At 67.3% G+C, this 57,421-nt stretch carries 51 protein-coding genes, 1 tRNA gene, 1 pseudogene and 1 riboswitch (2 of these 54 running past the window's edge); of the genes and pseudogenes, 25 read left to right on the forward strand and 28 right to left on the reverse strand.

The annotated features are described in order from the left end of the window. On the reverse strand, positions 1-1,036 hold the 5' portion of the coding sequence (locus tag KF780_07285) for a phosphotransferase family protein (protein ID MBX3561604.1). 47 nt of this gene lie to the left of the window's left edge; the window shows 1,036 of its 1,083 coding nt (coding positions 1-1,036); its start codon is at positions 1,034-1,036; its stop codon lies off the left edge, out of view. Positions 1,037-1,240: 204 nt separating this feature from the next. On the opposite strand from KF780_07285, the gene KF780_07290 reads away from it, so the two are divergent. The 5 genes from KF780_07290 to KF780_07310 all read left to right on the forward strand — a co-directional run bounded on the left by KF780_07290 (position 1,241) and on the right by KF780_07310 (position 4,832). Continuing rightward, complete coding sequence (locus tag KF780_07290; GenBank protein MBX3561605.1) at positions 1,241-1,441, forward strand: hypothetical protein; 201 nt, start codon at positions 1,241-1,243, stop codon at positions 1,439-1,441. A 94-nt stretch (positions 1,442-1,535) separates the two neighbouring features. Next, on the forward strand, positions 1,536-2,516 hold the full coding sequence (locus KF780_07295) for a HEAT repeat domain-containing protein (GenBank protein MBX3561606.1): 981 nt from the start codon (positions 1,536-1,538) through the stop codon (positions 2,514-2,516). Then, positions 2,504-3,457 carry a transposase gene (locus KF780_07300; GenBank protein ID MBX3561607.1) on the forward strand — a complete coding sequence of 318 codons (954 nt, stop codon included), beginning with the start codon at positions 2,504-2,506 and terminating at the stop codon, positions 3,455-3,457. The genes KF780_07295 and KF780_07300 overlap by 13 nt, the downstream gene beginning before the upstream one ends. Positions 3,458-3,547: 90 nt before the next feature. Beyond that, a complete protein-coding gene (locus KF780_07305; GenBank protein MBX3561608.1) occupies positions 3,548-4,099 on the forward strand; it encodes a hypothetical protein in 552 nt (183 codons plus the stop codon). 106 nt (positions 4,100-4,205) lie between these two features. After that, positions 4,206-4,832, forward strand: coding sequence for a superoxide dismutase (locus KF780_07310; protein ID MBX3561609.1), 627 nt, complete (start codon positions 4,206-4,208; stop codon positions 4,830-4,832). 36 nt (positions 4,833-4,868) lie between these two features. On the opposite strand, the gene KF780_07315 is transcribed toward KF780_07310, so the two are convergent. From KF780_07315 to KF780_07340, 6 genes are read right to left on the reverse strand one after another with little or no spacing between them, the layout of a single operon-like run. Continuing rightward, complete coding sequence (locus KF780_07315; GenBank protein ID MBX3561610.1) at positions 4,869-5,636, reverse strand: ABC transporter permease; 768 nt, start codon at positions 5,634-5,636, stop codon at positions 4,869-4,871. Further along, complete coding sequence (locus KF780_07320; protein ID MBX3561611.1) at positions 5,633-6,565, reverse strand: ABC transporter ATP-binding protein; 933 nt, start codon at positions 6,563-6,565, stop codon at positions 5,633-5,635. The genes KF780_07315 and KF780_07320 overlap by 4 nt, the downstream gene beginning before the upstream one ends. 11 nt (positions 6,566-6,576) lie before the next feature. Next, a complete protein-coding gene (locus KF780_07325; protein MBX3561612.1) occupies positions 6,577-7,218 on the reverse strand; it encodes a septation protein IspZ in 642 nt (213 codons plus the stop codon). Beyond that, complete coding sequence (gene ftsY, locus KF780_07330; GenBank protein ID MBX3561613.1) at positions 7,215-8,141, reverse strand: signal recognition particle-docking protein FtsY; 927 nt, start codon at positions 8,139-8,141, stop codon at positions 7,215-7,217. Before ftsY ends, KF780_07325 begins: the two co-directional genes overlap by 4 nt. After that, positions 8,138-9,388: a tRNA (N(6)-L-threonylcarbamoyladenosine(37)-C(2))-methylthiotransferase MtaB gene (mtaB, locus tag KF780_07335; protein MBX3561614.1), complete on the reverse strand. Its 1,251-nt coding sequence runs from the start codon at positions 9,386-9,388 to the stop codon at positions 8,138-8,140. Before mtaB ends, ftsY begins: the two co-directional genes overlap by 4 nt. After that, on the reverse strand, positions 9,385-10,176 hold the full coding sequence (locus tag KF780_07340; protein MBX3561615.1) for a diaminopimelate epimerase: 792 nt from the start codon (positions 10,174-10,176) through the stop codon (positions 9,385-9,387). The genes mtaB and KF780_07340 overlap by 4 nt, the downstream gene beginning before the upstream one ends. A gap of 121 nt (positions 10,177-10,297) precedes the next feature. Here KF780_07340 and KF780_07345 point away from each other — a divergent pair, with 121 nt between their 5' ends. From KF780_07345 to KF780_07395, 11 genes are all read left to right on the forward strand, one after another. Further along, a complete protein-coding gene (locus tag KF780_07345) occupies positions 10,298-12,178 on the forward strand; it encodes a CHASE3 domain-containing protein (protein ID MBX3561616.1) in 1,881 nt (626 codons plus the stop codon). 147 nt (positions 12,179-12,325) lie between these two features. Beyond that, a complete protein-coding gene (gene ffh / locus KF780_07350; protein MBX3561617.1) occupies positions 12,326-13,786 on the forward strand; it encodes a signal recognition particle protein in 1,461 nt (486 codons plus the stop codon). A 26-nt stretch (positions 13,787-13,812) separates the two neighbouring features. Further along, complete coding sequence (gene rpsP, locus KF780_07355; GenBank protein ID MBX3561618.1) at positions 13,813-14,469, forward strand: 30S ribosomal protein S16; 657 nt, start codon at positions 13,813-13,815, stop codon at positions 14,467-14,469. Positions 14,470-14,472: 3 nt separating this feature from the next. Then, entirely contained in the window at positions 14,473-14,955 is a 483-nt protein-coding gene (rimM, locus tag KF780_07360) for a 16S rRNA processing protein RimM (GenBank protein MBX3561619.1), read from the forward strand. A 49-nt stretch (positions 14,956-15,004) separates the two neighbouring features. After that, positions 15,005-16,516: a beta-lactamase family protein gene (locus KF780_07365; GenBank protein ID MBX3561620.1), complete on the forward strand. Its 1,512-nt coding sequence runs from the start codon at positions 15,005-15,007 to the stop codon at positions 16,514-16,516. Between the two features lie 49 nt (positions 16,517-16,565). Beyond that, positions 16,566-16,838 carry an AbrB/MazE/SpoVT family DNA-binding domain-containing protein gene (locus KF780_07370; protein MBX3561621.1) on the forward strand — a complete coding sequence of 91 codons (273 nt, stop codon included), beginning with the start codon at positions 16,566-16,568 and terminating at the stop codon, positions 16,836-16,838. 3 nt (positions 16,839-16,841) lie between these two features. Then, positions 16,842-17,234 carry a type II toxin-antitoxin system VapC family toxin gene (locus KF780_07375; protein MBX3561622.1) on the forward strand — a complete coding sequence of 131 codons (393 nt, stop codon included), beginning with the start codon at positions 16,842-16,844 and terminating at the stop codon, positions 17,232-17,234. Beyond that, positions 17,231-17,968, forward strand: a complete 738-nt coding sequence (trmD, locus tag KF780_07380) for a tRNA (guanosine(37)-N1)-methyltransferase TrmD (GenBank protein ID MBX3561623.1) — start codon at positions 17,231-17,233, stop codon at positions 17,966-17,968. Before KF780_07375 ends, trmD begins: the two co-directional genes overlap by 4 nt. A gap of 4 nt (positions 17,969-17,972) precedes the next feature. Then, positions 17,973-18,365: a 50S ribosomal protein L19 gene (gene rplS, locus KF780_07385; GenBank protein ID MBX3561624.1), complete on the forward strand. Its 393-nt coding sequence runs from the start codon at positions 17,973-17,975 to the stop codon at positions 18,363-18,365. Between the two features lie 194 nt (positions 18,366-18,559). Beyond that, a complete protein-coding gene (locus tag KF780_07390; protein ID MBX3561625.1) occupies positions 18,560-20,782 on the forward strand; it encodes a S9 family peptidase in 2,223 nt (740 codons plus the stop codon). 145 nt (positions 20,783-20,927) lie between these two features. After that, positions 20,928-21,533 carry a PadR family transcriptional regulator gene (locus KF780_07395; GenBank protein ID MBX3561626.1) on the forward strand — a complete coding sequence of 202 codons (606 nt, stop codon included), beginning with the start codon at positions 20,928-20,930 and terminating at the stop codon, positions 21,531-21,533. A 37-nt stretch (positions 21,534-21,570) separates the two neighbouring features. On the opposite strand, the gene KF780_07400 is transcribed toward KF780_07395, so the two are convergent. From KF780_07400 to rpoB, 3 genes are all read right to left on the reverse strand, one after another. Further along, a complete protein-coding gene (locus tag KF780_07400) occupies positions 21,571-22,749 on the reverse strand; it encodes a glycosyltransferase family 1 protein (GenBank protein ID MBX3561627.1) in 1,179 nt (392 codons plus the stop codon). A 203-nt stretch (positions 22,750-22,952) separates the two neighbouring features. Beyond that, positions 22,953-27,272 carry a DNA-directed RNA polymerase subunit beta' gene (rpoC, locus tag KF780_07405; protein MBX3561628.1) on the reverse strand — a complete coding sequence of 1,440 codons (4,320 nt, stop codon included), beginning with the start codon at positions 27,270-27,272 and terminating at the stop codon, positions 22,953-22,955. 68 nt (positions 27,273-27,340) lie between these two features. Then, positions 27,341-31,501, reverse strand: coding sequence for a DNA-directed RNA polymerase subunit beta (rpoB, locus tag KF780_07410; protein ID MBX3561629.1), 4,161 nt, complete (start codon positions 31,499-31,501; stop codon positions 27,341-27,343). A gap of 382 nt (positions 31,502-31,883) precedes the next feature. On the opposite strand from rpoB, the gene KF780_07415 reads away from it, so the two are divergent. Continuing rightward, positions 31,884-33,005: a hypothetical protein gene (locus tag KF780_07415; GenBank protein MBX3561630.1), complete on the forward strand. Its 1,122-nt coding sequence runs from the start codon at positions 31,884-31,886 to the stop codon at positions 33,003-33,005. Between the two features lie 57 nt (positions 33,006-33,062). On the opposite strand, the gene KF780_07420 is transcribed toward KF780_07415, so the two are convergent. From KF780_07420 to KF780_07430, 3 genes are read right to left on the reverse strand one after another with little or no spacing between them, the layout of a single operon-like run. Further along, positions 33,063-34,217, reverse strand: coding sequence for a PLP-dependent transferase (locus tag KF780_07420; protein MBX3561631.1), 1,155 nt, complete (start codon positions 34,215-34,217; stop codon positions 33,063-33,065). Further along, the gene (locus KF780_07425; GenBank protein MBX3561632.1) at positions 34,214-35,149 is read right to left on the reverse strand and encodes an alpha/beta fold hydrolase; all 936 of its coding nucleotides are present in this window, start codon (positions 35,147-35,149) and stop codon (positions 34,214-34,216) included. Before KF780_07425 ends, KF780_07420 begins: the two co-directional genes overlap by 4 nt. Beyond that, positions 35,146-36,858 carry a hypothetical protein gene (locus KF780_07430; GenBank protein MBX3561633.1) on the reverse strand — a complete coding sequence of 571 codons (1,713 nt, stop codon included), beginning with the start codon at positions 36,856-36,858 and terminating at the stop codon, positions 35,146-35,148. Before KF780_07430 ends, KF780_07425 begins: the two co-directional genes overlap by 4 nt. 39 nt (positions 36,859-36,897) lie before the next feature. Continuing rightward, positions 36,898-37,003, reverse strand: a riboswitch (SAM riboswitch). A gap of 173 nt (positions 37,004-37,176) precedes the next feature. Between KF780_07430 and KF780_07435 the strand changes: the two genes are divergently transcribed. Further along, positions 37,177-37,485 (forward strand): PilZ domain-containing protein, encoded by a 309-nt coding sequence (locus KF780_07435; protein ID MBX3561634.1) that lies wholly within the window; start codon positions 37,177-37,179, stop codon positions 37,483-37,485. 10 nt (positions 37,486-37,495) lie between these two features. Here KF780_07435 and KF780_07440 read toward each other — a convergent pair whose 3' ends face one another. Beyond that, positions 37,496-38,545 carry an NAD(P)-dependent alcohol dehydrogenase gene (locus KF780_07440; GenBank protein ID MBX3561635.1) on the reverse strand — a complete coding sequence of 350 codons (1,050 nt, stop codon included), beginning with the start codon at positions 38,543-38,545 and terminating at the stop codon, positions 37,496-37,498. A gap of 333 nt (positions 38,546-38,878) precedes the next feature. Between KF780_07440 and KF780_07445 the strand changes: the two genes are divergently transcribed. After that, positions 38,879-39,406, forward strand: a complete 528-nt coding sequence (locus KF780_07445) for a biotin transporter BioY (GenBank protein MBX3561636.1) — start codon at positions 38,879-38,881, stop codon at positions 39,404-39,406. A gap of 201 nt (positions 39,407-39,607) precedes the next feature. Here the strand turns inward: KF780_07445 and rplL are convergent, their stop codons facing one another. Then, complete coding sequence (rplL, locus tag KF780_07450; GenBank protein MBX3561637.1) at positions 39,608-39,985, reverse strand: 50S ribosomal protein L7/L12; 378 nt, start codon at positions 39,983-39,985, stop codon at positions 39,608-39,610. A gap of 93 nt (positions 39,986-40,078) precedes the next feature. Continuing rightward, entirely contained in the window at positions 40,079-40,594 is a 516-nt protein-coding gene (rplJ, locus tag KF780_07455) for a 50S ribosomal protein L10 (GenBank protein MBX3561638.1), read from the reverse strand. A gap of 530 nt (positions 40,595-41,124) precedes the next feature. Here rplJ and KF780_07460 point away from each other — a divergent pair. Beyond that, a complete protein-coding gene (locus KF780_07460; protein MBX3561639.1) occupies positions 41,125-42,201 on the forward strand; it encodes a helix-turn-helix transcriptional regulator in 1,077 nt (358 codons plus the stop codon). Here the strand turns inward: KF780_07460 and KF780_07465 are convergent, their stop codons facing one another. From KF780_07465 to rplK, 3 genes are all read right to left on the reverse strand, one after another. Then, the gene (locus KF780_07465) at positions 42,202-42,630 is read right to left on the reverse strand and encodes a hypothetical protein (protein ID MBX3561640.1); all 429 of its coding nucleotides are present in this window, start codon (positions 42,628-42,630) and stop codon (positions 42,202-42,204) included. It abuts the gene before it with no gap. A gap of 115 nt (positions 42,631-42,745) precedes the next feature. Next, entirely contained in the window at positions 42,746-43,438 is a 693-nt protein-coding gene (gene rplA / locus KF780_07470; protein ID MBX3561641.1) for a 50S ribosomal protein L1, read from the reverse strand. Positions 43,439-43,442: 4 nt separating this feature from the next. Continuing rightward, positions 43,443-43,874 carry a 50S ribosomal protein L11 gene (gene rplK, locus KF780_07475; GenBank protein ID MBX3561642.1) on the reverse strand — a complete coding sequence of 144 codons (432 nt, stop codon included), beginning with the start codon at positions 43,872-43,874 and terminating at the stop codon, positions 43,443-43,445. Between the two features lie 265 nt (positions 43,875-44,139). Here rplK and KF780_07480 point away from each other — a divergent pair, with 265 nt between their 5' ends. Next, positions 44,140-45,222, forward strand: a complete 1,083-nt coding sequence (locus KF780_07480; GenBank protein MBX3561643.1) for an alanine racemase — start codon at positions 44,140-44,142, stop codon at positions 45,220-45,222. Between the two features lie 23 nt (positions 45,223-45,245). Here the strand turns inward: KF780_07480 and nusG are convergent, their stop codons facing one another. The 7 genes from nusG to KF780_07515 all read right to left on the reverse strand — a co-directional run bounded on the left by nusG (position 45,246) and on the right by KF780_07515 (position 54,412). Further along, the gene (gene nusG, locus KF780_07485; protein MBX3561644.1) at positions 45,246-45,785 is read right to left on the reverse strand and encodes a transcription termination/antitermination protein NusG; all 540 of its coding nucleotides are present in this window, start codon (positions 45,783-45,785) and stop codon (positions 45,246-45,248) included. Between the two features lie 26 nt (positions 45,786-45,811). Then, positions 45,812-46,009 carry a preprotein translocase subunit SecE gene (gene secE / locus KF780_07490; GenBank protein MBX3561645.1) on the reverse strand — a complete coding sequence of 66 codons (198 nt, stop codon included), beginning with the start codon at positions 46,007-46,009 and terminating at the stop codon, positions 45,812-45,814. A 292-nt stretch (positions 46,010-46,301) separates the two neighbouring features. Next, on the reverse strand, positions 46,302-46,592 hold the full coding sequence (locus tag KF780_07495; protein ID MBX3561646.1) for a hypothetical protein: 291 nt from the start codon (positions 46,590-46,592) through the stop codon (positions 46,302-46,304). Beyond that, positions 46,573-49,737 carry an N-6 DNA methylase gene (locus tag KF780_07500; GenBank protein MBX3561647.1) on the reverse strand — a complete coding sequence of 1,055 codons (3,165 nt, stop codon included), beginning with the start codon at positions 49,735-49,737 and terminating at the stop codon, positions 46,573-46,575. The genes KF780_07495 and KF780_07500 overlap by 20 nt, the downstream gene beginning before the upstream one ends. A gap of 363 nt (positions 49,738-50,100) precedes the next feature. After that, positions 50,101-50,178, reverse strand: a tRNA-Trp gene (locus KF780_07505). 84 nt (positions 50,179-50,262) lie between these two features. After that, complete coding sequence (locus KF780_07510; GenBank protein ID MBX3561648.1) at positions 50,263-52,602, reverse strand: EAL domain-containing protein; 2,340 nt, start codon at positions 52,600-52,602, stop codon at positions 50,263-50,265. 76 nt (positions 52,603-52,678) lie between these two features. Next, positions 52,679-54,412, reverse strand: coding sequence for a fatty acyl-AMP ligase (locus KF780_07515; GenBank protein MBX3561649.1), 1,734 nt, complete (start codon positions 54,410-54,412; stop codon positions 52,679-52,681). A gap of 88 nt (positions 54,413-54,500) precedes the next feature. On the opposite strand from KF780_07515, the gene KF780_07520 reads away from it, so the two are divergent. The 4 genes and pseudogenes from KF780_07520 (at position 54,501) to KF780_07535 (ending at position 56,649) form a co-directional block, all read left to right on the forward strand. After that, the gene (locus KF780_07520; protein MBX3561650.1) at positions 54,501-55,043 is read left to right on the forward strand and encodes a RecX family transcriptional regulator; all 543 of its coding nucleotides are present in this window, start codon (positions 54,501-54,503) and stop codon (positions 55,041-55,043) included. A gap of 71 nt (positions 55,044-55,114) precedes the next feature. Then, entirely contained in the window at positions 55,115-55,705 is a 591-nt protein-coding gene (locus KF780_07525) for a CspA family cold shock protein (protein MBX3561651.1), read from the forward strand. A gap of 68 nt (positions 55,706-55,773) precedes the next feature. Next, the gene (locus KF780_07530; GenBank protein MBX3561652.1) at positions 55,774-56,154 is read left to right on the forward strand and encodes an NADH:ubiquinone oxidoreductase subunit NDUFA12; all 381 of its coding nucleotides are present in this window, start codon (positions 55,774-55,776) and stop codon (positions 56,152-56,154) included. Between the two features lie 3 nt (positions 56,155-56,157). Continuing rightward, positions 56,158-56,649: pseudogene (locus KF780_07535) on the forward strand (DUF2155 domain-containing protein). Here KF780_07535 and aat read toward each other — a convergent pair. Continuing rightward, the gene (gene aat / locus KF780_07540; protein ID MBX3561653.1) at positions 56,586-57,302 is read right to left on the reverse strand and encodes a leucyl/phenylalanyl-tRNA--protein transferase; all 717 of its coding nucleotides are present in this window, start codon (positions 57,300-57,302) and stop codon (positions 56,586-56,588) included. The pseudogene KF780_07535 and the gene aat overlap by 64 nt on opposite strands. 44 nt (positions 57,303-57,346) lie before the next feature. Next, positions 57,347-57,421: the 3' end of an arsenate reductase (glutaredoxin) gene (gene arsC / locus KF780_07545; GenBank protein MBX3561654.1), read on the reverse strand. 267 nt of this gene lie beyond the right edge of the window; only the last 75 of its 342 coding nucleotides appear in the window; its start codon lies beyond the right edge, outside the window; its stop codon occupies positions 57,347-57,349.

Here is a 57,421-nt window from a genome sequence, read left to right on the forward strand (position 1 = left end):
GCGGTTCCAGCGCAGCGGCCATCGAGGCGGCGTGGGCGGAGGCGGCGGTGCCGCGCGCGAGGCGGCCCTTGATGCCGTGGACGATGCCGGCCAGCCGGAACAGGTTGAAGGCGACGTAGAAATCGAGATTCGCGATGCCGTCGCGCCCGGTGCGGCGGCAATAAGCCGCGACATATTCGTCCTCGCCCGGAATGTTGAGCGCGGCGAGATCGGCGCCGGCCAGGCCGGTCGTGATGCCGGCCGGCATCCGGTACATCATCAGGTGATAGGTGAAATCGGCGAGCGGATGGCCGAGCGTCGACAGCTCCCAGTCCAGCACCGCGAGCACGCGCGGCTCGGTGGGATGGAAGATCATGTTGTCGCAACGATAGTCGCCGTGGATGACCCGCGCGCGCGGCTCGTCGGCTGGAATGTTGGCGGGCAGCCATTCGACCAGCCGGTCCATCGCCGCGACCCGGCCGGCCTCCACATCGCCTTCATATTGCTTCGACCAGCGCGCGATCTGGCGGGCGAAATAATTGCCCGGCTTGCCATAATCGCCGAGGCCCGCCGTGTCCGGATCGATCATGTGGAGCTGGGCCAGCGTGGCGTTCATCGCATCGAAATGGGCCGGCCGGCCGGCGGCGCTCACCTCGGAGAAGGTCGTGTCCCAGAAGATCCGCCCCTCCACCATCTCCATGACGTAAAAGGGCGTGCCGATGACGCTTTCGTCGGTGCACAGGCCGTAGGCACGGGCGACCGGGAAGCCTTGTGCGCCGAGTGCGGCGATGACGCGATATTCGCGGTCCACCGCATGGGCGCCTGGAAGCAGTTCGCCCGGCGGCTTGCGCCTGAGCACATAGGAGCGGCCGGGCGTCACCAGCTTGTAGGTGGGATTGGACTGACCGCCCCTGAACTGCTCGACGGCGAGCGGCCCGGCATAGCCTTCGACATGGGCCGCAAGCCACGCCGCCAGCGGCGCGGGATCGAAGCGGTGCGCTTCGCGGACCGCGCCGGTGCCGCTGTTCCTGGCGCTGCGATCGTCGGCCGAATTCATCCCCTTTTGGCTAGGCGAGGCACGGGGCGCCGTAAAGCGCGCGATTATTTTTCATTTCAAAACAATGACATGCGAATTTTTTTCGGGTCATGGTAAAAAAATTTTTAACCATGCAACATGAATCCGCGCGGACCGTGACTATTGATGCGGGAAAGGTTGAACCGTCGTCCCGGTCGGCCCGCAAGGGAAAGGACCGGCAGTTTCTTGGCCGAGCTGAAGACGGATCGTCCCGACCCTGCCGGTACCGGCATATTCCAGAGGGGAATTGTGATGAAAAAGAAGATCGACATCGCGGCCATTCCGGAGCTGAACACCAGCGTCGGGATGCACGGCTCGGTCAGGCAGCAGGAGGTCGGTGGACCTCTCTGTCTCGGCGTGGTCGTCGCGGTCCTGCTCGCGCTCTGAAAAGCGTGCTATGGAAGCTGGGGCGGGGGCGCTTCGGCGCCGCCGCCCCATTTCAGTGTATGCGGGACCGAATGACATGATTTCAGGCGCGGCGATGAAGGCCTGGTTTGCCGACCGCGAGGCGCAGAACCGGTCGCACGAAGGCGTCGAGGCCATCGCGCGCCACTGGGGCCGGTCCGCGCTGATGACTCAACTCGAACGCGAGCTGACCGAATTGCCCGAGCGCGCGCCGCATGCCGTGCTCGATGCCGCGCGGCGCTTCCTGGACAAGGCGGGCGACATCGAGGCGCTGATGCACGATCTGATCGCCTCCAGCCGCGCCGATCCTTTCTTCCGCCCGCCCTTCCACCCGGTGTCGAGCGAAATTCACACCGGCCTGCTGCTCTTCCACAATGACGACCTGTCCATGGCGCTCGGCGTCACCGGGGTGGAAATGCTCGCCGCCAAGAAATCCGGCGCGCGCGGCGCGACCTCGTTGGGCTTTACCGGCCTGCTCACCATGTTTCGCTATGTGAAGGCGGGCGGCGCCATCGTCTCCTTCTGGGAAGCACCGCCGATCGGCGACAATTTCGTCGCCGCCGAGGCAGGCAAGGCGCGTTTCGTCGAGCGCCGCCGGATCGAGGACGGCGAAGAGATCGTGATCGACGGTCGCCACCAGAGCTTCGTCATCGAGCATGCGACGAGCGACATGGTCTATTTCCAGGCGCTGGTCCGCACCGGCGGCGCGCCGCTGGCCGCCGAATATGACAGCGGGTCGCTCGCGCTGGTCGGCGCGAGCAGCACGGACGAGGCGAGCTCGCGCATCCAGATGATGGTATCGTTGCTGCGCGCGATGGAGCGCGACGATGCTTTCGCGCTGATCGAGGAGACGCTGAACGCCTCCCCGCATTTCTACACGCGCTGGCACATCATGCGCGAGATGCTGGCGATGGATGCGGACGCTTCGCTGCCGGCGCTGAAGCGGATGGCCGAAGGCGATCCCCACCCGGAGATTCGCGCGGCCGCCCGGCAGACGCTCGGCCTGTTCTTCGCGGACGCCGCCGATGCCGTGGGAGACGTCCTGTGCCGCGCCTGATCGACGCCCCGGCGCAGGAAAGCTGCGAGCTCGGCGACCTGATCGAGCGGCTGGAGACCAGCGATTTCGACGCCCGCGACGAAGACGGTTTCGCCGCCTGGGGGAACGAGCTCAAGAAGCTCGCGAACAACCGCACTTTCCTCGCCGACATGATGATCGCCGAGCTCAAGCGCCGCTGCGCGGGGCAGGTGCGCGACAATCAGTACAGCGCGCAGGTGGTGCTGCTGCACACCAGTTCCCAGCGGTTCATCATGCGCGCCAATTTCTGGCCGGCACTGAAGGACAGCGTCGTCCGTCACAGCGGCACCGATCCCTTCTTCTACGGGGTGCCGCACGATCACAATTTCTCGTTCCTGACCGTCGGCTATCTCGGGCCGGGCTATTGGAGCGACTATTACGAATATGAGTATGACAAGGTCGTCGGCGTGCCGGGCGAGAAAGTGGACCTGCGCTTCGTCGAGCGCGCCAAGCTCGATCCCGGCAAGGTGATGCTCTATCGCGCGCATCGTGACGTCCATCTGCAGCTGCCCGCCGACGAGATGTCGGTGTCGCTCAACATCGTCGAGACGTCCCACGCCGCAACCTTCCGCGACCAGTATCGCTTCGATGTCGAGCATGCCCGGATCGACGGGATCATGACGCGCACCTCGCTGGAGCCGCTGCTGGCGCTGGCATCCCATTATGGCGGCGACGAAGGGGTCGATCTGCTCGACGAGTTCGCCGCGCGCCATCCCAGCGACCGCATCCGCTGGCGTGCGCTCCATGCCCGCGCCGGCACCGCGCCGTCGCTCGCCGCGCGCATCGCCGTTCTGGAGGAAGGCACGAACGGTTCCAGCCTGCTGGTCGCCGGCATGGCGCGGCGCGAAATCGAACGACTGGAAGCCGGGCGCGCTTGGATCGAGGGCGCCGCGTCGGCGGAGACCGAAGCGTCGGCGGCCTGACAAGGCGGTTCGCGCCGCCGGTGCGGGATGGTGTCGCTCCGCCTTCCATGATACAAGAAGCCAGGTGGGCCGTGGTTGAGGGAGTCGACTATGGCTATCATGCGATATGTGATCGCGGCCGCGCTCGCGGCGTCTCCGGCCTTCGCACAAGCTGGCGTCCGCACGCTCGGCAGCAGCGATGCGCGTGGCTGCTACCTGGCGGCGGAGTTGCGAAGAAATGTCGACATGCGCGATCTCGTCCGCTGCGACGACGCGCTGCGGGTCGGCGGGCTCGATATCCGCGACACCGCGGCCACGCATGTCAATCGCGGCATATTGCGGATGCGGCTGGGGCACATCGACGCGGCTATCGCCGATTTCGACGCGGCCTCGGCGATCGATCCCGGTCAGCCCGAAGCCTATCTCAACAAGGGCGCGGCGCTGATCGTCCGCCAACAGCCGGGCGAGGCCGCGCGGCTGTTCACGGTCGCGCTGGAACGCAATACGATGCGTCCCGAACTCGCCCATTACGGTCGGGCCGTCGCGCACGAGACGCTGGGCGATGCGCGCGCCGCTTATGCGGATTATCGGCGTGCCAGCGAACTGGCGCCGCGTTGGAGAGAACCGAGAGCGGATTTGACGCGCTTCCGCGTGACGCGCTGAACGCCGGCGTCTCTCGCGGGAAAAATCCTGCGCAATGCCGGTTTTTTGGCGACCCTTTCCCGCTTCGCCGCGTTAAGGTGGTGAAGCGAGAAAGGAGATGCGCGTCATGGCTTTCAGGCTGCCCGACCTTCCCTATCCCAAGGACGCGCTCGGCGAGTTCATGTCCGCCGAGACGTTCGATTATCATCACGGCAAGCACCACAAGGCCTATGTCGACAAGGTCAATGGCTGGATCGACGAGAAGGATCTGAAGGGCGCCTCGCTCGTCGAGGTAATCGCGCGTGCCAAGGACAAGGGCGACACGGGCCTGTTCAACAATGCCGCGCAGATCTGGAACCACAGCTTCTTCTGGCAATGCCTCGCGCCCGCCGAGGGACAGCAGCCGGGGGGCAAGCTGGCCGGTCTGATCGACGAGGCGTTCGGCAGCACCGACGCGCTGCTCGCCAAGCTGAAGGACGAGGCGGTCAGCCATTTCGGCAGCGGCTGGGCCTGGCTGGTGCTGAACGGCGGCAAGCTGGGGATCACCTCGCTCCACGACGCCGACACGCCGGTCGTCCATGACGGCATGAAGCCGCTGCTCACGCTCGATGTGTGGGAGCATGCTTATTATATCGACTATCGCAACGCGCGGCCGGTCTTTGCCGAAAAGGTGCTCGGCAATGTGATCAACTGGGACTTCGTGGCGCGGAACCTCGACGGCGAAGGTGCCAGCCGGGCCGATCAGGAGCAGTAGAGTTTTTTTCCTCCCCACCAAATCGTGGGGAGGGAATCAGGTCTTCAGCCGGTAGCCGGTCTTGAACATCCAGGCGATGATGGCGAGGCAGAGGAAGAAGAAACCGAGCGTGGCGGCGAGGCTGATCTCCACGCCGACGTCCGACGTGCCGTAGAAGCTCCAGCGGAAGCCGCTGATCAGATAGACGACCGGGTTGAAAAAGGTGATCGTCCGCCACGGCTCGCCCAGCATTTCGAGCGAGTAGAAGGCGCCGCCGAGGAAGGTGAGCGGGGTCACGACCAGCATCGGCACGAACTGGATTTGCTCGAAATTCTTGCCCCAGATGCCGATGATGAAGCCGAACAGGCTGAACGTCGTCGCGGTGAGGACGAGGAAGGCCATCATCCAGAGCGGGTGAACGATCTGGAGCGGCACGAAGAAGGCCGCCGTGCCGAGGATGACGAGGCCGAGCACGATCGACTTGGTCGCCGCCGCGCCGACATAGCCGATCACCGTCTCCAGCGGGGAGATGGGCGCGGACAGCAGTTCGTAGATCGTGCCGATGAACTTCGGGAAGAAGATGCCGAAGCTGGCGTTGAAGATGCTCTGCGTGAAGAGCGAGAGCATGATGAGTCCCGGCACGATGAAGGCGCCATAGGGCACGCCGTCGATCTCCGTCATGCGCGAGCCGATCGCCGCGCCGAAGACGATGAAATAGAGCGAGGTGGTGATGACCGGGGTGACCAGGCTCTGCCAGAGCGTGCGCAGCGCCCGCGCCATCTCGAAGCGGTAGATCGCCCAGATGCCGTAGAGATTGATGCTCATGCGGCGTCCTTCCGGTGTACGAGACTCACGAAGATGTCCTCCAGCGAGCTTTGCTTCGTGTTGAGATCCTTGAAGCCGATGCCGAGGTCGCTCATCCGGCGGAGCAAGGAGGGCACGCCGGTGCGCTCGGCATTGGCGTCGAACGTGTAGCGCAGCTCGTGGCCGTCGGCTTCGAGTGTCACCTTCCAGTCGGCGAGCTCGGGCGGGATGGCCCCCATCACCTCGGCCAGATTGAGCGTCAGCTCCTTCTTGCCGAGCTTCTTCATCAGGGCGGTCTTCTCCTCGACGACGATCAGCTCGCCCTTGTTGATGACGCCCACCCGGTCGGCCATCTCCTCGGCCTCCTCGATATAATGGGTGGTGAGGATGATGGTGACGCCGCTCTCGCGGAGCTGGCGGACCAGCTCCCACATGTCGCGGCGCAGCTCGACATCGACGCCGGCGGTGGGCTCGTCCAGGAACAGGATTTCAGGCTCGTGGCTGAGCGCCTTGGCGATCATCACGCGGCGCTTCATGCCGCCCGACAGCTCCATGATCTTCGCCCTGCGCTTGTCCCAGAGCGACAGCTCCTTCAGTACCTTCTCGATATGCGCGGGGTTCGGCGGGCAGCCGAACAGGCCGCGGCTGAAGGTGACGGTCGCCCAGACGCTCTCGAAGGAATCGGTGTGCAGCTCCTGCGGCACCAGCCCGATCTTGCGCCGCGCGGCGCGATAGCCGGACTGGTGATCGTGGCCGTCCACCGTCACGGTTCCGGCGCTGGGCGTGACGATGCCACAGACGATCGAGATCATCGTCGTCTTGCCGGCGCCGTTCGGCCCGAGCAGCGCGAAAATCTCGCCCCGGCGGATATCGAGGTCGATCGGCTTCAGCGCCTGCAGGCCCGATGCGTAGGTCTTGCTCAGCCCTTTGATCGAGATGACGGAATCCATTGCGTTCAGGCTCACTGGCTCGGGGGGATGGGAGGCTCTTCGGCCGGCGTTTCCAGCGCGAGGCCGTGGCGCAGCAGCATGGGGATGTTGGCGGCGGCGAAGAGGAAGGTGACGGGCAGGAAGAACCACAGCTTGAAGCCCACCCAGAAATCGGTGGTGGTCGAGCGCCAGACCGCTTCGTTCGCCACCGCCATGACGAGGAAGAAGATCGCCCAGTTGCGGGTGAGCAGGTGCCAGCCGCGCTCCGACAGGCCGGGATAGGCCGTGCCCAGCACCATCTTGAGCAGGTTGCGGCCGGTCTTCATCCCGAAGATCAGCAGGGCGGCGACGATCGTGTAATAGATGGTCGGCTTCACCTTGATGAAGGTCTCGTCGTGCAGCCAGATCGTGATGCCGCCGAGCACGACCACCATGACCCCTGAGAACCAGAGCAAGGGTGAGATGTGGCGGTATTTGAGCTGCGAGACGAGCATCGAGATCATCATCGCGACCATGAATGCGCCGGTCGCGACGAAGATCTTGAGCGTGTCCGGCACCGGCGCGAAGAAATTGGCCAGGAAGAAGACCAGCAGCGGGCCGAGATCGATCAGCAGGCGCGCGCCGGCCGACGCCTGCGGGTATTTAGAGGGTATATCCCTTGGCGCGATGTTCATGCACTCACTCCCGCAATGGCCCGGGCCGCCTCGGCCGGATCGAACGGGCGGAAATCGCCCATGCCCTCGCCGACGCCGATGGCGTGGATCGGCAGGCCGTAGCGGTCCGCCGCCGCGACCATCACGCCGCCGCGCGCCGTGCCGTCCAGCTTGGTGACGACGAGGCCGGTGACGCCCGCCACCTCGCGGAACGTCTCGATCTGCGAGAGCGCGTTCTGGCCGGTGGTCGCGTCGAGGACGAGCACCACGTCGTGCGGCGCGGCGGGATTGAGCCGGCCCAGCACGCGGCGGATCTTGGCGAGTTCGTCCATCAGGTCCTTCTTGTTGTGGAGTCGCCCGGCCGTGTCGACGATCAGCACGTCGATGCCCTCGGCGGTGGCCTTCTTCACGCCGTCGAACACGATGGCGGAGCTGTCCGAGCCTTCCGGCCCCTTGATGACCGGGACGCCGGCGCGATCGGCCCAGATCTGGAGCTGCTCGATCGCCGCCGCGCGGAACGTGTCGCCGGCGGCGAGCAGCACGGAATAATCCTGCTCCATGAAGAGATGGGCGAGCTTGGCGATGGTGGTCGTCTTGCCGGAGCCGTTGACGCCGACGACGAGGATCACCTGCGGGCGCGGGAAGGCGTCGATCTCCAGCGGCTCGGCGACGGGCGCGAGGATCTTCTCCAGCTCCTCCGCGACCACGGTGCGCACCGCCTGATCGGTGAGGCCGCGCTCGAACTTCTCGGACGTCAGCCGGGCGCGGACCTTGGCGGCGGTGCTGGGGCCGAGATCGGAGGCGATCAGCGCCTCCTCGATCCCGTCCAGCGTCGCCTCGTCGAGCGCCGCCTTGGTGACAAGGCCGGTCAGGTTGTCGCCGAGCCGCTCGGAGGTCTTCTGGAAGCCGAGCCGCATCCGATCGAACCAGGAGGTTTCGGTCATGCGGGCGTCCCGATCAGGCTGTCATTCTCGAACGCGGTGATCTCGACCTCCAATATCCCTTCGCCCGTCCCCGATAGACGAACCGGCGCGAAATTTTCCGCATGGCCGCGCCCGCCTTTTTCGACGAGCACCCGCTGGCGCGTGCCGACCAGGCTTTCCAGCCAGCCGCCGCGCCGCCGGGCGCTCGCCCCGCGCAGCCGCCGCGCCCGTTCCTTCGCGATTGCAGGATCGACCTGCGGCATGCGTGCCGCGGGGGTGCCCTGCTTCGGCGAGAAAGGAAAGACGTGGGCAAAGACGATGTCGCATTCTTCGACCAAGCGCAGCGAATTTTCGTGCATCGCCTCGGTTTCGGTCGGGAAGCCGGCGATCAGGTCCGCGCCGATCGCGATCTCCGGGCGCACGGCCTTGAGGCGCGCGACCGCCTCGATCGCCTGGGCGCGGCTGTGGCGGCGCTTCATCCGCTTCAGGATCATGTCGTCGCCGGCCTGGAAGCTCATATGAAGGTGCGGCATGAAGCGCGGCTCATAGGCGGCGATCTCGAACAGGCGTTCGTCCAGCTCAATGCAGTCCAACGAGGAAAGGCGGAGGCGCGGCAGGTCCGGCACGTGACGCAGGATGCGTTCGACGAGCTGGCCGAGCGTTGGCGCTCCGGGGAGATCGGGGCCGTAGCTGGTGACGTCCACGCCGGTCAGCACCACTTCGCGATAGCCTTCGCCGACCAGGGCCTTGATCCGATCGACGACGCGGCCGGCCGGTACGGAGCGACTCGGCCCCCGGCCATAGGGGATGATGCAGAAGGTGCAGCGATGGTCGCAGCCATTCTGCACCTCGACGAAGGCGCGGGTATGCTCGGAAAAGCCCGCGATCAGGTGCGGCGCGGTTTCGCGGACGGACATGATGTCGGAAACGCGGATTTCGGTTTCGGCGACCTCCCAACTCCGTTCGGAGTGGGTGAAGCTGGCCGGATCGAGTTTCTCCCGGTTCCCCAGCACCCGGTCCACCTCCGGCATAGCCGCGAAACTTTCCGGCTCGACCTGGGCGGCGCAGCCGGTGACGAAGATGCGGGCGTTGGGGCGGGCGCGGCGGGCGCGGCGGATCGCCTGGCGGGCCTGGCGCACCGCTTCGTTGGTGACGGCGCAGCTGTTGACGATGACGAGATCGTCGGCATCGGCGGCCAGCGCGCGCATCGCCGCGCTTTCGGCGAGGTTGAGACGGCAGCCCATGGTGATCACCTCCGGGCCGCTCACAGATCGGTCTCGCCGCTGAACACATGGGTGGCTGGGCCGCTCATGCGGATCGTTCCGCCCGGAGCCCATTCGACGGTCAGCGCGCCGCCGGGCAGGAGCACCTCGACCGGGCTCGCCGCGATGCCCCGCCGGATCGCCGCCACCGCGGTCGCGCAGGCGCCGGTGCCGCAGGCCCGGGTAAGGCCCGCGCCGCGCTCCCAGACCCGCAGGCGGATCGCATCGCCCTCGCGGGAGGCGACATTGACGTTCACCCGGGCGGGAAAGAGCGGGTCATGCTCGACGATCGGGCCGAGCCGCTCGAGATCGACCGCATCGGCATCGTCGACGAAGAAAACGACATGCGGGTTGCCGACATTGACCGCGAGGGGCGCGTCCAGCTCCTCCCAGGCGACCGGTAGCTCGGCGGTGTCGAGCGGGTAGGCGAGGGGAATGTCCTCCCAGTCGAAGTGAGGTGCGCCCATGTCGACGCTTGCCCCGGCGCCGTCCAGCCGCCCTTCAAGCACACCGCCCTTCGTCTCGATCATGACGTCGCGGGCCTCGAGCAGCACCACGCAACGCGTCGCGTTGCCGCAGGATTCCACTTCGCCGCCGTCGGCATTCCAGATGCGCATCCGGACGTCCGCGACGTTCGAGGGTTCGAGCACGATAACCTGATCGCAGCCGATGCCGGTGCGCCGGTCGGCGATGGCGCGGGCGCGGGCCGCATCCATCGCCGCCCCATCGACGCGTGCGTCGATAACGACGAAGTCATTGCCCAGCCCGTGCATCTTGTGGAAACGCAGCGTCATCGTGCGGCGATCTAGGTGTTGCGTGGGGCCAAGTCCACCTTGGCCGCGAGTTGCGCCCTCCGCTCCGGCACCTTAGGGTCCGGTGCGAGAAGGGGGACGCATGGCAGCGCGCGCACATCAGATGTCCGATCCGGTCTTGTCGGCGCGCCGCGATCGTTCGGTGATCGTTTTGATAGGCGGCTTCGTGCTGCTGATCGCCGCCGTGTTGGCGACGGTCTGGCTCGCCGTCGAGCAGCAGCGCTCGGCCGAACTGGTCAAGCACACCCTGCGCGTCGAAAACCAGCTTTCGGGCCTGCTTTCCAAGCTGCAGGATGCCGAAACGAGCAACCGTGGCTTCCTGCTCACCGGGCGCAGCGAATTCCTGCAGCCTTATGACGATGCCGTGTCCACCATCAATGCGGACTTCGGTCAGTTGCGCGAAGCGGTCGCGGACAATCCCCGCCAGATCGAGGCGCTCGACCGCTTCGCCATCCATGCCCGCGAGCGGCTGAATTTCCTGCGCCTTTCGATCGAAAACTACTGGCGCAGCGTGCCGACCGCTCCCGAGCATTTCTTCCGCGGCAAGGCACTGATGGACGAAGCGCGCGGAGTCGTCGCGGAGATGAAGGCCGAGGAGGAGCGGCTGTTCGCGCTCCGCAGCGATCGGGCGCGGCAACAGGCGAGGATGGTGACCGGCGCGCTGGCCGCGAGCATCCTGCTTGTCCTCATCCTCGGTCTCGTGACGGTGCGCAGTCACCGGCGTCGGCTCGCCGAAGCGCTTTCCGCGGGCAACGTGCTCGCCGAGACCAATCGCCTGCTCGTCGCCGAGGCGGAGAGCCGCGAGGAGGCCGAAGGGCGGCTGCGCCAGATGCAGAAGATCGAAGCGGTCGGCCAGCTCACCGGCGGTATCGCGCATGACTTCAACAACATGCTGACGCTCGTCATCGGTTCGCTCGATCTGGCCCAGCGGCGCATGGCCGGCGGCGACATCGCCAAGGTCGGCAAGTGCATAGGCAATGCGATGGAAGGCGCGCAGAATGCGGCGCAACTGACCGCGCGGCTGCTCGCTTTTTCCCGCCAGCAGCCGCTGGCGCCGCAATCGATCGACGCCAACAAGCTGGTCGGCGGCATGTCGGAGCTGCTGCGCCGTACTCTGGGCGAGCAGATCGAGGTGGAGACGGTGCTGGCCGGCGGGCTGTGGCGCGCCTTCGTCGATGCCAACCAGCTCGAAAACGCGATCGTCAATCTGTGCGTGAACGGACGGGACGCGATGCCGGACGGGGGCAAGCTCACCATCGAGACCGCGAACGGCCATCTGGACGACGACTATGCCGCCGCCCATCCCGGAGTGGAGCCGGGCCAGTATGCGGTGATCTGCGTCACCGACACCGGCACCGGCATGACACCCGACATCGCCGAGCGCGCCTTCGACCCTTTCTTCACCACGAAGGGGCCGGGCCAGGGCACCGGGCTGGGCCTCAGTCAGGTGTTCGGCTTCGTCAAGCAATCGCGCGGCCATCTGAAAATCTATTCCGAGCCCGGCCATGGCACGACCGTGAAAATCTACATGCCGCGCTTCCTGGGTCAGGAAGAGAGCGGCACGGCGGTCGCGTCGGACGGGGCCGGCGATCTGCCGCGCGCCCGCGACGGCGAGATCGTGCTGGTCGTCGAGGACGAGGAGCGTGTGCGCCACGTCTCGGTCGATACGCTGCGCGAGCTGGGCTATACGGTGGTCCAGGCTTCCGACGGGCATCAGGCGCTCGCGGTAATCACTCTCCAGCCGCGCATCGATCTGCTGTTCACCGACGTGGTGATGCCCGACATGAACGGACGCCAGCTCGCCGAACGGGCGGTGGCCGAGCGGCCGGGGCTGAAGGTGCTCTATACGACCGGCTATACCCGCAACGCGATCGTCCATAACGGCATGCTCGACGCCGGTGTCGCTTTCCTCGCCAAGCCGTTCACGGTGGAGCAGCTGGCGAAGAAGGTGCGGCAGGTGCTGGACGAAGGCGAGGCCGGCTAAGCCAAACTTGCGTTCCGGAGCCTTTCCCGGTACAGGCCGCGCATCCCGATTGGGGTAAGCATCAAAGCGCCACGCGCGCACGCTGGCCGGTGAGATTCACCCGCCGGCGTTTTTCGCGTTTGGCGCCGGAATTCGAGGAGCGCACGCATGTTCGAAAGCCTGGGAGATCGCCTGTCCGGCGTGTTCGACCGGCTGCGCGGCCGCGGCGCGCTCAACGAGGAGGATGTCCGCGGCGCGATGCGCGAGGTGCGGATCGCCCTGCTCGAGGCCGATGTCGCGTTGCCCGTCGTCCGCGAATTCGTCGATCGCGCCACCGAGCAGGCGGTTGGCCAGCAGGTGCTGCGCTCGGTCACGCCGGGCCAGCAGGTCGTCAAGATCGTCCATGACGCTTTGGTCGAGATGCTGGGCAGCGAGGAGGAGGGCCTGAACCTCGCCGTCGCGCCGCCGGCCGTGGTGATGATGGTCGGCCTGCAGGGCTCGGGCAAGACGACCAGCACCGCCAAGATCGCCAAGCGCCTGACCGAGAAGGACCGCAAGAAGGTCCTGATGGCCTCGCTCGACGTCAATCGCCCGGCGGCGCAGGAGCAGCTCGCCGTGCTCGGCCGGCAGACCGAGATCGCCACCCTGCCGATCGTCGCGGGCCAGCCGCCGGTCGAGATCGCCCGGCGCGCGCTCAACGCGGCGAAGCTGCAGGGCTATGACGTGCTGATGCTCGACACGGCGGGCCGTCTCCATGTCGATCAGGCGCTGATGGACGAGATGAAGGCGGTCGCCGAAGTCTCGCAGCCGCAGGAGGTCCTGCTCGTCGCCGACGCCATGACCGGCCAGGACGCGGTCAATGTCGCCAAGAGCTTCTCCGACCAGATCGATTTGAGCGGCGTCGTCCTCACCCGGATGGACGGCGATGCGCGCGGCGGCGCGGCGCTGTCGATGCGCGCCGTCACCGGCAAGCCGATCAAATATGCCGGCGTCGGTGAGGGCATCGACAAGATCGAGGCCTTCCATCCGGAGCGGGTGGCGGGCCGCATCCTCGGCATGGGCGACGTCGTCAGCCTCGTCGAGCGGGCGCAGGAGACGATCCAGGTCGAGGAGGCCGAGGCGCTCGCCAAGAAGATGGCGAAGGGCCAGTTCGACCTCAACGACCTGCGCGCCCAGCTTCAGCAGATGCAGCGCATGGGCGGCCTCGGCGCGCTCGCCTCGATGATGCCCGGCATGGGCAAGATCAAGAACCAGATGAACGCGAGCGGCGTGCTGGAAGGCAATGTGCTCGGCCGGCTCGACGCGATCATCAGCTCGATGACGCCCAAGGAGCGGGCCAAGCCGGACCTGATGAACGCCAAGCGCAAGATTCGCGTCGCCAAGGGCTCGGGCACGACGGTCCAGGAAGTGAACCGGCTGCTCAAGATGCACCAGGAAATGTCCACCGCGATGAAGAAGATCAGGAAGATGGGCGGGCTGGGCAAGCTCGGCGCGCTCTTCGGCGGTGGCGGCGGGCTCGGTGGTCTGGGTGGCCCCGGCGGGCCGGCACTGCCGCCCGGCGGCTTTCCCGGTCTTCCCGGCGGCCAGGGCGGTGCCCCTTTCAATCTTCCGAACAAGTTCAAGAAATAAACGTAACACTCAGAAAGGAATAATAAATGGCAGTTGCAATCCGGCTGGCGCGCGGTGGCGCGAAGAAGCGGCCTTATTACAAGATCGTCGTCGCCGACGCGCGCAATCCGCGCGACGGCAAGTTCATCGAGCGCGTTGGCAGCTACAATCCGCTGCTCGCCAAGGACAATCCCGAGCGCGTGAAGCTCGATGCCGACCGGGTGAAGCACTGGCTCTCCGTCGGCGCTCAGCCGACTGACCGTGTCCACCGCTTCCTCGACGCCGCCGGCATTCTGGAGCGCGCCGCGAAGAACAATCCGAAGAAGGCCGAGCCGGGCGAGAAGGCCAAGGAACGCGCCGAGGAGCGGGCCGCCAAGGAGGCCGAGGCCGCCGCCGCGCCGGCTGAGGAAGCTCCGGTCGAGGAAGCCGCCACCGAGGCCCCGGCCGAGGAAGTCGTCGCCGAGGAGGCTCCCGCCGTCGAGGAAGCCGCTCCGGCCGAAGAGACTGCCGCCGAGGAAGCGCCGGCTGAGGAAGCTCCCGCCGAGGCTGCTGCCGAAGAGGCTCCCGCCGCTGAGGAAGCCGCGCCGGCCGAGGAAACGGCCGACGAGGCTCCTGCTGCTGAGGAGGCTCCGGCCGAAGAAGCTGCCCCCGAAGCCGCTGCCGAAGAGGCTCCCGCCGAGGAAGGCACCGAGAAGGCCGAATAAGCCTTGTCGGATCGGGTCATCCTCGCCGCCGTCGCCGGCGCGCACGGCGTCGGCGGCGAGGTGCGCCTGAAGCTCTTTGCCGAGAGCATCGACAGCCTGAAGGTCCACAAAAGGCTGTTCGCGGGGGAGCGCACGCTCACCCTCAAATCGGTGAAGCCCGGCGGGAAGGCCGCGATCGCACGCTTCGCCGAAATCGCCGATCGGGGCGCCGCCGAGGCGCTGCGCGGGACGACTCTCTCGGTCGCCCGCGACGAACTGCCCGCGCTGGGCGAGGGCGAATATTATCATGCCGACCTGATCGGACTGCCCTGCGTGGATGCGGATGGCGCCGCGCTCGGCACGGTCGTCGCGGTCGAGAATTTCGGCGCGGGCGATCTGCTTGAGATCGAGCGGCCGGACGGCAAGCGCGCGCTGATCCCCTTCCGTCCCGGCATCGCCGACCTCGCCGAGGGACATATCGTCGCCGATCCCGCTTTTCTGACTTGAGGCGACGCTCCGGGCTGGGTTTACTGGCAGGAAACCCCGGGAGGATCATATGCGCCGCGCCCTGATTGCCGCTCTGTTGTTCGCGACCGCCACGCCGGCCTGGCCCCAGGCCGCCCGGCCCGCGTCGCCGCCCGCTTCGGTCGAAAGCCTGGCCCCCGCGCTCGACGGTCCTTTCCGCCAGTTCATGGAGGAGCGTCACGTCCCCGGCCTGGCCTGGGGCATCGTGCAGAACGGGCGGCTGGTTCATCTCTCGACGATGGGCGTGCAGGATCTGGAGCAGCGCCGTCCGGTGACGGGCGACAGCACATTCCGCATCGCCTCCATGTCGAAGGTCTTCACCGCGCTCGCGATCCTGAAGCTGCGCGACGAGGGGCGGCTCTCGCTCGATGCGCTCGCCGAAACCTATGTCCCGGAGCTGCGCAACTGGAGCTATCCGACCACGGACTCTCCGCGCATTCGGGTGCGCGACCTTCTGTCCCACACGGGCGGGCTCGTCACCGACAATCCCTGGGGCGATCTGCAGCAGGATCTGCCGGAGGCGGATTTCACCCGGATTCTGGCCGAAGGCGTGCCGATGAGCCGCGCGCCAGGTACAGCCTTCGAATATTCCAATTTCGGCTATGCCCTGCTCGGCCGGATCGTCACCAACGTCTCCGGCCGGCCCTATGCCGAGTATATCGAGCAGGAGATCATGCGCCCGCTCGGCATGGCGTCCACTCGCTATGAAGTGGCGGACTCCCCGCGCGAGCGCCGCGCGCTCGGCTATCGCTGGGAGAATGACGCGCACTCGCTGGAGCGCGACATGGCGCACGGCGCGTTCGGCGCAATGGGCGGCGTCGAGACCAGCGCGAACGATTATGCCCGCTGGCTCGCCTTCCTCGCCTCCGCCTGGCCGGCGCGCGACGGGCCGGAGGAGGGGCCGGTGCGGCGCGCCACGGTGCGCGAGCTGGCCCAGGGCCTCAATTTCGCGCGCACGAGCGAGCGGCCGGGCCTCGACGGCGCGCCCGCCTGCCGTTTCGCCGTCGCTTATGGCATGGGGCTGAGCGCGGCGCAGGATTGCGATCTCGGCCTCCTCCTGTCCCACAGCGGCGGCTATCCGGGCTACGGCTCCTACATGATGGTCCTGCCGGATTCGGGCACGGCCCTCTTCGCTTTTGCCAACCGCACCTATGCCGCGCCGATCCCGACGCTGACCCGGACCGCGCTGGAACTGCGCCGCGCGGGTTTCATTCGTTCGCGTGTGGAGCCGGTCACGCCGGCCCTTGCCGAGGCTTATGCCGGCGCGGGCGCGGCCTGGCGCATGGGCAATCTCGGTCCGGTGGAGAACCGGCTGGCGATGAACTTCCTGCCCGATCGTTCGGCGGAGAATTGGGCGCGCGAATTCGCGCGGCTGAGCGGAGAGGTGGGCGCCTGCGCCACCGATGCGCCGATCACCGCCACCGGCGCGATGTCCGGCACGTTCGAATGGCGCTGCGAACGGGGCATCCTGCAAGGTTATCTGCTGCTCGCCCCGACCAATCCGCCGTCGATCCAGGAATTGCGCCTCCGCGTCGCGCCTTGAAGCGACGCCGGGTGCGATGTATATACAGCACGTATATACGGAGGCCGAGATGGGCAAGGAATATCGGGCGAAGATATTCAAGTCGGGCAATTCGCTGGCGCTACGCCTGCCGAAGGAACTTGGCCTTGAGGACGGCGACGATATCGCGATCGCGCGCCATGCAGATGGCAGTTTGTCCTTCTGGAAGGAGGCCGAAACTCTGAACGTCCTCATGAGCCTTTATGGTGCCTTTTCACCGGGCTTCATGACGGAGGGCAGAGGCGATATCGAGCAGTCGGATTATGACTGGCGCGAGACCTCCTCGCATGGCCGGGCAGCCTGACGCGTGTATCTGCTCGACACGAATGTGTGCATCGATTTCGCTCTCGCGCGCAGTGACGCTCTGCGCGACAGGATTCGTGACGGCTTTTCCCGGGGACTTGCCATTTCGACAGTGACACTGGCCGAGCTTCGGGTAGGGGCGCGGCACCGAGACGCCGATCCTGAAGACGACAAGCGCCTGGACAAGCTGGTGCGTGTGCTGACCGTCCATGATTTCGACGCAGCGGCTGCCGAGGCCTATGGCCGCATCGCGCGGCGCATCGGCATCAGACGCCGCAGCTTCGATCGGTTGATCGCAGCCCATGCGGTCTCGCTCGGTTTGACGCTCGTAACGCGGGACGAGGCCGACTTCGCCGATGTGCCGGGCCTGAAGGTTGAGAATTGGACGAAAAAGTGACCTGGCCGGCGACCGTTCTCACCCTCTACCCGGAAATGTTCCCGGGGCCACTCGGCCTCAGCTTGGCGGGGCGCGCTTTGGAGGACGGCATCTGGTCGCTCGACGCGGTGCAGATCCGCGATTTCGCGACCGACAGGCATCGCTCGGTGGACGACACGCCGGCCGGGGGCGGGGCGGGGATGGTGATGCGTGCGGACGTGCTGGCGCGGGCGGTGGACGAGGTGCTGGCGCGGCGGCCGGCGGCGCCGATGCTGGTCATGACGCCGCGCGGCGCGCCGCTGACGCAGGGCTTCGTGCGCGAGCTGGCCGCCGGTCCCGGCGTCTCGATTCTGTGCGGCCGGTTCGAGGGGATCGACGAGCGATTGTTCGAGGCGCGGCCGCTGATTCCGGTGTCGATCGGCGACTATATCCTCTCCGGCGGCGAGATGGGGGCGCTGACCCTGCTCGACGCTTGCGTTCGCCTCCTTCCCGGGGTAATGGGCGCGGCTTCAAGCGGGGACGAGGAAAGCTTCGAAAGCGGCCTCCTCGAATATCCGCATTATACCCGACCTTATGACTGGGAAGGGCGCACGATCCCCGAGGTGCTGCGGTCGGGGGATCATGCGAAAATCTCCGCATGGCGCCAGGCGCAGGCGGAGAAAGAGACACGGCTAAGGCGGCCGGACCTGATCGCGCGCCACGGGGGCGCGCGAAGGCCACCGCCCTCTGGCGCGCGGCGCGAAGAAGAAGGTTAGTGAAATGAACCTCATCCAGACGCTCGAGGCCGAGGCCATCGAGCAGTTCAAGTCGACCAAGTCGATCCCGGAATTCCGCCCGGGCGATACGCTGAAGGTCGGCGTGAAGGTCGTCGAAGGCGAGCGCACCCGCATCCAGAATTTCGAGGGCGTCTGCATCGCCCGCGCCAACCGGGGGCTGGGCTCCAGCTTCACCGTGCGCAAGATCAGCTTCGGCGAGGGCGTCGAGCGCGTCTTTCCGCTTTATTCGCCGAACGTGGACTCGATCGAGGTGGTCCGCCGCGGTGCCGTCCGCCGCGCCAAGCTCTATTATCTGCGCGGCCGCACCGGCAAGGCCGCCCGCATCGCCGAACGGCGCGACCAGCGCCCCGCTGCGACCGAGGCCGCCGAGGGCTGATTTGTTTCCGTCACCCCAGCCCTTCGACTGCCTGCAAGGCAGGCGCTCAGGATAAACTTCAGCCAAAGGCTGAAGGCTGGGGTCCATACGGAGTCAGCATGGATGCCAGCCTGCGCTGGCATGACGAATGAGGCGGGGAGGACACTGGTCCTTCCCGCCCTTTTCTTTGCCGCCAGCCCGGCTAGGGTGCCGCCATGCGCACCCTGCTTCCCCTCGCCGCGATGATCGCGGCCGCCGCCCCCGTCTCCGCCCAGGCCGAAGAGCTGACGCTCGAGCGGATCGTCGCCAGCCCGTCGCTCTCCGGGCCGACGCCGCGCCTGCTCAAGCTGTCGCCGGACGGGCGGCTCGCAACCCTGCTGCGCAACCGTGCGGAGGATCGCGAGCGGTTCGACCTGTGGGCGGTGGACACCAGCACCGGCGAGGCGCGGATGCTCGTGGACAGCGCCCGGGTCGGCACCGGCGCGGCGCTTTCGGAAGAAGAGATGATGCGCCGCGAGCGGGCGCGCCTGGCCGGCGTGCGCGGCATCGTGTCCTATGACTGGGCGCCGGACGGGCGCTCGATCCTCGTGCCGCTGGACGGCGATCTCTATCTCGCCGGGCTGGACGGCGCGGTGCGGCGGATCACCGAGACGGAAGCGACCGAGCTGGACGCGCAGGTGTCGCGCACCGGCCGCTACATCTCCTTCGTGCGCGATCGGGCGCTTTATGTGATCGGCGCCGACGGGCGGGGCGAGCGCCGGCTGACCCCGGAGGGTCCGGAGACGGTGAGCTGGGGCTCGGCCGAATTCGTCGCGCAGGAGGAGATGGACCGCCATACCGGCCACTGGTGGTCGCCGAACGACCGCTATATCGCCCTCGCGCGCGTGGACGAAGCGCCGGTGCGGACCGTCACCCGCACCGCGATCGGCGCGGAGGGCACGCGCGTCTACGAGCAACGCTATCCGCTGGCCGGCACGCCCAACGCGCTGGTCGAGCTCCATGTGATGCGGCCGGACGGTTCGGGGCGGGTGAAGGTCGATCTCGGCGCGGAGACGGACATCTATCTCGCTCGCGTGAACTGGACGGCGGACGGCGGCGCGCTGCTCGTCCAGCGCCAGAGCCGCGACCAGAAACGGCTGGATCTGCTGCGCGTCGATCCGGCGACGGGGCGTTCGACCGTGCTGTTCACCGAGACGGCGGAGACCTGGCTCAACCTGCACGACAATCTGCGCACGCTGCGCGACGGCAGCCTGCTGTGGACCTCCGAGCGATCCGGCTTCTCGCACATCTACCGCTTCCGCGACGGCGAATGGACGCAGCTCACCAGCGGCGAGTGGATGGTGCGTGACATCCAGGGCGTCGACGAGGCTTCGGGCCGCATCTATTTCACCGGCAATCTCGACACGCCGCTGGAGCAGCATCTCTACTGGATCGACATGAACGCCCCGGCCGCGCCGCGGCGCGTGACCGAGGCGGGCTGGTGGAACGCGGCGGCGATGGATCGCGGCGCGACACGGGCGCTGATCACCCGCTCCAATCCCAGTCAGCCTTCACAGGTCTATCTCGCCGATGCCGCCGGGCAGCGGCTCGCCTGGATCGAGGAGAATCGGCTGGACGAGAACCATCCCTATGCGCCGTTTCGTGCCAGCCATATCGAACCGGTCTTCGGCACGATCCGCGCGGCGGACGGGACGGAGCTGCATTACCGCATGCTGTCGCCGCCGCGCGAGCCGGGGCGGCGCTATCCGGTGTTCCTGCACGTCTATGGCGGGCCAGGCGCGGGACGGCAGGTGACGCGGACATGGGGCGCGCTGCAGCAGCAATATCTGGCGCAGCAGGGCTGGATCGTCTTTTCGATCGACAATCGCGGCACGCCGGAGCGGGGCAAGGCGTTCGAGGACGCGCTCTATCATGCGATGGGGCAGGTCGAGGTGGAGGATCAATTGGCCGGCGTGGCCTGGCTGCGGAGCCAGGATTATATCGACGGCGACCGGATCGCGGTCAACGGCTGGTCCTATGGCGGCTATATGGCGCTGCGCCTGCTCGCCGCCGCGCCGGGCACGTTCCGGGCCGCGGTCTCCGGCGCGCCGGTGACGCGCTGGGATCTCTACGACACCCATTATACCGAGCGCTATCTGGGCAATCCGTCGATCGATCCGGCGCCCTATCAGGGCTCCGATGTGGCCCCTGTCGCCGACCGGATCGCGGACAATCTGCTGCTCATTCATGGCATGGCCGACGACAATGTGGTTTTCGAGCATACGACGGTGCTGATGGGCGCGCTGCAGGGGCGCGGCCAGCCCTTCGAGACGATGGTCTATCCCGGCGCCACGCACCGGGTGAGCGGGCCGGGGCGCGAATTGCATCTGTGGCGGACCATCGAGAATTTCCTCAATCGCAATGTACTGAGCGGGGAAGGCCGAGCGCCAGCCCCCTGATCCTCCTCCCTCGCCATTCCGGCTCTCGCGCCGGAATGAGGAGCATGTGCGAAGATGTTTTAAGATATATCTTGACTGCATCGAATCAAAAGATATATCTCAGCCTATCTTGGCAGGAGTATCGAAGATGGGTAAGAGATTCAGGATGCAGGGCGAGTGCGGCAAGCGCGCGTTCGAGATTCCGGCGGGCCTGTTCGCCATGGGGCTTGGCGGCGGCCGCGCGTTCTCGCGCGGCTGGGGCGATTGGGGCGACTGGAGCGGGCGTCGCCATGGCGGCGGGCGCGGGCGGCGCAGGGTGTTCGATTCAGGCGAGCTGAGGCTCGTCCTGCTGAAGCTGATCGCCGATCAGCCGCGCCACGGCTACGACCTCATCCGCGCGGTCGAGGAGCTGACCCACGGCGCCTATGCGCCGAGCCCGGGCGTGGTCTATCCGACGCTCACTTTGCTGCAGGACATGGATCTGATCGAGGAGCAGGCGACCGAGGGCGCGCGCAAGGCTTTCGCGGCGACGGCGGAGGGTAAGGCGCATCTTGCCGAGAAGGCGGACGAGGTCGAGGCGCTACTGGCGCGGCTCGAAAGCCTCGGCAGCGACCAGCGCAAGGCCGGCGGCGCGCCGATCAAGCGCTCGGTCGCCAATCTGCTCCAGGCTCTGTGGCACCGCGCCACCGGCGAGGACATGAGCGACGACAAGCTGCACGAGATCGCCGCGATCCTCGACGAGGCCGCGCAGAAGATCGAACGGCTGAAATAACACCTTTTTTCCTCCCCGGCATTGGCCGGGGAGGAACTTACGGAACCGGGCTCGGCTTCTGCCGGCCGCCGCCGCTGTGCTGGCGGATGACGCGCAGGTAGGAATCGACCAGCGCCTGGTTGACCTCATCCCAGCCATAATGGCGGCTGGCGGCTTCCCCGGCCCGGCCGACGGCGGCGCGGGCATCGGCGTCGGTGCAATAATATGCCAGCGCCTCGCAGAAGGCGTCGTGCGCGCCGGGACGGATCAGCCGGCCGGTGACGCCGTCTTCGACCAGGCTTTCGCTGCCCGTCGCCCGCGCCGCCACCACCGGCAGGCCCGCCGCCATCGCCTCCAAAGTCACATTGCCGAACGTCTCGGTGACACTGGGGTTGAACAGCATGTCCATCGAAGCAACGGCGCGCCCCAGATCATTGCCGCACTGAAAGCCGGTGAAGATCGCCTGCGGCAGGCGCTTCTCGAACCAGTCGCGCGCCGGCCCCTCGCCGACGATCAATACCTTGTGGCGTATCTGCCGCCGCTCCAGCCGGTCGATCGTCTCGGAAAAGACGTCGAGGCCCTTTTCCATCACCAGCCGCCCGGTGAAGCCGATCGCCGGCATGTCGTCGGCGATGCCGAGCGCGCGGCGCCAGGTCAGATCGCGCCGGCCGGCATTGAAGATTTCCCGGTCGATGCCACGCGTCCAGATGCCGACATCGTAGTTCATCCGCTGGTCGCGCAGCAGCTGCGCCATCGAATCGGACGGCGCGAAGATCGCATCGCAGCGGCGGTAGAAGCGCCGCAACGTCGCCAGCACCAGCGGCTCCATGAAGGCGAGGCCGTAATAGCGCGGATAGGTCTCGAACCTGGTGTGGACCGAGGCGACCACCGGCAGATCCCATTTGCGCGCCAGCGTCACCGCGCGGTGGCCGGTGATTTCGGGGCTGGCGACGTGGAAAAGCGTGGGGCGGAAGGCCTGGAGATCGCGCCGGATACGGGCCGGCAGCGCGAAGCCGACCTTGTACTCGCTGCGCCCGGGAATCGGGAAGGAGGGGACGGAAACGAGATCGCCCTTCGGTTCGAAGGCCGGCGTGTCCGTGGTCGGCGAATAGACCCGGACCGCCGCGCCCTGGCGCAGCAGATAATCGGCGAGGCGATTGAGCGCCTGGTTCGCGCCGTCGCGGACATAATTGTAATTGCCGCTGAAGATCGCGACGCGCAGCTCGGCCGCGTTCATGGCCGATCGTCCTGCGGGATTTCCGTGTCCTGTCGCGGCAGATCGCGCAGCACCCGGCGCACCCGGCGGATGCCCCAGAGCGGCGGCACGATCAAAAGCGCGAGCAGGAAGAGAGTGAAGGCTTCTTTCATGACATGCCCGAAAACGAAAGCGCCCCGCCGCAGGGTATACGGCGGGGCGCTTCGTATCACTAGGCGCCCCGGCTATTCCTGGGCGCCTTCGGCGTCTGCCTGAGCGGTATCTTCAGCGGTCTGGAGATACTCGCCGGCATCCGCGTCCGTGCCGTGGCCGCTCGGCGCTACGGAGGCGAGCGGATCGGCGTTGATCGCCGCTTCCATCCCCTGCGCCAGCTCGGCCGCATGCTCTTCCTCCGCCGAATTGGCGGCGATCAGTGCTTCCTGGAGCGAACGCTGCTGGGCGCGCAGGGCCGCGTCGCGCGACGAGGCGGCGATCCGCATGCGCTTCATGCCCGCGCCGGTGCCCGCCGGAATCAGGCGGCCGACGATAACGTTCTCCTTGAGACCCTCCAGGGTGTCGATCTTGCCCTGCACCGAAGCCTCGGTGAGCACACGGGTCGTTTCCTGGAACGAGGCTGCGGAGATGAAGCTCCGGGTCTGCAGGCTCGCCTTGGTGATGCCGAGCAGCACCGGCTTGCCTTCGGCCGGCTTCTTCTTGCCGGGCTGTTCCTTCAGCTTCGCGTTGACCTCGTTCATCTCCTGCCGGTCGACCTGTTCGCCGACCAGGAAGGTGGTGTCGCCGGACTCGGTGATCTCGACCTTCTGCAGCATCTGGCGGACGATCACCTCGATGTGCTTGTCGTTGATCTTCACGCCCTGCAAGCGATAGACCTCCTGGATCTCCGACACGAGATATTCGGCCAGCGCCTTGACGCCGAGCACCTCGAGGATGTCGTGCGGATCGGGCGAGCCGCCGATCAGGTTGTCGCCGCGCTTGACGAAATCGCCCTCCTGCACGTCGATAACCTTGGACTTCGGCACCAGATACTCGACCGGATCGCCCCCGTCCTCGGGCCGAATCGCGATCTTGCGCTTGGCCTTATAGTCCTTGCCGAATTCGATCCGGCCGGAGACCTTGGCGATGATCGCGTTCTCCTTGGGCTTGCGCGCCTCGAACAGCTCGGCGACGCGCGGCAGACCGCCGGTGATGTCGCGGGTCTTGGCGGCTTCGCGGCTGACGCGGGCGAGCACTTCGCCGGCCTCGACCACCTGGCCTTCCTCGACCGACAGCATCGCGCCCGGGGCAAGCATGTAGCGCGCCGCCTCGCCCGATTTCTCGTCGAGCAGGGTGATACGCGGACGCAGGTCCTCCTTCGAACGGCCGGTCGCCCGGTATTCGGTGACGACGCGCTGGGCGATGCCGGTCGCTTCGTCGGTCTGCTCGGTGAGCGTCTTGTTCTCGATCAGGTCCTGAAAGGCGACCTTGCCGCCCTTTTCGGTGATGACCGGCATCATGAACGGATCCCATTCCGCGATCCGGTCGCCCTTCGATGCGATATGGCCGTGATCGACCATCAGATGCGCGCCATAAGGGATGCGGTGCGAGGCGCGCTCGCGGCCGTCCATGTCGACGATCGCCAGCTCGCCGTTGCGGGCCATGGCGATGCGCCGGCCGCGCGGATCGGTGATCGTCGGCAGGTCGCGCAGTTCGATCGTGCCGTCCACGGCGGCTTCAAGGCTCGACGTTTCGTTGAGCTGGGCGGCGCCGCCGATGTGGAAGGTCCGCATGGTGAGCTGGGTACCCGGCTCGCCAATCGACTGGGCGGCGATGACGCCGACCGCCTCGCCGATATTGACCGGCGTGCCGCGCGCGAGATCGCGCCCGTAGCACTTGCCGCACACGCCCATCTCGCTCTCGCAGACCAGCGGCGAACGGATGTTGACCGACTGGATGCCGAGCTCGTCGATCTTCAGGGCCGCGGCCTCGTCGATCAGCGCGCCTTCCTTGACGATCACGTCGCCCGTCTTGGCATCGACGATGTCCTCGCCCGGGGTGCGGCCGAGGATGCGCTCGCCCAAGGAGGCGATGACCGCGCCGCCCTGCACGATCGCGCGCATATCGAGCACGTTCTCGGTGCCGCAATCCTCCTCGACGATGACGCAATCCTGCGACACATCGACGAGACGACGGGTCAGGTAGCCCGAATTCGCCGTCTTGAGCGCGGTGTCGGCCAGGCCCTTGCGGGCGCCGTGGGTCGAGTTGAAATATTCAAGGACGGTCAGGCCTTCCTTGAAGTTGGAGATGATCGGCGTCTCGATGATCTCGCCCGACGGCTTGGCCATCAGGCCGCGCATGCCGGCGAGCTGCTTCATCTGGGCCTGCGAGCCGCGGGCGCCGGAATGGGCCATCATGTAGATCGAGTTGACCGGAGCGAGACGGCCGTCGTCCTGCTTCGGCTGCGCCTTGATCTTGTCCATCATGGCGTTCGCCACCTGATCACCGCAACGGCTCCAGGCATCGATCACCTTGTTGTACTTCTCCTGCTGCGTGATCAGGCCGTCCTGATACTGCTGCTCGTAATCCTTCACGAGCGTGCGCGTCTCGTCGACCATCTTCTCCTTCTCGACCGGGATGATCATGTCGTCCTTGCCGAAGGAGATGCCGGCGCGGAAGGCGTGGCGGAAGCCCAGCGCCATGATCGCGTCGGCGAACAGCACGGTCTCCTTCTGGCCGGTGTGGCGATAGACGATGTCGATGACGTCGCCGATCTCCTTCTTGGTCAGCAGGCGGTTGACGGTCTCGAACGGCACCTTGTGGCTCTTCGGAAGCGTCTCGCCGAGCAGCATACGGCCCGGCGTCGTCTCGAAGCGCTTCATGTAGGTCTTGCCGTTCTCGTCGGTCTGCGGGACGCGGCTGACGATCTTGGTGTGCAGCGTCACCGAACCGGCGAACAGCGCCTGATGGACCTCCTCCATGTCGGCCAGGATCGAATTCTCGCCCGGCTCGCCTTCGCGCTCCATCGACAGATAATAGAGGCCGAGGATCATGTCCTGCGAGGGTACGATGATCGGCTTGCCGTTGGCGGGGCTGAGGATGTTGTTGGTCGACATCATCAGCACGCGCGCTTCCAGCTGCGCTTCCAGCGACAGCGGGACGTGCACGGCCATCTGATCGCCGTCGAAGTCGGCGTTGAACGCGGCGCAGACCAGCGGGTGGAGCTGGATCGCCTTGCCCTCGATCAACACCGGCTCGAACGCCTGGATGCCGAGGCGGTGGAGCGTCGGCGCGCGGTTCAAGAGCACCGGATGCTCGCGGATCACCTCGTCGAGGATGTCCCAGACTTCCTTGCGCTCCTTCTCGACCCACTTTTTCGCCTGCTTGAGCGTCATGGAGAGGCCCTTGGCGTCGAGGCGCGAGTAGATGAACGGCTTGAACAGCTCGAGCGCCATCTTCTTCGGCAGGCCGCACTGGTGCAGCTTGAGCTCAGGACCGGTCACGATCACCGAACGGCCCGAATAATCGACGCGCTTGCCGAGCAGGTTCTGGCGGAAGCGGCCCTGCTTGCCCTTCAGCATATCGGACAGCGACTTCAGCGGACGCTTGTTGGCGCCGGTGATCGTGCGGCCGCGACGGCCATTGTCGAACAGCGCGTCGACCGCTTCCTGCAGCATGCGCTTTTCGTTGCGCACGATGATGTCCGGCGCGCGCAGCTCCATCAGCCGCTTCAGGCGGTTGTTGCGGTTGATCACGCGGCGATAGAGATCGTTGAGGTCCGACGTCGCGAAACGGCCGCCGTCCAGCGGGACGAGCGGGCGCAGCTCCGGCGGGATGACCGGCACGACGTCCAGGATCATCCATTCCGGCCGGTTGCCGGAATCGAGGAAGCTCTCGACGACCTTGAGCCGCTTGATGATCTTCTTGGGCTTGAGCTCCGACTTGGTGGTCTCCAGCTCCTCGAGCAGCGCCTTCTTCTCGCCCTCCAGATCGAGGTCGATCAGCATCTGCTTGACCGCCTCGGCGCCGATGCCGGCGGTGAAGGCGTCCTCGCCATATTCGTCCTGCGCGTCGAGCAGCTCGTCCTCGGTGAGGAGCTGATACTTCTCCAGCGGGGTGAGGCCCGGCTCGGTGACGATGTAGCTCTCGAAATAGAGCACGCGCTCGAGCTGCTTGAGCTGCATGTCGAGCAAGAGGCCGATGCGGCTCGGCAGCGACTTCAGGAACCAGATATGGGCGACCGGCGCGGCCAGCTCGATATGGCCCATCCGTTCGCGGCGGACCTTCGAGACGGTGACCTCGACGCCGCACTTCTCGCAGACGATGCCCTTGTATTTCATGCGCTTGTACTTGCCGCACAGGCACTCGTAGTCCTTGATCGGACCGAAAATGCGCGCGCAGAACAGGCCGTCGCGCTCGGGCTTGAACGTGCGGTAGTTGATCGTCTCGGGTTTCTTGATCTCGCCGAACGACCAGGAACGGATGCGCTCCGGCGAGGCGATGCCGATCTTGATCTGGTCGAACGTCTCCGGCTTGGCCACCGGGTTCGCGAAGTTGGTCAGTTCGTTCATTTTTCAGTCCCTCTTTCGGGAAATCTCGTCGTCGGGCGGAAGGGGGAGGGGCGTCGCCGCCCGCTCCCTTATTCCGCCGCCAGCTGGGTCGGCTCTTCGTCCTCGTCGGAGATGATGCTGTCGAGCTCGACATTGAGGCCCAGCGAGCGCATTTCCTTGACCAGCACGTTGAAGCTTTCCGGAATGCCGGCCTCGAACGTGTCGTCGCCCTTGACGATCGCCTCATAGACCTTGGTGCGGCCGATCACGTCGTCCGACTTCACCGTCAGCATTTCCTGCAGCGTGTAGGCGGCGCCGTAAGCCTGGAGCGCCCAGACCTCCATTTCGCCGAACCGCTGGCCGCCGAACTGCGCCTTGCCGCCCAGCGGCTGCTGGGTGACGAGGCTGTACGGGCCGATCGAGCGGGCGTGGATCTTGTCGTCCACCAGGTGGTGCAGCTTCAGCATGTAGATGTAGCCCACCGTCACCTTGCGGTCGAACTTGTCGCCGGTGCGGCCGTCGAACAGGTCCACCTGACCCGACTCGTCGAGCCCGGCCAGCGTCAGCATGTCGGACACGTCGGCTTCCTTGGCGCCGTCGAACACCGGAGTGCCCATCGGCACGCCCGTCGTCAGGTTCGACGCCAGCTCCATCACCTGTTCGTCGTCGCGCGCGTCGATCTCGGCATGATAGGCCTTGCCGTAGATGTCCTTGAGCTTCGAACGCAGGCCCTTCACGTCGCCGGCGGCGATGTCCTTGCCCTTGGCGTGGATGCCGTCCAGCAGCTCCGCGACCTGCTTGCCCAAGCCGCGCGCGGCCCAGCCGAGATGGGTCTCGAAAATCTGCCCGACATTCATCCGGCTCGGCACGCCGAGCGGGTTCAGCACGATATCCGCCGGGGTGCCGTCCTCCAGGAACGGCATGTCCTCCTGCGGCAGGATGCGACTGATCACGCCCTTGTTGCCGTGACGGCCGGCCATCTTGTCGCCGGGCTGCAGCTTGCGCTTCACCGCGACGAACACCTTGACCATCTTGAGGACGCCCGGCGGGAGCTCGTCGCCGCGCTCCAGCTTCTCGATCCGGTCCTCCAGGCGACGCTTGATGACGCCTTCGGCCTCGTCATACTGGGCGCGGACGGCCTCCAGGTCGGCCTGGCGCTTGTCGTCCTTGACCGCGAATTTCCACCATTCGTGCGGCTCGACCGCGTCGAGCGCAGCGGCGTCGATCTCGGCGCCCTTCTTGGCGCCCTTGGGCGCGGCGGTCGCGACCTGGCCGATCAGCATCTCTCTGAGGCGCGCATAAGTCGAACGCTTCAGGATGTTGCGTTCGTCCTCGGCGTCCTTGCGCAGGCGATCCTTCTCCTCGGTCTGGATGGCGCGGGTACGATCGTCGATGTCGATGCCGTGGCGGTTGAAGACCCGGACCTCGACGACGGTGCCGGACACGCCCGGCGGCAGGCGCAGCGACGTGTCGCGCACGTCGGAGGCCTTCTCGCCGAAGATGGCGCGCAGCAGCTTCTCTTCCGGCGTCATCGGCGATTCACCCTTGGGCGTGATCTTGCCGCACAGGATGTCGCCCGGCTCCACCTCGGCGCCGATATAGACGATGCCCGCCTCGTCGAGGTTCCTGAGCGCTTCCTCGCCGACATTCGGGATGTCGCGCGTGATGTCCTCCGGCCCCAATTTGGTGTCGCGGGCCATCACCTCGAACTCCTCGATATGGATCGAGGTGAAGACGTCGTCTTTCACGATCCGCTCGGAGATCAGGATGGAATCCTCGAAATTGTAGCCGTTCCAGGGCATGAAAGCGACGAGCACGTTGCGGCCGAGCGCCAGCTCGCCGAGGTCGGTCGAGGGACCGTCTGCGATCACATCGCCTTCCTGCACGAAGTCGCCCTTCTTTACGAGCGGGCGCTGGTTGATGCAGGTATTCTGGTTGGAGCGCTGGAACTTCATCAGCGTGTAGATGTCGACGCCGGACTTGCCGGCTTCGACATCGCCGGTCGCGCGCACGACGATGCGGGCGGCGTCGACCTGATCGACGATGCCGGAACGACGGGCGGCGATGGCGGCGCCGGAATCGCGGGCCACCGTCTCTTCCATGCCGGTGCCGACGAACGGCGCTTCGGCACGAACCAGCGGCACCGCCTGGCGCTGCATGTTCGAGCCCATCAGCGCGCGGTTGGCGTCGTCATTTTCCAGGAAGGGAATCAGCGAGGCCGCGACCGACACGAGCTGCTTGGGGCTCACGTCCATCAGCGTGATCAGGTCGCGCGGCGCCATCAGGAACTCGCCCGCCTGGCGCGAGGAGACGATCTCCTCGACGAAGCCGCCCTTCGCGTCGAGCTCGGCATTGGCCTGCGCGATCGTATGCTTGGCCTCTTCCATGGCGGAGAGATAGACGACCTCGTTGGTCACCTTGTTGTCCACGACCTTGCGGTACGGCGTCTCGATGAAGCCGTATTTGTTGACGCGGCTGAACGAGGCAAGCGAGTTGATCAGGCCGATATTCGGGCCTTCCGGCGTCTCGATCGGACAGATGCGGCCATAATGGGTCGGGTGAACGTCGCGGACCTCGAAGCCCGCGCGCTCGCGGGTGAGGCCGCCCGGCCCGAGCGCCGAGACGCGGCGCTTGTGCGTCACTTCCGACAGCGGGTTGGTCTGGTCCATGAACTGGCTGAGCTGCGATGAGCCGAAGAATTCGCGGACGGCCGCGACGGCCGGCTTGGCGTTGATCAGGTCGTTCGGCATGACGGTCGAGACATCGACCGAGCTCATGCGCTCCTTCACGGCGCGTTCCATGCGCAGCAGGCCGACACGATACTGGTTCTCCAGCAGCTCGCCGACCGAACGGACGCGGCGATTGCCGAGATTGTCGATATCGTCGATCTCGCCCTTGCCGTCCTTGAGGTCGACCAGCGTCTTCACCACCGCGACGATGTCCTCCTTGCGGAGGGTCGTCACCGTGTCCTCGGCATCGAGGTCGAGACGCATGTTGAGCTTGACGCGGCCGACGGCCGACAGATCGTAGCGCTCGGAATCGAAGAACAGGCCGGCGAACAGGGCCTCGGCGGTCTCGCGGGTCGGCGGCTCGCCGGGGCGCATGACGCGGTAGATGTCGCTGAGCGCCTGGTCGCGATCCTCGGCCTTGTCGGCCTTCAGCGTGTTGCGGATCCACGCGCCGGTGTTGACATGATCGATGTCGAGCAGCTCGAGCCGGTCGATGCCAGCCGTGTCGAGCGCTTCCAGATTCTCGGCCGAAACCTCGTCGCCGGCCTCGATATAGATTTCACCGGTCTTCTCGTTGACGAGATCATAGGCGCTGTAGCGGCCGAAAATCTCCTCGGTCGGGATGAGCAGCTCGCTCAGGCCGTCCTTGGCCGCCTTGTTGGCCGCGCGCGGGCTGATCTTCTGGTTGGCCGGGAAAACCACCTCGCCCGACTTGCCGTCGACCATGTCGAAGGCCGGCTTGTTGCCGCGCCATTGCTCGGCGACGAAGGGAACCTTCCAGCCGCCCTTGCCGCGCACCCAGGTGACACGATCGTAGAAGGTGTTGAGGATTTCCTCGCTCGACATCTCCAGCGCGTGCAACAGCGCCGTCACCGGCAGCTTGCGCTTGCGGTCGATGCGGACGTTGACGATGTCCTTGGCGTCGAACTCGAAATCGAGCCACGAGCCGCGATAGGGGATGACGCGCGCGGCGAAGAGGTACTTGCCCGACGCATGGGTCTTGCCGCGATCGTGATCGAAGAGGACGCCCGGCGAACGGTGCATCTGGGAGACGATCACGCGCTCCGTGCCGTTGACGATGAACGTGCCGTTCTTCGTCATCAGCGGCATGTCGCCCATATAGACGTCCTGCTCCTTGATATCGAGGACGGAGCGGGTTTCCGTATCGGGGTCGACCTCGAACACGATCAGGCGGAGCGTCACGCGCATCGGCGCGGCATAGGTCATGCCCCGCTGGCGGCACTCGTCCGTGTCGTATTTCGGCTCTTCCAGCTCGTAATGGACGAAGTCTAGCTCGGCCGTGCCGGCGAAGTCGCGGATCGGGAAGACGCCGCGCAGCGTCTTTTCCAGACCGGAGACATAGCCGTCCTGCGGGCGCGAGCGCAGGAACTGCTCATAGCTTTCGCGCTGAACCTCGATGAGGTTCGGCATCTCGCTGACTTCGTGGATGTTCCCGAAAATCTTGCGGATGCGCTTGGCGGCGGTGGGCCGGGTTTCGACCGGAGCGGAGCTTTTCGCCATGGAGAGTTGTCTCGCCTCTTCATCAAGAATCTGGAGCGCCCAAACACAAAAAGCCGCGGGTTCCAAACGGGAACCGCAGCTTTCGGCGTCTATGAAACCTCGGCCGATCAATGCGTTGAGTGCGCTGCGCGACGGCGCACCCTGTTCCGAACGGCTGTGGTGAGGCGCGCCATGTAGGAAATAGCGCCCGGCATGTCAACGCGGCGAGGTCCGAATCTGCTCGTCTCTGGGGCGCGTTCCGTTCGTCGCCGGGGCGCAACGATCCGACCCGGATTTGCGCGACGAACGGAGCCCATGCGGCCGCGAAATTCGTTGCCCCCCTGTTATGAGACAGAAACCGAAACGATTTCGCATCGCCATGGCCGCGTTAGGCGCGCCCATCGTGCTCCCGCTCACCCCCGCCCTGGCGCAGGACGCGCCGACGGTGGCGCCGCCGCCTATCGTCACGCCCGCGCCGCCGGTCAGCACCGCGCCGCCTCCGGTCGCGACGCCGACTCCCGCTCCGGCGCCAACCCAGACGCCGCGCGTCAGTCTGGCGCCGCTGCCGCCGGTGAGCCCGCAGGCCGAGGCCCAGCCAGCCCAGGAACGGCCGGCCGCGCGGACTCCCGCGCGTCCCGCCCAGCGCTCCGCCACCCGCCCTCGCGCGGTGGCGCCAGTCGAGCGCGCCGCCCCGGCGCCCGTCGAGCCGCTTGCTGCGGAGCCCACGCCGTTTCCCGAAGTGCAGGAGCCGTTCCCCGTCGAGACCCCGCCGGTGCTGACCGCGCCCGAGCCGATCGAGCCGGCGCAACCCGTGGCGAACGATGCGGCCCCGGCCTGGGCGTGGATCGCGGCCGGTGCGGCCTTGCTGCTCGTGCTGCTCGCTTTGTTCGGCTGGCGCCGTCGCCGCGCCCGGACCGAAGAAGCCTATTTTGAGACTCCGGCTTATGCCGCGCCGGTCGCGCCTGCGTCCGAGCCGGTCGCGCCGCGCGCCGCCGTGCATGGCGCCGACCCTGGCGATATCGCTGCGATGGCGGCGAGCTCGCAGCCCGTGGCGGGCCGCCCCTGGCTCGAATTCCTGATGCGCCCGGTCCGCGCCGGGACCGATGCGGACAAGGCAGTCGTGGAGTTCGAGCTGACCGTCGGCAATACCGGTACCGTCCCGGCCCGCGACGTGCGCATCTCCACCTGGATGTTCGCCGCCGGCGAGGGCAGCACCGAGATGGAGCGCAGCCTGATCGCGCCTAATGACGCCAGACGCACCACCGCGACGATCGAGCCGGGCGACGGCGCTCAGGTCGATGCCGCCATCGCGCTGCCGAAGCGGGAACTGCGCGGCAAGGTGCTGCCGGTCGTGGTTGCCGATGCGCGCTACATGCTGCCGGACGGCAGCGAGGGCCGGACCTCGGCGAGCTTCGCGGTCGGCCTGCCCAACGGCGAGGGGCTGGAGCCCTTCGCGGTCGATCTGCCGACCGGCCTGCGCGAGGACGTGGAGGCCCGCCTTCACGGCGAACCGCAGCGCATATGAGGTTGAGGCAAAACAAGGAGGGGCGGTCGTTCGCGGCCGCCCCCTTTCGTATCGGCGTCAGCCCAGCTTCGCGAAACCGCTCGCCAGATCGGCGATCAGATCGTCCGCCGCCTCGATCCCGACCGACAGGCGCAACAGGTCCGGCGTGATCCCGGCCTCGGCCTGTGCTTCGGGCGGCATGCCGCGATGGGTCATGCTGGCGGGCTTGCAGATCAGGGTGGAATGACCGCCCAGCGAGGAAGCGAGGGTGATGAGGCCAAGTCCCGACAGGAAGCGCGAGGCCGCCGCGTCGCCGCCTTTCACCCGGAAGCTCAGCATGAAACCCGGCCCGGCCTGCTGCGCGGCGGCGAGCGCATGATCGGGATGGCTGGCGAGGCCCGGATAGTGGACGATCTCCACCTCCGGCCGCGCTTCCAGCCATTGCGCGATCCGCTGGGCACTGGCCTCGGCCTGGTTGAGCCGGAGCGGCAGGGTGCGCGCCCCGCGCAAAGTCTCCCAGGCATCGCGCGCGCCGGCACAAAGCCCGGCCGCGTTCGCCCACCATTGCAGTTTCTCGACCAGAGCCGGCGATCGCGCGAGCAAGGCCCCGCCGAACAAATCGCCATGGCCGTTGATCGCCTTGGTGGTGGAGTGGAAGACGAGATCGCAGCCCAGTTCCAGCGGCTGTTGCCGTAAGGGCGTGGGCAAGGTGTTGTCGGCGATCGAGAGTGCGCCGGCCGCTGTCGCCAGCCCGGCCACCCGGGCGATGTCGGTGACGCGCAGCAGCGGATTGCTCGGCGTCTCGATCCACACCAAAGCCGTCTCGCGCTCGAGCGCGGCGCCAAGCGCGTCGATGTCGGTCATGTTGACGAAGCTGGCGGTGAGACGGCCCTGCTCCTCCAGTCCCTTCAGAAGCCGCCAGGTGCCGCCATAGCAATCATGCGGCGCCACCACATGGGCGTCACCCGGCACGAGCAGTAAAGCGAGCAAGGCTGCGGACTGGCCGCTGCCGGTGATCGCGCCGCCCGCGGCGCCCTCCAGCTCGGCGAGCAGGTCGCAGAGCATGTCGCGGTTCGGGTTGACGGTGCGGCCGTAATCGTAGGCCGGCTTGTCCTCGGCCGTCGGCCAGCGGAACGTGTCGGACGCCCAGAGTGGCGGTGCAACGCCGTGCAGGCCCGGATCGGCGTCGGGCCGGGCGCCGGCGAGGATGGTGGCGGGATCGCGCTTCGTCATGCTTCCTCCAGGAACGGGCCGATCAGTGCGCCGAGCCGCTGCGCGTCCTTCAGGAACATGTCGTGGCCCCAGAGGCAATCGAGGATGTGGAGCCGTCCATCGGGCAAGGCGGCGGCGAGCGCGGCGCATTGCCCGGGCGGCACCAGCCGGTCGGACGACGCGCCGATGACCAGCGTCGGCGCTCGGATCGCGGCGGGATCGATCCGGTGCCGGTCGATCGAGGCGGACAGACTGAGGAATCGCTCCGGTGACATCACCGCGTCATAGGCCTGCCCGCGCGCGCGCAGATAGGCGCCGGCTTCGGAGACGCCGAGCGGATCCGCGTCCGGGATGCCGCCGGCGAAGCGTTGCGCGAACTCCTCCGGCGTGCGGTAGGTGGTCATCGCCAGCCCGCGCGCGATCGCCAGGCCCTCCGCGCCGCGCCCCGCCTCGATCGCCAGCGCGACGATCCGGCGCTGGAGTTCGCGGATCGCGGTCGCCGCCGGATGCGGCGCGGCGGGGGCGGAGATCACGACCAGCCGCGCGACAAGGTCCGGGCGCCGCTCGGCCAGCGCCAGCGCCACCATCCCGCCATAGGATGCGCCGACGATCGTCGCCGGGCCGCCGCCCGCCGCCACGATCGCCGCCGCCAGAATCTCGGCCTGGTCGTGGGTTGAAGGCGCGGTGCGACCGGTCTCGTCGGCGGCGAAGTCGAGGCCGAGGATGCGCCGGCGCGCCGGGTCGATCGTGCCGATCAGGCCGGGCCACCAGCCGCTTCCGCCCTGCGCCCCAGCGGCGACGAAGCGGTCGGCCGAAATGCCGCCCAGCATCGCCACCAGCGGCCCGCCGCTCCGCCCGCTGAGGCGCGCGGATGTGCGGGCGCCGAACCGGTGCAGCGATACCGGAATCGGCACGTCGATGTCGATGGCGGGGCAGGGCGCGAGATCGGTCATCGGCGCGCTATATCATGAATGTCGAACAGGTCGGCGACGATCGCTTCCGCGGTCGCCGCGCCGCCCGCGCCGCGCCCGACACAGGCGAAGTCGCGGCCGTCGCGGGTCGTCACCCGTGCGCAGTTCCATTCGCCGGGGAGCGCGGGAAGGCCGGCTTCCTCGGCGGGCACGAGTTCGACCCGCGCCGCGCCATCCGTCAGCCGGGCCGCCTGGACCCAGCGCCGGCCGCTGGCACGGATGCGCGCGGCGGCGACATCGTCCAGCTTTTCAGTTGCGACCTCGACGCTGGCAGGATCGACGCCGAACGCTTCGGCCGCGATCAGCTTCAGCTTCGCCGCCGCGTCATGGCCTTCCAGATCGGCCGAGCTGTCCTCTTCGGCGAAGCCGGCGGCGCGCGCCGCGTCCAGCGCGGCCGGCAGGTCCGCGCCGGCATGAAGGCTGTCGAGGATGAAATTGACGGTGCCGTTCAGCACTGCCGCGACCTCGGCCACCTCGCCGCCGCGCCGCGCCTCGGCGATCGTCTCAAGCACCGGCGCAGCGCCGCCGACCGCCGCCGAATGCCGCAAAGCGCGGCCATTGCGCCGCGCGATCGCTCCAAGCTCGGCGCCGGCGCGGGCGACGACGCGCTTGCTGGCGCTGACGACATGGCGGCCGGAAGCGAGCAGACGGCGGGACAGGGCCTCGCCGGTGGCATCGCAGGAGAGGACGTCGATCAGGATGTCGGCGGGCGTGGCGAGGAAGGCCTCCACGTCGCCACTAAGTGGGCAGGGCGGCGTCACGGCGCGGGTGCGGCCGGGATCGCGGACCAGGATCGAGACGATCTCGAAATCCGGTTCGCTGCCGAGCCGCCTCGCGAGCGCCTGGCCGACCACGCCATAGCCGGCCAGCGCGATGCGGAGCGGACGGCGGACCGCGACCGGCGCCGCCGCCCCGGTACAGGGGCCGACGCGGGTCGGCTCGTCGCCGCCGATCCCGGTGACTTCGATCGGCAGGCCGAACTGGGCGGCACGATCGATCGCCTGGGGCTGGATCAGCTTGCCGGCGACGCGGGCGGCATCGGCCCAGCTGATGTCGGTGAAGCGTTTCGGGTCCTTGAGCACGGCCGGATCGCGATCGTAGACCCCGTCCACGTCCTTGTAGAGCCGCACCTTCGCCGCCCCCAACGCCCCGGCCAGAAAGACGGCGGAGAGGTCCGATCCGCCGCGGCCGAGCAGGGTGCGCCGCCCGGCGGCGTCGGTGCCGACGAAACCGGGGACGATGACCACGCCGATTTCCTCCAGAGCGGCCCGCAGCGCCGCATCGGCCAGCGCGACCGGATGGGCATTGAGGCTCTCGCCTATGGTGGCGAGGCCGAGCGCTTCCGGACGGCAGATGACGGCGGGCAGGCCGATCCGGTCGCAGGCGATGCGCAGCAGAGCGGCGGTGCGCTCCTCGCCGAGCGAGACGAGATCGGCGACGCCCGTGCAAGCGATGCCGCCCGCAACCGCAGCGGCCTGTGCGAACAGGGCGTCGGTCTCGCCGGCCAGCGCGGAGACGACCACGACCAGTCGCCAGCCCTCGCGCCGGCGCCGGTAGATCTCGCCCGCCACGCGCGGCAGATCGTCGGTGCCGCGCAGCACCGAGCTGCCGAATTTCAGCACCGCGACGGGCGCGGATGCGGGTTCGGCGAGGGGAGCGGTTTCAACCTTTGAGACGACCGACAGCGACATGACCAATCCTTCTTCACTCGCGAAGGACGATGCTGCCGAAAGACCCCGTATACTTGCCGGTCCGGCCGCATCGTCCCCCAAGGGACCGCCACCTTGCCCGGGAGGGCAGGTTGGCGTGGGCCGAAGCCCACTCTTGATGCACGGATCATGGCTAGCACGATCCGATGGCCAAATCCTTAAGGGCGGGTGGGGCGATCGGTCAAGCCGTTCTTGAGCGCGCCAACGTCTCGTCGCGGACGGATTCGTTTTGCATTGATTTTACGGAAGCATGTCAGGCAGATGTGCGGCCCGCATCGATCAATCAGGATTGCCCGCCCGATGACCTCCAAGTCGCCGTCCGACGGCGCCCCCAGCCAACGCGCCGCGCCGCGCCTGTCGATCGACATGGAGGCGAGCTCGCGCGCCGTCACCGCCAAGCCGTTCAAGGTCAAGGTGCTGGACCTGTCGACCGAAGGCTTCCGGATCGAGGCGTTCGTGATGCTCGAGGTCGGGACCGACATCTGGCTGCGCCTGCCCGGCCTGGAGCCGCGTCACGCCACGGTGATATGGGCGGAAGGCTATGAAGCGGGCTGCGCGTTCAAGCAGCCGCTCCACCAGGCCGTCGTCGAATCGATCGCGGGGCGCTGAGGCCGCAGCCTCAGAGCGAGGCCATGTCGATCACGAAGCGGTACTTCACGTCGCTCTTCAGCATCCGCTCGTAAGCGCCCTCGATCTCGTCCATCCGGATCATCTCGACGTCCGAGACGATGCCGTGTTCGGCGCAGAAATCGAGCATCTCCTGCGTCTCGGCGATGCCGCCGATCAGCGAGCCGGCGATATGCTTGCGCCGGAAGATCAGGCCCGCGACATTGGGCGAGGGATGCGGATCGGCGGGCACGCCGACCAGGGTCATCGTCCCGTCCCGCTTCAGCAGGGCCACGAAGGCGTCGAGATCGTGCGGCGCGGCGACCGTGTTCAGGATGAAATCGAGGCGTTCGGTCTGCGCCGCCATCTGCCCCGCGTCGCGCGAGACGACGACCTCGTCCGCGCCCAGCGCCTTCGCGTCGTCGACCTTGCTCGCCGAGGTGGTGAAGGCGACGACATGGGCGCCCAGGGCCTTGGCGAGCTTGATGCCCATATGGCCGAGCCCGCCGATGCCGACGATGCCGACCTTGCTGCCCGGCCCGACATTCCAGTGGCGCAGGGGGGACCAGGTGGTGATGCCGGCGCAGAGCAGGGGCGCGGCGGCAGCGAGGTCCGCCTCGTCATGGCGGATGGCGAGGACGAACTCCTCGCGCACCACGATCGAGTCGGAATAGCCGCCCAAAGTGTTCTCGCCCGTCACCTTGTCGGTGCCGTTATAGGTGGGGACGAAGCCCACCTCGCAATATTGCTCCAGCCCCTCCGCGCAGGACGGGCAGGCGAGGCAGGAATCGACCAGGCAGCCCACGGCGGCGAGATCGCCGGCCTTGAACTTCGTGACCTCCGGCCCGACCGCACGGACCCGCCCGACGATCTCGTGCCCCGGCACGCACGGGTAGACCGTGCCGTCCCATTCGCTGCGCACCTGATGCAGATCCGAATGGCAGACGCCGCAATAGAGGATGTCGATCGCGACGTCGTTGGGACGCAATTCGCGGCGTTCGAAAGCGAAGGGCGCGAGCGGCGCGTCGGCGGACGGGGCGGCATAGGCTTTGGCGGCGGGCATGGGCGGTCTCCATCGGGTTCGATACGATCATGAGGGATTTCCGGGGCGGCGTCACGGCCGCAACCAAGAATGTCTATCGACAAAGTCAGGGCAAGGTCGGGCCAGGGATGGATGCCTTGCCGCGGCGATTCGGGCGCGGAAGTTGACGAAGTTGACGCCACGTCGGGGAGGAATGCCCCTCCCGAAAGGCTCGGCAGGCTTCGAACAGCGTTCCGGTTCAGCAGAGGAGCCGACTCGGGCATGCCGGCAGCGTGACAGAGCATTTCCTACATTGGAAGCGGTGCCCGCTTTCGGCGGATTGCGGTTCATCGCGGCACCCGGCATGGCGTGCCGATGCCGCGCGCCCGCACCTGGTCCGAAACCCGCATCGCCCTGTTCGTCGCGGCGGGCATCCTGACGCTGTCGCTCGCCTCGCGAGTCGAAATCCCGATGGTGCCGGTGCCGCTGACCCTGCAGAGCTTCGTCGTCGTGCTGATCGGCGCGCTGGGCGGCTGGCGGCTCGCGCTGGTCGCGATCGGCGCCTGGCTGGCGGCCGGGGCGCTGGGCCTGCCGGTGCTGGCCGGCGGGACATCGGGCCTCGACCGGTTCACCGGGCCGACCGCGGGCTATCTGTTCGCCTTCCCGCTGGCCGGGGCTCTGGTCGGCTGGCTGGTCGCGCGCGGCTGGGACCGGACGATCTGGCGGCTGCTTGGCGCCATGCTGCTGGGGCATGCCGTGTGCCTCGGCCTCGGCGCCGGCTGGCTGGCGACATCGATGGGCCTAGCGCGCGCCCTTGATGCGGGCCTGTGGCCCTTCCTGCCGGGCGCGCTCCTCAAATCGGCAGCAGCCGCTTTGATCGTGCGTGCCCTTCGGCGCAGATGAGGCGATCGGCGGGCTCGCTGCGCTCGCACCCACCCCTGGCCCCTCCCTTGCAGGGAGGGGAATGCAGGCCGCTTCCCACTCATAAGAGACACGGGAAAAGGGCGGCCCCATCGGAGCCGCCCTTTCCTGTCGCTGAGATAGCGAAGACGAGATCCCCGCTTTCGCGGGGATGACTCCGTGCGCGCCTTGCGGCGCGCCGGGTCACTTGAGCTCGACGGTGCCGCCGGCTTCCTCGATCTTCTTCTTGATCTCTTCGGCCTCGGCCTTGCCGACGCCTTCCTTGATCGCCTTCGGGGCTTCCTCGACGAGCGCCTTGGCTTCGCCCAGGCCCAGGCCGGTGATCGCGCGGACTTCCTTGATCACGTTGATCTTCTTGCCACCGTCGCCGGTGAGGATCACGTCGAACTCGGTCTGCTCTTCGGCAGCCGGAGCGGCGGCGCCGCCACCGGCCGGGCCGGCAACCGCAACCGCGGCGGCGGCGGAAACGCCCCACTTTTCTTCCAGCGCCTTGGCGAGGTCGGCGGCTTCGAGGACGGTCAGCTCGCTGAGCTGATCGACGAGTGCATTGATGTCTGCCATGTTAAGTCTCCGTTTTCATCTTGTGTCCCTGCGAAAGCAGGGATTCAGTTGCTGGGCTCCTGCTTTCGCAGGAGCGCAAAGGGGTGGTCTTCCTTACGCGGCGTCCCTGGCGGCATAAGCGCCGAACACGCGGGCCAGCTTCGCGGCCGGAGCGTTGACGACCTGCGCGATCTTGGTGCCCGGGGCCTGGACCAGGCCAATGAGCTTCGCACGCAGTTCATCGAGGCTCGGCAGCTCGGCCAGGGCCTTCACGCCGTTCACGTCGAGGAGGGTCTCGCCCATCGCGCCGCCGACGATTTCGAGCTTGTCGTTCGTCTTGGCGAATTCCACCACGGCCTTGGCCGCGGCGACGGGATCGGTCGATGTGGCCAGCGCGGTCGGGCCGGTCAGCATGTCGCTGAGCGGCGCGTAGCGCGTGCCTTCCACGGCGATGAGGGCCAGCGTGTTCTTCGCGACCTTGTAGGCGGCCCCGGTCTCGCGCATCCTGATCCGCAGCTGGGTGGACTGGGCCACCGACAGCCCGAGGTTGCGGGTGATGACCACCACGTTGGCCTCGTCGAACGTCTGCTTGAGCGCCGCGACCGCTTCCTTCTTCTGAGCGCGATCCATGCTGCTTCCTTCCAAACCGCCCGCCGGACCATCCGACGGGCGCAAAGCACGGCATGCGCGAGCGCACACCGCAAAAGTCCGAAGGGGAGGGGTTGCAGCCGAAGACTTCGGCAAGGCCCGGGCGGCAAGCGCGCGCGGGCTACAAATCTCTTCCCCGTCTAGGCCGGAGATTAAGAGGGGAAGCCCCTCACCGGCTGTCTCGGACGGAACGCGAGGGGCAAGCCCCAGGCGAAGCGGGGCCAATACAGGCTATGGCGCGAAAGTCAATGTGGGGGTGAAGCTCGCGCGCCCGGCCGCTTGCGGCAGAAGGCACATCCGGGGCGGGCGTCGCGGCGCGGCAACCGGCCGCGCCGCATTCGCGCGGACGGACCCAACATCGGCCAGCCCACGCAACCCGCCCCCCGTTCGAGGCGTTTCGCTTAGGGACGACAGAGGCGGGAAGTCATGCCCATATCAGGGTATACAGCCCTGATTCCGCTTTCTAATGTGTCGGAAAATGCGCCGCTCTTTGGCGTATGGCAGGAGTGTGTGTGGGGCTTGCCGACGCGTTTGCGCGCGCGCCTTTCGAGGAAGGCGGATGGATCCGGGCGCTCGGCTGTCTCGCCGAAGCGACGGGTTCCGCGCGCGGCCAGCTGATCGGCATCGGCGGCCCGTCGCTGGTACCCTTTAACATGATTTCCAATGTCGACGAGTCGATTCTCCAGTCCTTCCTGGAAATCGACGGCACAAGCCCGCATCGCAATTTTCGCATTGCCGCGAGCGGCCGCATCATGGAGATCGTGCACGAGGAGCATTATGCGCGGGCCCAGTCCCGGCTGCGCGACGATCTCTACAACGATTTCTGCCGGGAGCACGACCTGCCCCACGGCATGCAGACTGCGCTGCAGCAGGGGGAACATTCGCTGATCGGGCTGGCGATGCTGCGGACCGCCCGCGAAGGTCCCAGCGACGCGGATCAGCGGCAGCGGTTCGCCGAAGCGGCGGATCACGCGCTGCGCGCCGTGCGCATCCAGCAGGCGATGGACGGGCAGAGCATGCGGCTCCTGTCCGGATCGCTGGAGCAATTGTCGATCAACGCGGTGATCCTGGACTGTTTCGGGGCGGTGAGGAGCATGACCCCCGCGGCGGAAACGGAGCTGATCGCGGGTACCCGGCTGCGGCTGGCCGGCGCGATGCTGCGGACCGCCCATCCGCGCGAGCAGGGCGAACTGGACATGGCGATCCTGCGCGCGCTGCGCGCGCCGCGACAGGAAAGCGCGCTGGTCCTGCATGGGCTGGCCGGCGGTCAGCCCGCGGCGGCGGCGGTCTTTCCGCTCCAGCTCGACGCCGCGCCCTTCGGCTTCGCGGCCAATGCGATGATCGTCCTGCGTGGAAGCTCGGGGCCGCGGACCGCGACGAGCATCCTGCAACAGGCCATGGGACTGACCGCGAGCGAGGCGGCGGTGGCGTCGTACCTTGCCGAAGGCCTGGACCGCGAGGAAATCGCGGCGCGGCGCGGAGTCTCGCCGACGACGATCCATTCGCAGATCAAGTCGATCTTCGCCAAGGCGGGCGTCACCCGCGAGGTGGAGCTCGTCCTCGCCGTCGCGCGCCTGACCCGGCTCTGACTAGCGTGTCGCGGGCTCCGGTTGCGCCTGCTCTGCCGGAGCGGGCGCCGCGTCGGGCTGCGGCGCGGGCAACTGGCCGGGAGCAGGAGCTGGAGCCGCCTCCTGCCTGGGCGTCCCCTCCTCGTCGTCGCGCTGGCGCAGGCCCGAGCTGCCGCGTTGCAGGAGCCAGCAATCATTGGCTTCGCAGGCGACCAGCGAACCGCTGTCGGTGTTGAGGCGGATGACGCGGCCGTCGTTCGTCGTCGCCACCTGGTAGCGCGCCGGCTCGCCGCCGCCGGACAGATAGATGCCCGCACCGATCAGCGCGCCGGCGAGGACCATGCCGGTCACGATCCGCCGCACCGCCACGTCGATCGTGTCGGCGAGCAGGCTGTCGCGCGCGGGCGGTTCGTCGCGATAGGCGGAACGGTAGCGATGGTCGTCGGTCATTTTCGAGCCCCTCCCGGCGATGCTGTATTATTCAGATAGATCACCAAGGGCAACATAAACGAAAAGGGCCGGAGCGTCGCCGCCCCGGCCCTTCCGATTCGGTTCTTGCCAGCGGTCAGGCCGACGCCACCTCGGCGACGTCGATCTTGAGGCCCGGCCCCATGGTGGAGGAGACCGCCAGCTTCTTGACGTACTTCCCCTTGGCGCCCGACGGCTTCGCCTTGACGATCGCGTCGACGAAGGCGTCGAAGTTCTTGCGCAGGTCCGCTTCGGAGAAGCTCGCCTTGCCGATGCCCGAATGGATGATGCCGGCCTTCTCGACACGGAACTCCACCTGGCCGCCCTTGGCGTCCTTGACCGCCTTGGCGACGTCCGGCGTCACGGTGCCGAGCTTCGGGTTCGGCATCAGGCCCTTGGGGCCGAGCACCTTGCCGAGCCGGCCGACGACGCCCATCATGTCCGGGGTCGCGATGACGCGGTCGAAATCGATCTGGCCGCCCTGGATGGTTTCCATCAGGTCCTCGGCGCCGACGACGTCCGCGCCCGCCTTCTTGGCCTCCTCCGCCTTGTCGCCCTTGGCGAAGACGGCGACGCGCACGTCCTTGCCGGTGCCCGCCGGGAGGGTGACGACGCCGCGCACCATCTGATCGGCGTGACGCGGATCGACGCCGAGGTTCAGCGCGATCTCGATCGTCTCGTCGAACTTGGCGGTGGCATTGGCCTTGGCCAGCTTGATCGCCTCTTCGACGCCGTAAAGCTTCTGCGTGTCGAGCCCGGCCAGCGCCTTCTGCTTCCTGGTCTGTGCCATCGCCTTAGCCCTCCACCACGTCGAGGCCCATCGCGCGGGCGCTGCCTTCGATGATCTTCGTCGCCGACTCGATGTCGTTGGCGTTCAGATCCTTGAACTTCGTCTCGGCGATCGCCTGAAGCTGCGAGCGCTTGATCCTGCCGCCCGACACCTTGCCCGGTTCCTTCGAGCCCGACTTGATGTTCGCCGCCTTCTTGATCAGGAAGCTCGCCGGCGGCGTCTTCGTCTCGAACGAGAAGCTGCGGTCGGCATAGACGGTGATGATGGTGGGGATCGGCATCCCCTTTTCCTGGTCCTGCGTGGCGGCGTTGAACGCCTTGCAGAAATCCATGATGTTGACGCCGCGCTGACCCAGAGCCGGGCCGATCGGCGGCGACGGATTGGCGGCGCCCGCGGGCACCTGGAGCTTGATATAGCCCGTAATCTTCTTCGCCATGTGTCACTCTCTTTCAAGTTTAGCGGTCCAGACGACGGTCCCGAAGAGCCGCCTCCCGCATGAGTTTCCATTGCTGTCGCGTTGGAAGGCGGCGCCCATAGCGCAGGCGGGCGCAAAGCGCAAACGGGAAGGCGGACGCCCGGCGCATTGAAATCGCGCGGCCGGTGGGCGATGGCGATGGGAACGACCGGAGTCCGCCATGTCCGATGCCCCCATGACCCTGCGCGATCTGCCGACCCCCTGCCTGGTGCTCGATGCGGACCGGATGGACCGCAACATCGCGCGGCTGCGGGGCCGGCTGGAGGCGCTGGGGGTCGCGGCGCGGCCGCATTTGAAGACCGGCAAGTCGATCGAGGTGGCGCGGCGGATGATGGCGACGCCGGAGGGGCCGGCGACCGTCTCGACGCTGGCGGAGGCGCGCCGCTTCGTCGAGGCGGGCGTGCGCGACATTACCTATGCGGTGGGGATCACGCCGGCCAAGCTGGACGAGGTGCTGGCTCTGCGCGCCGGGGGCGTCGATCTTGCCGTGCTGCTGGACTCGCCCGAGCAGGCCGAGGCGGTCGCGACGGCGTCGCGTGAAGCGGGCGCGGCGATCCCGGCCTATATCGAGATCGACTGCGACGGGCACCGTGCCGGCGTGGCGCCGGACGATGCGGCGCGCCTGACCGCCATCGCCGCCGCGCTCGCCAAGGGGGCGGAAGTGCGCGGCGTCCTGACCCATGCCGGCGGCAGCTACGGAGCGAAGGGCGCCGAGGCGATGCGCGCCTGCGCCGCGGCGGAGCGCGATGCGGTGGTGACGGCGGCGGGGCATCTGCGCGCCGCCGGCTTCGCTTGCCCGGCGGTCAGCGTCGGCGCCACGCCGACGGCGCATCATGCGGACGATCTCACCGGCGTCACGGAAGTGCGCGCCGGTGTCTATGTCTTCCACGATCTCGTCATGGCCGGACTCGGCGTGTGCGCCCTCGATGACATCGCGATTTCCGTCCTCGCCACCGTGATCGGGCATCAGGCGGAGAAGGGCTGGACCCTGGTCGACGCGGGCTGGATGGCGCTGTCGCGCGACCGGGGCACCGCCGCGCAGGAGGTCGATCAGGGCTATGGCCTGGTCTGCGACCTGGCCGGGCGGCCGTTCGGCGACCTGATCGTGGCCAGCGCCAATCAGGAGCATGGCATCCTCGCGCTCCGGCCCGGTTCGTCCGCCGCGCCGCCGGTACTTGCGGTTGGCGACCGGGTGCGCATCTTCCCCAATCATGCCTGCGCCACGGCCGCGCAGCATGACCGCTATCATGTCGTCGATGGGGCTTCGGACGAAATCCGGGTCGTGTGGCCGCGTTTCGGAGGCTGGTGACGGCGGCGTGCGCCGCCGCTCCCTTACTTGACCCGCTCGACCTGCTCGAACTCGAGCTCGACCGGCGTGGCGCGACCGAAGATCGAGACGGAGACCTTGACCCGGCCCTTCTCGAAATCGAGCTCCTCGACGATGCCGTTGAAGCTGGCGAAGGGGCCGTCCAGCACCTTGATCGAGTCGCCGATCTCGTAATCGACCGAGATGCGCGCCTTGGGCTCGGCCTTGGCGGCCTCGTCCTTGGTGTTGAGGATGCGCGCCGCCTCGGCATCGCTGATCGGCTGCGGCTTGCCCGACGAGCCGAGGAAGCCCGTCACCTTCGGCGTGTTCTTCACCAGGTGATAGACATCGTCGCTCATGGCGAGCTTGGCCAGCACATAGCCGGGGAAGAATTTGCGGTCGCTCGTGACCTTCTTGCCGCGACGGACCTCGGTGACCTTCTCGGTCGGCACCTCGACCGATTCGACGAGCGCGTCGAGGCCCATGCGGGTCGCTTCCGCCATGATGGAATCGCGGACCTTGTTCTCGAAGCCCGAATAAGCGTGGATGATGTACCAGCGGGACATGATGACTTTCCGATACGGTTGGGGGCTCAGCTCAGCAAGCCGAGCAGCGCCTGGACGATCGCGCTGAACGCCGAATCGACCCCGAAGAAGAACAAGGCGAGCAGGGCGGTCATGATGACCACCATGACGCCGGTCATGAGCACCTCGCGACGTCCCGGCCACACGATCTTCGCCGTCTCGGCGCGGACCTGCCGCAGGAATTCGCCGGGATTCACTTTCGCCATGCTCGGCCTCGTTTCGTTTTCACGTTTGCCTGGTCAAGGCGTCCGGACAAGGGCCCGCTGCCCAGTCCCTTGGAACTGGCGCCGCTCTCCACCATGCCGGATTGGGAGCGCTATGTAGCGATGTGGGGAGGGCGGGGCAAGAGCGAAGCCGCGCATGAGTAGCGCGAGCAGCGCTACGAACGCAGACGGCGCCCGCCGGCCGGCGGGGCGACCGGCCCGGAGCCGGGCGAACCCGTCCGACGTCACGGGACAATGGTCCCGTGACGGAGGCTGGCTGCCTTTGCTCCCCGCCTCAGGCGGCCTGTTTCAGCCGCTCCATCTCCCGCGCGAACTCGAAGCGAAGCTGGTCCGCCTCGTCGTCGGGCAGCCAGTTCGCCATTTGCGGGAAGACGATCTGCCACATGCCGGCCTTGCGCGCGTCCCACGGCATCCGGTCGGCCGCGCGGGCGGTGGCGAGCAGGGCATTGAGCTTCTCGCGCACCCGCGCCGGATCGGGCGTCAGGCTCGGCTGCTCGGGATGGGGGATGCGGTCGCCGCCGTCGCCGAACAGGCTGTGCTGGCCGTCACCGAACAGGTCCGTCATCGTCTCGCGCTTCCGCCTCTTCAACCGGCGCGGGGAATCCCAGCTCCGCGCGGGTGAGAGTGTGCGCGAGCGTGTCGTCCAGGACAAGATCGGCCGCGTCAAAACGGTGGATAAGTTCCGCGATCCGCGCCGCCACGTCGCGCAACTCGCGCACGAAGGCGAGATCGGCGGGAAGGCCCGCGCGGCCCTCGATCCAGCGCGGCAGGACGCGATAGCCGCTGACCGCGAAATCCCACACCGCCTGCGGAACGCCGGTGATCCGCCCGCTGCCGTCCGCGCACAGGGCGATCTCGCCGTCGCGGAAAGCGCCGGGCGCGATCTCGCCAGCGGGCTCGCTGGCGAGGCGGCAAAAGCCCGCCGGCTGCGCGGCCGGCGGCCGGGCGAAGGTTTCCAGGCCGCGAATTTCCCGCCCGATCTCGACGGCGCGCAGAAAGACGGCATGATCGGCCGGGAAGGGGATGTGCGGAAACACATCCTCCAGATCCTCGGCGAAGCGGCGCGTGTAGGAGGTGGCAGAGAGCAAGGCGAGGATGGCGTCGAACACGTCCTCGGCTGCGACCGGCACGCCATAGGATTCGGCGAGGCTGGCGACGAGGACGGGGGAGAGGTTGGAGGCGTCGGGGCCTTCGCGGCGGTCGTAAAGGGGGAATGCGTAGCCGCCGCGACCACTGAAAGCATGATAGTCTGGCAAATCGGTATAGCTCCAGGTGGCAGGACCTGCTGACGTGCCGAATGGCATCGAATATAATCCGATGTTCCGTGGTCCCCATGCCCTTTGCATGGCAGGACCTGGGCGATTCAGGAGAGGGAGGTCGTTATAGAAAAATCGACCGTCCAATGGACGATATGCCAGCGGCCTAACAAGAGCGGGATCGAACTTGGAATCTGCTCGCGCGGCTAACGCCGGAGCTACTTTCGAGGGCAAAGAAGCCTCGTTGGTGGCGACGAATATCGGGTCGTTGCCTGACTTCATTCCTGATTTTGAGAAAGCAAAGGCTTCCCTGATCGACAGCCATTCGCCATTCTGAAAAGGTGCTGGCCGCATATCATCGAGCACCCCGCGCTCGACCGCCACGGCGTCCTGCATTTCTCCCGTCGCCGCCTCGTCGAGCAGCCAATCGAGTTTCGCCCGCCGCCGGAACAATTCCTGCTCCCATGAATCCACATAGGTCACATCCGCCAGCGCGCCTTCCGGCTTGCTGCCGTCCGCGATGGCGACCGTGATCGCGGTGCCGACCATGATGTTGAAGACGCCCTCATCGTCCTCGACATCGCCGCGCGGGCCGGCGCGCACGTCGCCGCGCAGATCGACGATCTCGATCCGGTCGAACCGCTCGCGCAGCATCTGCCTGAGGCCTGCATAGGGCCAGCCGGTGAGGAACTTGCGGTTGGAGATGAAGGCGACGACGCCCCGGCGCGGCGCGTTTTCGGATTCGAACAATTTCCAGATCGCCCAGCGCCAGAAGGCGATGGAGAATTCGGGGAAGGTGTTGAGCTGGTTGCCCTTGCCGGCCGCGCGCACCGGCGCCTTCAGATCGTCCCACAGATCGTCCATCCAGCGGCCCACCAGGGTTTCGTTCTCGCCTTCCTCCAGCCGCTTGTAGGGCGGGTTGCCTATGATCGCGAGGATCGGCTGCTCGGTCTTGATCCGGTTCGCCTCGCGCCGCTCCTCGTCGATCGGCAGGCCCTGAATGCCGAGCTCGCCGACCGGCGTGATCGCGCCCGGACGGGAGAGCGTATCGGCGAGATAGACGCCGAGGCGCGGCAGGTTCACCGGCTGCGGCGCCTCCTCGCCCGCGTCCGGCGCGCGGTTCCGCAGCGCGTGGTGGAGCCGGTAGTGCGCGACCGCGTAGGGGCCGACGAGCAATTCGAAGCCGAACATCCGCCCGGCGAGATCGCCCAGCGCCATCGCCGCCTCGACCCCGCCCGCTTCGGCCGTCACCTGATCGCGCACCCGTTCGGCGACACCGAGCAGGAAGGTGCCGGTGCCCGTCGCCGGATCGAGGATGGTGACGGCGGGATCGCGCAGACCCTGCGTCCCCAGCCGATCGCGCAGCGCCCGATCGAGCGCGCCCGTCATGTAGCGCACGACCTCGATCGGCGTGTAGTAAACGCCGTATCTCTCTCGTGCCCTGGGATCGAAGGTCTGGAGGAAATCCTCGTAGAAATAGAGGATCGGATCGCGTCCGTCCGGGCCGAGCGCGAGGATTTCCGGCGCGAAGCTGTTCACCGTGTCGCGCATCACATCGAAGCCGATGCCGGTTTCGCGCGCGACCTCCGGTTCGCTGAGCACGCGCAGGGCCGCCTGCATCAGCGGATGCTCGCCCGGCATTTCCCGCCAGGCATCCGCGCCCACGTCCCGGCCCGTCGCCTCGCGCACCAGCAGCAGGCCGAAGGCGAGCGTCTGGGCGAAGGCGGAGGAGAAAAGCGCGTCGAAATCCGCCGCCGAATAGCCGCCGGCCTCCGGATGCGCGTAGAGCACGTTGCGGAACGTCTCGCGCACCAGGATGAGCGGGTGGCGGGCATGCTCGTCGCCACGCAACTCGCCAAGCCGCTCCTGCACCGCGCTGCGGACCAGCCGGGCCGAATGCGCCATCAACTCGGCGAGATGCTGGGCGTTGCGTGCCGCTGGCGCGTCCGCGCGGGCCAAAGTGGCGAGCAGGCCGAGGAACGGTGCGGGATCGTGTCCGGCGATCAGTCGGTCGGCGGTCGCATCCGGCGTGTCGGGGTTCAGCGCGCGAAGCGGAACGATCGCCGCCGATCCCAATGCCTCGTCGCGGCCGAACAGGTGGAAATCGACGAAATTGGAGGACGCCCACCATGCCAGTTCCCGCAGCCGCTCATATTGCCGCTTGTCATGAGCATCGCGCCATCGTTCGGGATTTGCGGGTTTCGATGGCGCCTTGAGTTCCACGAAAGCGCGTGGCGGCTGACCCTGTCGAACCAATGCGATATCGGGCCGGCCGATGCCCGGGTTGCGGTATTCGGGTGAAACGGTCAGCGCCGGGACGGCCGGAAGGAGCGGCAGCAATTCGTCGACGAGCTGCTGGAAGGCTGGCGCGAGCCCGGTTTCCGGCGTGTTCGGGTTCGCGCGCAGGAGATCGCGAATCCGGCGTGCATAAGCTTGCAGTCGTTGCGTCGGCATCGCCCCTCCCAAAGGCCTTCCTAGCAGCCTCGTCGTCGCTCGCCACCCCTCAAAGGAGAGCTTTCCTACAGGCATTGTTCCTGTTATGTTCGATTCGGCTATTTGCAAATGTCGAATCGCCGCGCGGCGTCGCCGTGCGTCATGTGGGCGATGTTGATGAAGTTCGCCGGGCGGCCCACGTCGGACCCGACGTGCGTTCTTGGACTAACTTTTGGCGCCGCCGCCGCGCGGGGAATGGGTCGAGGGACCGCTGAGGCCGTCACGAACTGAATTCGTGACGTCGATCGGGCTCCGCTTCGCGGACCCGTCGGCCGGCCGTTCGCATGCCCTTCGGCCAACGCGGCTATGCCGCTTGCTCCGGCATGGCAGGAGTGGAGGGATTCGAACCCACGACCCTCGGTTTTGGAGACCGATGCTCTAACCGGACTGAGCTACACTCCTAGGCCAGGGCCGGCGACTTAGCGGGCGGCGGGGAAGGGCGCAAGGGTAAGCTCGCCGAACCGGGCGATAGCGGGGCGTTGTCCGTCAGGCGGCGGCGCGCTTCGCCTGTTCGGCCAGCATCGCCCGCGCCGTCGAGGCGGCGATGGGGCGGGAGAAGATGAAGCCCTGGATGCGATCGCAGCCGAGCGCGCGGACGAGATCGAGCTGCTCGTCATTGGCGACGCCTTCGGCCACCGTCTTCATGCCGAGGCTGCCGGCGAGCGCGACGACGGCGCGGATGATCGCGGTGCTTTCCGGATCCTGCTGTGAAATCGACTGGACGAAGGAGCGGTCGATCTTGAGCGTGTCGAAATCGGCCTTCCGCAGATAGCCGAGCGAGGAATAGCCGGTGCCGAAATCGTCCATCGCCAGGCGTACGCCGAGGCTCTGAATCTGCTGGAGGATCTTCTGGGTGGCAGTCGACAGCTCGAGGAAGACCGTCTCGGTGACCTCCAGCTCCAGCCGGCGCGGCTCAAGGCCCGCCTGGGTGAGCGCCGAGACGAGCGTGACGATGAAGCCGGGATCGCGCAACTGGCGCGGTGAGACGTTGACGGCGACCGAGATCTCGTCGGGCCAGTTCGTCGCCTCGCGGCAGGCGGTGCGAAGCACCCATTCGCCGATCCGGCCCAGCATCCCCGTTTCCTCGGCGATCGGAATGAATTTCGCCGGCGAAATCTGGCCGAGCTCCGGATTGTGCCAGCGCAGCAACGCCTCGAAGCTGCGGATCTGAAGGCTGTCGGCGTCGACGACCGGCTGATAGTTCAGCGAGAACTCCCCGGCATCGACGGCGCCGCGCAACGCCAGCTCGATCTTGCGCCGTTCCTCCGCACGCGCATGGAAGGAGGGGTCGAAGAACCGGATATCGTTGCCGTTCGCGCCCTTGGCCCGATAGAGCGCGAGATCGGCGCTGCGGATCAGCTCTTCGACCGTATCGCCGTCGCGCGGGCCGATCGCGGCGCCGATGCAGGCGCCGACGAAGAGACGCTGATCGCGATAGAGGAAGGGCCCCTGGAGCGCTCCGACGAGCGCGAGGCACAGCTGCTCCAGCTCGTCCTTGCTCTCGATCTGGGGCACCACGATCGCGAATTCGTCGCCGCCGAGCCGGCCCGCGGTCATCTCGTCGGAGATCACCGTCTCGAAGCAGCGCGCGACCTGCTGCAGCAGATGATCGCCGGCGACATGACCGAGCGAATCGTTGATTGTCTTGAAGCGATCGAGATCGACCAGCAGGATCGCACATTCATGGCCCCCGTCCCGGGCCGAGGCCAGAGCGGATGCCAGATTCTCGATGAGCTGCAGCCGGTTGGGAAGGCCGGTCAGCGCATCATGGCGCGCCATGTGCGCGATGCGATCGGCCGCCTGGCGCGCGACCGTGACATCCGATCCGACGCCCCGATAGCCGATGAAGCGACCCTGCGGGCTGAACATCGGCCGCGCCGACAAGGCGATGCTCTTCACCGCATTGCCGACCGGCACGTTGATCACCAGCTCGGTGATTGCCTCGCGTCGCGCGGCGCTGGCTTCGGCGGCCGCGAGGAGGCGCCGGGTCGGCTGTTCGGCGCGCGGCGCGTCGCGCAGCAGATCGAGCAGCGAGAGACCTTCGAGCTCCTCGACGCTGCGCCCGATGGCCCGCGCGAAGCGTGCCGACACGTTCTGAAAGGCGAGCTTGCCGTTGGTCTGCCACAGCCAGTCAGCGTCGGAACTTTCATATTCGCGCAGCAACAGGCTGACCGTCTCCTGCCGCTCATCGAGCATGAAATCGAGATATTTGCGCTGCATGAAGGCGCGGCCGTTCATCACCACGATCATCAGCATCGCTGCGGTATAGATCGGCCCCATCATCATGATGACGTAGGATTCGGTCGACATCAGCATGCGGGTGGCGGCGACGCCCATGATGAGGACGTAGGCCGCCGCCGCCGCCGGGATCGGCGAGAAGACGAAGGCGGCGCCCGCCATCATCGTCGCGGTCATCACGCCGAGCGCGAGCTGCTGGCCGTGCGTCGCATGTTCGAAGAAGAAGCGCGCCGGCATCGCCCAGACCAGGCCGAAGAAGATGCTGTGATAGGCGGCGCGGTTGATCGTCTTGCGGGGGAGCGAATGGAGCTGGCGGCCGCGCAGGCGGCGGCGATGGCTGATCGTGTAGCAGATCAGCAGCGCCAGGCTGCCCAGCCACAGCGCCATCTCCATCGGCGGCGCGCGATCGTGCATCATGTAGACGATGAGGAGCGCGTTGAACGTCTGGCCGAGGGCGCCGATCATCATCGCCTTGCCCATCTCGTGCAACTGCGCGGCGCGCACACGTCCCCACCCCCTGCTGCCAGGAGGTGCGGCACGATTGAACACGACGCGCCAGTCGAGTTTGGGCAGGCTTTTTTCGGTCATGGCGCTCCCAGAGGGAAGCCATAGCTGTGAAAGCGTTAGAGAAGCGTTATCCGATTCCGTTCAGGCACGCCGGTTTTCAGGCGGCGATATCGTAGATCTGGATTTCGCCCGACAGATAGAGATTGCGCGCCTTGGCGCGCGACAGCTTGCCGGAGCTGGTGCGCGGCAGGGAGCGCGGCGGCACCAGCTCGATCACGCAGTTGATCCCGGTGATCGCCCGGACCCGCTCGCGGATCGCCTCGCGCAGTCGGCCGCGCTCGCCGAGATCGGACGTACGGCACTGGACCAGCACCGCCGGCGTTTCCTCGCCGCCCGGCGTGGTGATCGAGAAGGCGGCGATGTCGCCGGCCTTGAAGCCGGGCAGCTGCTCCACCGCCCATTCGATGTCCTGCGGCCAGTGATTCTTGCCGTTGATGATGATCATGTCCTTGGCGCGGCCGACGATGTAGAGATAGGCGTTGGACAAATAGCCCATGTCGCCGGTGTCCAGCCATCCGTCGGCATCGAGGCAGGCCTGCGTCGCTTCCTCGTCGCGGAAATAGCCGACCATGACCGAGCTGCCCCGGCAATGGACCTTGCCGATCTCGCGCTCGCCGAGCGGCGTGCCGTCGTCGTCGCGGATCACCACCTCCATGTCGCGGACCGGCTTGCCGCAATTGACCACGGCACGATAGCGCTGCGGCCGGTCGCGCTCGCTGGCCGAGCCGCCGGCGAGCAGGGTCTCCTCGACCATCTCGACGACGATGCCCTCGCCCGGCGGCATCACGGTGACGGCGAGCGTCGCCTCGGCCAGACCGTAGCTGGGCAGGAAGCTGCGCGCGTCGAAACCCGCCGGCGCGAAGGTATCGACGAACGACTGCATGACGTCGGGCCGGATCATGTCGGCGCCGTTGCCCGCCACCCGCCAGCGCGACAGATCGAAGCGGTTCGCCACATCGGTCTGGCTCGACACCCGCCGCGCGCAGATATCGTATCCGAATGTCGGCGAATAACTCATTGAATTCTGTTTGTTTCTGGTGATGAGATCGAGCCAGGCAAGCGGCCGCCGGGCGAAGTCCTCGGTCTTCAGATAATCGACCGACATCTGGTTCGCGACCATCGAGAGCATGCAGCCGACCAGCCCCATGTCGTGATAGAAAGGCAGCCAGGAGACGCCCCGGTCGCCCTTTCCGATATGCATCGAATGGGCATGGGCGGCGAGATTGGCGAGCAGCGCGCGATGCGTGATGACGACGCCGTGCGGGAAGCGGGTCGAGCCGCTGGAATATTGCAGATAGGCAATGTCGTCAGGCGCGGCCCGGTGCAGTGGCACCTCCGGCGCAGCCTCCCGGCCGAAGCTTTCCCAGTCCAGGCTGGCGACATGGCAGCTTTCCGCGGCTGCGGCGGCCATGACCAGTTCGGCCGGATGGAAGAGAAGCGCCGGATCGGCGCTGTCGAGCTGCACCTTGAGCTGTTCGATATAGGCGTCGCGCCCGCCGAACGAGGTGGGCAGCGGCAGCGGGATCGGCCAGGCGCCGGCATAAAGCGCCCCGAAGAAGAGCGCGACGAATTCCGGCGCGGTCTCGGCGATCAGCGCGATGCGGTCGCCCGGCCGAATGCCGCGTGCGATCAGCCGGCGCGCATTGGCGACCGCATCGGCGCGCAGCTCAGCATAGGGATAGACGCGCACCAGCATCGCGCGCGCGTCGTGGAAGTTCATGCCGCGTGTGCTGTCGGCGACATAATCGAGCGCCTCGGTCATCGTCGCGAAATCGGCCCGCCGGTGCGGCAAAGCGTCATCGGTCGGCGTCGGCTGGAGCGGTTCGTTCATTGGGGCGGTCGTGTCCCGAAAATGCGATTCAGCCGCCGCCCATAGCCGACGGGGCGCGTTCATAATCCGGCTCGACTGTGGCACAAACATGGCCATGACGTTCCGACCATCGCGCATGCCGAGGCAGCCATTCGACGCGGAGCGGCTCGAGCAGGCGGCCCTGACCTATGTCGGGCGCTATGCGACGACTCGCGCCAGGCTCGCCGCCTATCTGCGCCGCAAGCTCGCCGAGCGCGGCTGGGACGGGCCGGAAGAGCCGCCCGTCGCGGCGCTTGTCGCACACATGGCACGGCTCGGCTTTGTCGACGACCGCGCCTTCGCCGCTGCCCGCGCCGCGTCGCTCGGCCGGCGCGGTTACGGCGCGCGCCGGGTCGACGAGGCGCTGCGCGCCGCCGGCGTTGAGAAGGAGGACGTCGCCGAGGCCAGGAAAAGGGCGGACGCAGACGCCTGGCAGGCCGCGCTGCGTTTCGCCGAGCGGCGGCGGATCGGGCCGTTTGCGGCACACGTGCCAGATCGTAACGCTTACGAAAAGAGTCTTGCGGCGATGCTGCGCGCGGGCCATCCTGTCCACTTGGCGCGACGGCTTATTTCGGCGCGACCGGGCGAGGTCCCGGAACCGGACGACGCGTAAACGGCGGCGGTTCACAAATGTTAAAATAGTGGTAATTTTACGGGGTGCCGGAGCCGGTGGACCAATTGAGCATGTCGAGCGACGATATCATTGTCAGTGGCTCGTCCGTTCCCGACGGGAGCGGCGCGGATGCCGCGCTCGTCGATGAAAGCCTGCAGCGGCTGGTGGGCAGCGTGAAGTGGTTCGACGCCACGCGCGGCTTCGGCTTCATCGTCAGCGACGAGGCGGACGGCGATATCCTCGTCCATTTCAGTGTGCTCAAGGAGCATGACCGCCGCAGCCTGCCCGAGGGCGCGATTATCGAATGTCTGGTCGCGGCGCAGGAGCGCGGACTGCAGGCGCGCAAGGTGATCGATATCGATTTGAGCCAGGCGATCCTGCCCGAGCCGGGGCGCTGCCCGCCGGCGCGCGCCGACCGAATCGATCCCGCCGCCCTGATCGGCGATGCCGGCGAATTCGAGCCGGTCCACGTCAAATGGTTCAACCGGCTGCGCGGCTACGGTTTCCTGGTTCGCGACGAGGACGAGACGCAGGACATCTTCGTCCACATGGAAACGGTGCGCCGCGGCGGAATGAGCGACCTGGCGCCGGATCAGGCGCTGAAGGCGCGGATCGCGGTCGGCAAGAAAGGACCGCTGGCGGTCGAGATCGAACCGGCCTGACGCCGGCCGCCAGGCAGCCGGCGCGCAAGCCCTTGCGCGCGCCATCGCATAGCGGCTAGGCGCGCGTCATGGGTTTCTTCAAGAATCTCTTCACCTGGTGGGAAGGCGCCTCGACCGGCACCCGGCTCCACAACTGGCGCCATGGCCGCAAGGTCGGCGCGGACACGGCCGGCAACGCCTATTTCGAAGGCAAGAAGGACGGCCGGCGCTGGGTGATCTATGCCGGTTCGAACGACGTCAGCCGGGTGCCGCCGGAATGGTATGCCTGGCTCACCCGCCAGATCGACGCGGTCCCGGACGAGGCGTTGCCGCCGCCGCCGGCCTTCCTGCGCGCGGCGACGCCGAATCTGACCGGCACGCCGCTCGCCTTCCGTCCGCCCGGCGCGCTGGAGCGCGGTGGCCACCGCGCCGCCGCGACCGGCGATTATCAGGCCTGGATGCCCGACTGAGCCATGGCCGTGCGCGCCGCAATCGGGATCCTCGCGGGCCTCGCGGCCCTGAGCGCGTGCGGGCCGAGAGGCGCCCAGGTCCAGAACGAAGCGGGCAACGAAACCACCGAGACGATCGACGTGCCGCAGACGGTGGACCGGTTGCCGACCGGCACCACGCCGATGGCCGAGCGCGTCGCCGTCATCCGGCTGCTCAACAAGCGCAACGGGCATATGCGCGAATTCGAGCTGCGGCCCGGCCAGGCGGTGCGCGCCGGCGACGTGATCGTAAGGCTGCGCGCCTGCGAGACGACCGCGCCATGGGAGGTGCAGCAGCTGACCGGCGCCTTCGTCCAGCTCGACGTGGCCAATCCGCAGGGGCAGTTCCAGCGCGTCTTCTCCGGCTGGCTTTATGCCGAATCGCCGGGGCTCAACGTCGTCGAGCACCCGATCTACGATGTGTGGCCGAGAAGCTGCGCGATGACCCATCCCGAAGGCGGCGAACCCGCCTCGGCGCCGCGCGCCGCGAGCAGCGAATCCAGCGCCTCGAACGAGACCGCCCCGGCTCCCGCATCGTCCGAAACACCGCCGCCGCCCGCACCAGAGCCTTCGCCGAGCGCGGAGGAGAGCAACTGAAGATAGCTTTCCTGCGTGATCTCGATCGCGCCGAGGCTCTTCAGATGGCCGGTCATGAACTGGCAGTCGAGCAGCGCGAAGCCGCCGACGATCAAGCGCGCCACCAGCCAGGCGAGCGCCACTTTCGACGCGTCGGCGCGGAGCGAGAACATGCTCTCGCCGAAAAAGGCCCGGCCGAGCCGGACGCCGTAGAGGCCGCCGACCAGATCCGCGTCCTCCCACACCTCGATCGAATGGGCATGGCCGAGCAGGTGGAGATGGGCGTAGCTCGATTCGATCTCGGCATTGATCCAGGTGTCCGTGCGCCGGGCGCAGGCGAGGACGACCTCGCCGAACGCCTGGTCGCGCGTGACCGCGAACCGGTTCGACCGCAAGGTCTTGCGCAGCGAGCGCGCCAGATGGAACCCGTCCAGCGGCAGGATCGCGCGGCGGCGCGGCTGCACCCAGAAGACGTCCGGCGCATCGCGTCCGTCCGACATCGGGAAGGCGCCGATCGCATAAGCGCGCAGCAGCAATTCCGGATCGATCGTCATGCCTTCAGCCTATCGCCGGGCAGGTCCGGCGGGCAACCGCGCGATCAGAGGATTTCGCGCACCTTGTCGACCGGGCGGGCGAGGCGAACGCCCTTGTCGGTGGCGACCAGCGGGCGCTC

The organism is Sphingomonas sp. (genome assembly GCA_019635535.1).
In the GTDB taxonomy this organism is placed as follows: Bacteria; Pseudomonadota; Alphaproteobacteria; order Sphingomonadales; family Sphingomonadaceae; genus Allosphingosinicella.

Coding starts and splice junctions, on each gene's coding strand:
- KF780_07295 (MBX3561606.1), top strand. CDS start 1,536: ATGAAGGCCTGGTTTGCCGACCGCGAGGCGCAGAACCGGTCGCACGAA.
- KF780_07305 (MBX3561608.1), top strand. CDS start 3,548: ATGGCTATCATGCGATATGTGATCGCGGCCGCGCTCGCGGCGTCTCCG.
- KF780_07310 (MBX3561609.1), top strand. CDS start 4,206: ATGGCTTTCAGGCTGCCCGACCTTCCCTATCCCAAGGACGCGCTCGGC.
- KF780_07315 (MBX3561610.1), bottom strand. CDS start 5,636: ATGAGCATCAATCTCTACGGCATCTGGGCGATCTACCGCTTCGAGATG.
- KF780_07320 (MBX3561611.1), bottom strand. CDS start 6,565: ATGGATTCCGTCATCTCGATCAAAGGGCTGAGCAAGACCTACGCATCG.
- KF780_07325 (MBX3561612.1), bottom strand. CDS start 7,218: ATGAACATCGCGCCAAGGGATATACCCTCTAAATACCCGCAGGCGTCG.
- ftsY (MBX3561613.1), bottom strand. CDS start 8,141: ATGACCGAAACCTCCTGGTTCGATCGGATGCGGCTCGGCTTCCAGAAG.
- KF780_07340 (MBX3561615.1), bottom strand. CDS start 10,176: ATGACGCTGCGTTTCCACAAGATGCACGGGCTGGGCAATGACTTCGTC.
- KF780_07345 (MBX3561616.1), top strand. CDS start 10,298: ATGTCCGATCCGGTCTTGTCGGCGCGCCGCGATCGTTCGGTGATCGTT.
- ffh (MBX3561617.1), top strand. CDS start 12,326: ATGTTCGAAAGCCTGGGAGATCGCCTGTCCGGCGTGTTCGACCGGCTG.
- rpsP (MBX3561618.1), top strand. CDS start 13,813: ATGGCAGTTGCAATCCGGCTGGCGCGCGGTGGCGCGAAGAAGCGGCCT.
- KF780_07365 (MBX3561620.1), top strand. CDS start 15,005: ATGCGCCGCGCCCTGATTGCCGCTCTGTTGTTCGCGACCGCCACGCCG.
- KF780_07370 (MBX3561621.1), top strand. CDS start 16,566: ATGGGCAAGGAATATCGGGCGAAGATATTCAAGTCGGGCAATTCGCTG.
- rplS (MBX3561624.1), top strand. CDS start 17,973: ATGAACCTCATCCAGACGCTCGAGGCCGAGGCCATCGAGCAGTTCAAG.
- KF780_07390 (MBX3561625.1), top strand. CDS start 18,560: ATGCGCACCCTGCTTCCCCTCGCCGCGATGATCGCGGCCGCCGCCCCC.
- KF780_07395 (MBX3561626.1), top strand. CDS start 20,928: ATGCAGGGCGAGTGCGGCAAGCGCGCGTTCGAGATTCCGGCGGGCCTG.
- KF780_07400 (MBX3561627.1), bottom strand. CDS start 22,749: ATGAACGCGGCCGAGCTGCGCGTCGCGATCTTCAGCGGCAATTACAAT.
- rpoC (MBX3561628.1), bottom strand. CDS start 27,272: ATGAACGAACTGACCAACTTCGCGAACCCGGTGGCCAAGCCGGAGACG.
- rpoB (MBX3561629.1), bottom strand. CDS start 31,501: ATGGCGAAAAGCTCCGCTCCGGTCGAAACCCGGCCCACCGCCGCCAAG.
- KF780_07420 (MBX3561631.1), bottom strand. CDS start 34,217: ATGACGAAGCGCGATCCCGCCACCATCCTCGCCGGCGCCCGGCCCGAC.
- KF780_07425 (MBX3561632.1), bottom strand. CDS start 35,149: ATGACCGATCTCGCGCCCTGCCCCGCCATCGACATCGACGTGCCGATT.
- KF780_07430 (MBX3561633.1), bottom strand. CDS start 36,858: ATGTCGCTGTCGGTCGTCTCAAAGGTTGAAACCGCTCCCCTCGCCGAA.
- KF780_07435 (MBX3561634.1), top strand. CDS start 37,177: ATGACCTCCAAGTCGCCGTCCGACGGCGCCCCCAGCCAACGCGCCGCG.
- KF780_07440 (MBX3561635.1), bottom strand. CDS start 38,545: ATGCCCGCCGCCAAAGCCTATGCCGCCCCGTCCGCCGACGCGCCGCTC.
- KF780_07445 (MBX3561636.1), top strand. CDS start 38,879: ATGCCGCGCGCCCGCACCTGGTCCGAAACCCGCATCGCCCTGTTCGTC.
- rplL (MBX3561637.1), bottom strand. CDS start 39,985: ATGGCAGACATCAATGCACTCGTCGATCAGCTCAGCGAGCTGACCGTC.
- rplJ (MBX3561638.1), bottom strand. CDS start 40,594: ATGGATCGCGCTCAGAAGAAGGAAGCGGTCGCGGCGCTCAAGCAGACG.
- KF780_07465 (MBX3561640.1), bottom strand. CDS start 42,630: ATGACCGACGACCATCGCTACCGTTCCGCCTATCGCGACGAACCGCCC.
- rplA (MBX3561641.1), bottom strand. CDS start 43,438: ATGGCACAGACCAGGAAGCAGAAGGCGCTGGCCGGGCTCGACACGCAG.
- rplK (MBX3561642.1), bottom strand. CDS start 43,874: ATGGCGAAGAAGATTACGGGCTATATCAAGCTCCAGGTGCCCGCGGGC.
- KF780_07480 (MBX3561643.1), top strand. CDS start 44,140: ATGGACCGCAACATCGCGCGGCTGCGGGGCCGGCTGGAGGCGCTGGGG.
- nusG (MBX3561644.1), bottom strand. CDS start 45,785: ATGTCCCGCTGGTACATCATCCACGCTTATTCGGGCTTCGAGAACAAG.
- secE (MBX3561645.1), bottom strand. CDS start 46,009: ATGGCGAAAGTGAATCCCGGCGAATTCCTGCGGCAGGTCCGCGCCGAG.
- KF780_07495 (MBX3561646.1), bottom strand. CDS start 46,592: ATGACGGACCTGTTCGGTGACGGCCAGCACAGCCTGTTCGGCGACGGC.
- KF780_07500 (MBX3561647.1), bottom strand. CDS start 49,737: ATGCCGACGCAACGACTGCAAGCTTATGCACGCCGGATTCGCGATCTC.
- KF780_07510 (MBX3561648.1), bottom strand. CDS start 52,602: ATGACCGAAAAAAGCCTGCCCAAACTCGACTGGCGCGTCGTGTTCAAT.
- KF780_07515 (MBX3561649.1), bottom strand. CDS start 54,412: ATGAACGAACCGCTCCAGCCGACGCCGACCGATGACGCTTTGCCGCAC.
- KF780_07520 (MBX3561650.1), top strand. CDS start 54,501: ATGGCCATGACGTTCCGACCATCGCGCATGCCGAGGCAGCCATTCGAC.
- KF780_07525 (MBX3561651.1), top strand. CDS start 55,115: ATGTCGAGCGACGATATCATTGTCAGTGGCTCGTCCGTTCCCGACGGG.
- KF780_07530 (MBX3561652.1), top strand. CDS start 55,774: ATGGGTTTCTTCAAGAATCTCTTCACCTGGTGGGAAGGCGCCTCGACC.
- aat (MBX3561653.1), bottom strand. CDS start 57,302: ATGACGATCGATCCGGAATTGCTGCTGCGCGCTTATGCGATCGGCGCC.